Raw genomic sequence first — 44,056 nt, 5'->3', positions numbered from 1 at the left:
CCGCCCTTAAATAAAAAGCATAGAAAAACAACGAAAAAGTAAAGTGGCAGCAGTCCGCGAGTTGAGCCTGGAAGGCGAACGGCTCGGGCTGCGGAACGGCACTTTGAGGTAGTTTTTAAGCTTTTTATTTTCAGGCAGTGAAATCGAAGATTCATGAATACCAAAAAAACAATAACAACCCGTGAATATTTTTTTGTTTCTTTTTTGATCAAGCAAAAAAGAAAAGATCGTTCTTCAGAAATAATAAACCTACACCGAAAACCACTATAAAAAACCACTATAAACAACTACAATAAAAAATCCACTACAAACACAAAAAAGCCCATAAAACAAAACTGTCCTATGGGCTTCTCCATAATAATAGAAATAATAATAATTCCTATTTATCCAATAACTCAAAAGTCGAATTCATACTCTTAAACTCCGGCACAATCTTTTTCATTTTCGCAACAACAGCATCATTCTGATACTGATTAGCAATACCAATCAATTCATCAATATCAACATGAAGAGTTTCAAACTCATCTTGAATTTCCTGTGCAATCATAATTTTTTCATGATGCGTAGCCAATGTCTTTGACGTATCATTGAGCAATTCCTCATATAATTTCTCTCCAGGTCGCAAACCAACAATTTGAATTTTAATATCTTTTTCAGGAATGAATCCGGCAAGCTTAATCATCTTTCGGGCCAGATCGATAATTTTAACTGGTTTTCCCATGTCAAAAATATAAATTTCACCGCCGTTCCCCATGGCACCGGCTTCCAAAACCAGTTGACAAGCCTCCGGTATCGTCATAAAATACCGAATAATATCAGGATGTGTAATCGTTAAGGGACCACCTTCCGCGATTTGTTTGGTAAACAAAGGCACAACGGATCCATTAGAACCCAAAACATTTCCAAAACGGGTAGTGATAAATTTTGTGGCACTGGAATGATTCGCCCTTTGACTTCTTAGATGAAGGGATTGAACATATTTCTCTGCTATTCGTTTACTGGCTCCCATCACATTACTGGGATTAACCGCTTTATCGGTAGACACCATTACAAATTTCTTTACGTTGTACTTACAGGCTAAATCAGCTAGATTTTTGGTACCCTGAATATTGGTAAGAATGGCTTGAGAAGGATTTTCCTCCATCAAAGGAACGTGCTTGTAGGCAGCAGCGTGAAAAACCACTTGAGGACGATACAAACTGAAAAGATTCTCCAAAGCCTCTTTATTACGGATATCACCAATTACAGTTCTGATTTTTGAATCGGAAATTAAAGCTTGGGTCTCCAGACATAAATGATGCAGCGGAGTTTCCGCTTGGTCTAAAATAATAATCTTTTTAGGATGAAAACTCAATACCTGACGTACAATTTCACTGCCTATCGATCCTGCTGCTCCGGTAATCAGTACAGTCCTGTCTTTCAGCTGTCTCGTAATTGATTTATTGTCTAATACAATGGGTTGTCTTTCTAATAAATCCTCAATTTCTATATTCTTTACTTTTTGGGAAATCTCCTTTTGGTTTTCCCAGTTAGAAATCAAAGGGACATTATACACCTTAAAATTGTATTCTAAACATTGGTCCACAATGATCAATTGCTCTTCTTTGGTCAAGCTTTTGTCTGCTATAATGACACCTTCAGCACCCACGGAGCGCATCAAGGTCGGCATCTTTTTCTTTTGCACCAAAATAGGCAAATCCAGCATTCTTTTGGAGGCATTTTGATTGTTCTTGTCTACAAAACCGACAATTTTAAAACGGGAAGGAGTTTCAAATTTTAACGCATTGGCTACAGATATCGCATTCGCATCAGTACCATAGATAATGGCTCTGATGAGTTTATTATTCCCTTTTTCCGAAAAATAGAGTTCAAAAGTCTGTTTCACCACCACACGATACAAAAACAAACCACAAAAAGAGAGCACTACATTAATGAAAAAAGCGGTGTTCAAAAAGGCTTTAGCACCAAACAGCAATTCATAGGCAAAATTAAAAAAAGAAACAGCACCAAAACAGCCATTTGTGAAAACAAAAGTTTGACTGCATCAATGTACGAAGAGTGCCTGATAATTCCGGAATACGTTCTAAAAATCCAAAAGAAGAAAATATTAACGCCAAAAAAAGAACTTATAAAAAGAAAACGATGAGGCGTAATAATATAATCCAGACCAGTTCCTCTGAAGATCAGATAGGTAAAAAAGAAAGCAACAATCAAGACGGTCACATCCATCATCACGATGATCCAACGGGGCAGATAACTAAGGTTATGAATATTAAATCGCAGATTAGCTCTCGAAAAATATTTTGAAACAAACCCATCCAGATTCGTATTATTATTTCTATCCAATTGATATAGCTTTAAAATTATTCTTTGTTATGGTAACAAAACTACAAATAATTGATGTTAAAATAACAGGTTTATGCATTACATTTCGGTTTTTATAACGACTAGAACAAAACACAACCGGGCTTCGGGTACGGATGATATTGTTTTAAAACACCGCTTCTTCAAAAAGAGAGGCTTCTTGGTTTATCCTCAGCCCATTAATTGCAAGAAGACCCCTTTAATCCTATTTAGTGCTTCATCGCTAAGATTTGAACCCGACGGCAAACAAAGCCCTTGCTCAAATAAAGTTGCGGCTACAGCATGACCGTAATAGGCATTTTCCTTAAAAAGAGGTTGCAAATGCATCGGTTTCCAAAGGGGACGAGATTCAATGTCTTCCTCGGTAAGCGCATGCATCACTTGATCCCTTGTCATTTGATAAGGATTAATGGGATCTATTAAAATGGCAGTCAACCAATAATTAGAAAAATAGCGGTCATCAGGTACAGCATGCACGGTAATTCCGGCGATACCTTCAAAAAACACGGCATAAAATTGATGGATCCGCCTTCTTGATTCCAAATGTTTTTCCAGTACTTCCATTTGTCCCCGACCGATACCGGCACATACATTGCTCATTCTGTACGTATATCCGATCTTACTGTGCTCATAATGAATCGCATCCTCCTTGGATTGCGTGGCATAGAAAATAGCTTTCTTCTTTAAGGCCGCGGAATTTGTCACAATAGCGCCTCCTCCCGAGGTAGTTATAATTTTACTGCCATTAAAAGAGAATATTCCGATATCCCCAAAAGTGCCACATTTTTGTCCTTTATAACTACTCCCTAGTGCCTCAGCGCTATCTTCCAAAATTGGAATTCCATAAATATCGGCAAGGACTCGAATGGCATCAATGTTGTAAGGGATCCCATACAAATGAACGGCAATAATCGCTTTGGGTTTTTTTCCCTTTTTTATTTGGTCAATGATAGCTTCTTCAAGGGCAATAGGGCATAAATTCCAGGTTTCGGCTTCACTGTCAATAAAAACAGGGATTGCCCCTTGATACAAAATAGGATTGGCTGAAGCTGAAAAGGTCATACTCTGACAAAGTACAGTATCACCTGACTGAACCCCTAAAAGAATCAATCCCAAATGAATGGCCGCGGTACCCGAGTTCAATGCGGCAACATACCCCGAACCCAGATAATGCTCCAAACTTTGTTCAAAAAAATCAATATTGGGTCCTATCGGAGCAATCCAGTTGGTGTCAAAGGCCTCTTGGATGTATTGTTGTTCGTTTCCTCCCATATGAGGAGGTGAAAGCCAAATTTTGTTTTTTTGCATCTTCAAAATAAAGAGTTGTTCCTACTCATAACGAGTACGATTGGAATATATTTTTTAAAGTTAAAAATTTATAGGAACGGAGACCGCAGTTAACTCAAGATAAATAAAAAAAGTTAATAAAAACAATTCAGCACAACTCCCTGCTCAATGAAGCCTAAAACTAAAAAACGCTTTTCAACTGTTGTTCTAAATTACCTGTTTCCATTTTATAAAAATGTACCGAGAACTATTTAATCCGCTACAGAGCTGTAATCTTGAGCACCGTCGAGAGACAGCATCACGTTCTGATTTTTCGACTCCCTTTTCGATTGATGTAAACGAAAATTTCAAACCCAATATCCATAAAACCAATAAACGTTCATCTAAATACTCTTCACACCGCCCTTATAGTTTTATCCCAAAAAATTACGGTAAGGATTTAAGCGTTGGCAGAGGGGAGCAACCCCCGAGTCGAGTGTGAAACACGAGCGGCTGGGGTTGCGATAGAAAAATACGTCCGATGATTTTTGGGATAAAACTATTCAGGCTTGATCTTTTGTTTCTTTTGCATCAAGGCAAAAGAAAAGATTGTTCTTCATATAAAGTAGTAGTATCAATAAACATAAAGTCAACCCATGAATATTTTTTGTTTCTTTTTAAATCGAAGATTCACGAACTCCAAAAAAGCATTAACTTGTGAATAATCAAGGCAAAAGAAAAGATTCTACAAACACCACTTATAATAAAACTTAAGTGAGCTAAAAAAGTAAAGATTCTTCCTCAGAAATAATAATAATAATAATAATAATGATAATAATAATAATAATACCAATAAACGTTGATCTAAATACTCTTCACACCGCCCTTATAGTTTTATCTCAAAAAATCACGGTAAGGATTTAAGCGTTGGCAGAGGGGAGCAACCCCCGAGTTGAGTGTGAAACACGAGCGGCTGGGGTTGCGATAGAAAAATACGTCCGATGATTTTTGGGATAAAACTATTCAGGCTTGATCTTTTGTTTCTTTTGCATCAAGGCAAAAGAAAAGATTGTTCTTCATATAAAGTAGTAGTATCAATAAACATAAAGTCAACCCATGAATATTTTTTGTTTCTTTTGAAATCGAAGATTCATGAATACAAAAAAAACAATAACAACCCGTGAATATTTTTTTGTTTCTTTTTTGATCAAGACAAATCGAAGATTCAGCGAATACCAAATAAAATAAAAGTCAAATGAGCTAAAAAAGAAAATGAGTAAACCTTAATTTTTACTTTAAATAAAAAGTCATTGGTAGCACACTTCAAAGTCTCTATATAGTCTCGAAACAACATCAAACGCTAAATTTTCAACTCCCTTTAGGACTGGTGCAAAACGAAAATTACAAGCCTCCTCAATAAAACCCAATACCAAAAACCTAGAACCCATAACTGAAAACTCCTCTCCCGCCCTTAAATAAAAAGCATAAAAAACAACGAGAAAGTAAAGTGGCAGCAGTCCGCGAGTTGAGGACGAAGGACGAACGGCTCGGGCTGCGCAGCGGTACTTTGAGGTAGTTTTTAAGCTTTTTATTTTCAGGCTTGATCTTTTGTTTCTTTTGTATCAAGACAAATCGAAGATTCAGCGAACACCACTTATAATAAAAGTTAAGTGAGCTAAAAGAAAAGATTGTTCTTGAGTAATACTATATAGTCCCAATAAACAAACATTTAACCCGTAAAACATTTTTTGTTTCTATTTTTATCAAAACAAAACGAAGATTCACGAACCACAAAAAAGTATTAACTCGTGAGTAATCAAGACAAAAAAATTAGTACCCCTTAATTTTATACTTTCAATAAAAAGTCATTGGTAGCAAACTTCAAAGTGTCTATATAGTCTCAAAACAACATCAAGCCCTGAATTTTGAACTCCTTTTAGAACTAGGACAAAACGAAAATTTCAAACCTACTATTAGCTAACTAAAACCCAAAACTCTTTTCATCAATCTATTTCCCTCGAAAAAAAACAACCCACACAGTATTCCAGATAACTACTAAATCTCCCCAAAAACTTCGATGGTAATAATACGCGAGATTCAGTCGTACTTTATCCGGGAAAATAATACTGTCATTATAAACCAAAGGCGACTCCTGCTTCTGCAACAAGAACTCCTCTTTATTATATTTTATGGAAGCTAAACAGGTTAATCCTGGCTTCAATTCTAGTATTTTACGATTTTCACCGGTTAACAAATCATAATAACCCGGTAAATCGGGTCTTGGCCCCACAATACTCATTTCTCCTTTGAGAACAGTAAAGAACTGAGGCAGTTCATCCAATTTAAAGCGTCGCAGGAACTGGCCTATTCTCGAAATATACTTTTTATCGGACTGGGATTCGGTCCGAATCGTACGCAGTTTATATATTTTAAATGGTACACCATGTCGACCAATACGCTCTTGGGTGAATATGCCATTCGTTTGCGTATCAATAACGGCCAGCAACCAAGAAATCAATAGAACCCAAAAAAATAAGAGAAGTGTGAAGAGGGAGAAAACAATATCAAAAAAACGTTTTGTCATACCTTTCGAAGTATTGTATTCGGGATAAAAATAGAAGCAAAAAACGGATTAAGAATTCCCGAGAACCATTTTACGAGTAACAAAATTTCGAACAAGTAAATAAATTAAGGTCAGTAGCAGTAAAAATCCGCCGATAAAAAGCAGGGTCAAGTCCCCATTGGCATCCATATAAATAACCAATCCGTTTATACCCAATTGAAATCCTGCATAAATAAAGGCAACTAGAATATGGGAATAGCCCATTTCATTGGCCAGATATTGGTACAAATGAGAGCGGTGTGGCTGAAATATATTTTCTTTTTTAAGCAATCTATTGATAATGGTGATAATAGCATCAATTCCATAAACCGAAAAGAAAAGAATATACCCGAGTTGCCCTGAATCAATAATAGTCTTTATCATAAAATAGCCCAAAAAAAGTGCCATACTAATGCTCCCAACATCCCCTGCAAAGGTTTTAGCTTTTTTTCGAACATTAAATATCCCAAAAGCCAAACAAGACAATCCCATAGTAATCAGTAATGGCAAGCTGGCTTTGTTGATTGGCAAAAAAGAAAAAGTAGCTATGGCTGCTAAAGCGTACAAAACGGTTATCCCATTGATACCATCCATAAAATTAAAGGCATTCACCCAACCTATAAGGAGTACAAACACAACCGGAAGCAACCACAAAGGTTCATAAAACAAATGCAACTCATAAAAAACCAGGCCCACAGCTATGACATGTGAAATAAAACGAGGTAACTGAGAAAGCGGTTTGATATCATCAATAAAACTTACTACAGCCACTAATACTACAGCAAGCGTAACAGCCCAAGAAACATAGCCCAGTAAAAAAGCAATACTTATGGCTATTGGAAAAATAATGCCGCCACCTCTTAATGTAATAGAAGTATGGGATGATCTACTATTCGGTTTATCAATGATATTGTAGGTATCCGCTATTTTAAAATAAAGAAGTTCAATACCAACCAATAAAATAATTAATGCAAAATATGTCATGTTTTAAACTATGTCTATGCTTTTAAATAAATAATAATAATAATAATAATAATAATAATAAATAAGAACTAATCCCTGATCACTCCTCACTATTAACTTCTCACTATTAACAATTAACTTACAACTTATGCTTCAACAGTCCCAAAAGATACTCCCCGTACCCTGATTTTTTCAAAGGCTCGGCAAGATCTTTCAATTGTTGTTCACTAATGAAACCTTGTCTCCAGGCAATTTCTTCAATACAGCCTACTTTTAATCCTTGACGCTCTTCAATAACCTGAACAAATTGTCCCGCTTGCATTAAGCTGTTAAAAGTTCCGGTGTCCAACCAAGCGGTACCTCTACTTAAAATACCTACTTTCAAAGCTCCTTTTTCAAGATATACTTTGTTCACGTCGGTGATTTCATACTCACCGCGGGCACTCGGTTTAATATTCTTGGCAATTTCTACCACCGAATTATCATAAAAATACAAACCGGGAACGGCATAATTGGATTTGGGTACCAAAGGTTTTTCTTCAATAGAAAGCGCTTTGAATGTGGCATCAAACTCCACCACACCATAGCGCTCTGGATCAGAAACATGATACGCAAACACGACTCCGCCTTCCGGATTGGTATTGGATTGCAATAATTCATGCATGTTAGCCCCAAAGAAAATATTATCCCCTAAAACCAATGCCACACTGTCTTTTCCGATAAATTCTTCACCAATAACAAAAGCTTGCGCCAAACCATTTGGAATAGCCTGTTCCGCATAGCTGAATTGACAGCCTATCGACGCTCCATCTCCTAATAATTTTTTGAAATTAGGCAAATCATGAGGCGTAGAAATAATCAATATTTCGCTTATACCTGCCATCATCAAAGTAGACAACGGATAATAAATCATCGGCTTATCATACACAGGCATCATTTGTTTGCTCATAGCAAGCGTTAATGGATGCAAACGGGTTCCGGAACCTCCGGCTAATATAATTCCTTTCATTGTATTTTCTGTTATCGTATGTTAGTATTATACATAGTATACGTCTCTTCGAGGTGTAATTTTTATCCCAAAAAAAGCAATATAAAATGACTTTGCATGGTTGTATTCAATTATATACCAAATTGATGTTATTTCCGAGGTTTACTGTCCTTAGCTTACGCAGTCGAGTGTCAAATGTTTGAAGAATACGTAAAAAGAAAAGCTGTTTGAGCGTAGCGAGTTCTTTTCTTTTAGTATTCGAAAACTAATTTGACCGACGAGGAAGTGAAGACTTGATTTTTTTGTTTCTTTTTTGATCAAGCAAAAAAGAAAATTAGTAAGCCCTAATTATTTACTTGCAATAAAATTTCATGAGTAGTAATTTTATAAATTAGCGATAGCGATTTTATTAAATAGTTAAGATAAGTTAGTTTTACATTATTAGTTGTTCGCTCTCTGCTATTCTAGGGAATCGCGAACTTAAAATTGACAACTATTTTTCGACCTTTAACTTTCGCCTCTATAACTTTCGATCTTTGTCTTCCTACCTCAGACATTTGAATTTCTACTAATTGTACTGTTTCTCGTAATAACTAGCATACTCCCCTGAAGTAATATTATTCAACCAGCTTTGATTTTCCAAATACCAATTTACAGTTCGTTCCAATCCTTGCTCAAAAGTAACCGACGGCTTCCATCCCAACTCTGTATTAATCTTGCTTGCATCAATCGCATAACGCAAATCATGTCCTGGACGGTCTTTTACATAAGCAATCAGTTGCTCAGAGGTTCCTGCAGCTCTTCCCAATTTGGCATCCATTATGGTACACAATAATTTAACCAAATCAATGTTTTGCCATTCGTTAAAACCACCAATATTATAAGTATCGTGGTTTTTACCTTCATGAAAAACCAAATCAATCGCAACAGCATGATCCTCTACAAAAAGCCAGTCGCGGGTATATTTCCCATCACCATAAACAGGTAACGGTTTGTTTTGAATGATATTATTAATAAACAACGGAATTAGTTTTTCAGGAAAATGATACGGTCCGTAATTATTAGAACAATTCGTCAGGACATAAGGCAAACCGTAGGTTTCACCATAGGCCCGAACAAAGTGATCCGAACTCGCTTTAGAAGCAGAATAAGGAGAGTTAGGATCATAGGCCGTTGTCTCCGTAAACAATCCTTCGGCACCCAAACTTCCATAAACCTCATCAGTACTAATGTGGTAAAAACGCTTTCCTTCATAATTGCCTTGCCAGATTGTTTTAGCGGCATTCAACAGGTTCATGGTACCTATAACATTTGTTTTTACAAAAGACAACGGATCCGTAATGGAACGATCCACATGTGATTCAGCAGCCAAATGCAATACCCCGTCAAATTGATGCTCCGCGAATAAGGCATCAATAAACGCAGCATCAACAATATCACCCTTAATAAATGTGTAATTAGGTTCCTTTTCTATATCAACTATATTCTCCAAATTCCCCGCATACGTCAGCGCATCCAAATTAAAAATTTGATACTGCGGATACTTCTTTACAAAAAGTCGTACGACGTGAGATCCAATAAAACCGGCACCACCAGTGATTAGTATTTTTTTCATTTCTATATTATTTTAATATTCGTCAGTTCGAGTAATTTTATAAAATTGCATCGAGAACTCTTGAACAACTTTAAACTTTAAACTTTAAACATTTTTTCAAACTAACCTTATACTCCGGCACATCAATACCGTACACCTCTTTAATCTTGCTTTTATCCAATAAAGAAAAAGCGGGACGCTTTGCAGGCATAGGATAAGCCGATGAAGGAATACCATTCACTTCACAAGTATAACCTCCAATTTCTTGGATAGCCAAAACAAATTCGTACCAACTGATTTCTCCTTCATTCGAATAATTATACATTCCTGCAATCCACTCTTGTGCCGTTACAATGTTCATCATTACCTGAGCCAAATCCGCTGCATACGTTGGAGAACCGATTTGATCGTTGACAACACTAATAGTATCGCGTTCCTGTAACAATCGTTGCATGGTTTTTACAAAATTGTTTCCAAATCTACTGTAAACCCATGAAGTTCTGATGATAATAGCATCTGGATTTAATTTCAAACACGTTAGCTCCCCTGCTCTTTTAGTTGCCCCATAAACATTAATAGGTTTGGTTACAGCTTCCTCTGTCAATGCAACGGATGAGGTACCATCAAATACATAATCGGTAGAAATATGGATTAATTTTACGGAATAATCTTTAGCATATTGGGCAATAATACCTACAGCCAAATCATTAATCATGTTTGCTAATTCCTGTTCGGTTTCAGCTTTGTCTACAGCAGTATAAGCACCACAATTCAAAATTATATTTGGAGATAGTACTTCTAATTGTTTTTTTAAGACATCCAAATTATCCAAAGATACTTGCGTTCTATCCGCAAAAATCCATTCATATTGCGCATAATTCTCGGATAACACTTTCAGTTCTGAACCTAATTGTCCAGTAGCCCCTGTCACTAAAATTTTTTTCATTTTTGTTCTTTAACGCAAAAGCACAAGCGTATTACTGCTGCTTTTACTTTATTTTATTTTGATTATTCCACTTACAAAGAGATACAAGTCTCGATCCAACAGACAACTTTGAACGGTAAACTTTTAAACATTTTTAAAACTTTTGGTAATCTTAAATGGAATCGATCGTCACTCTGGGCTATTTCATCTTTTGTAAAACAATTTCCCAACTCTGTCAATATGCGCAAGCAAATCAATATTGGTTATGTTCCGTTTTAGGGACAAATCTATTTTGTAAGGCAATAATAAATCATCTAATGTATTCTCTATTTCCAAAAACTCTGGAAAAGTTAATGAATTCTCGATGATCGTCAAATCAATATCAGAACCTACTTTAAAGTTCCCTTTAGCTCTAGAACCATAAATAACAACGCTATCAATGCCTTCATTGCTTGCAAAGACATGATTTATTTTGTCGATATCTTCCTGTTTTAACCCAAATTGTATCATTCTAAAAATTCTTTCATTTTTTCGTTAAAAGAGACAAACAAATCGTAATAATAATTTAATATTCTATCTCTAATATCGTTTGCTGTACTTTCGTTATAAGTATGTGTAGATTGGTTTCTACTTTTTATCATTTCCATCCATTGTGCCCCATCCTGAATCAATCCTTTTTGAAAGGCTTCTCTTGTAGCATCTCTAGACCCAGTAATAGTCGTATTTCCCTGGTATTCAAAATAATCCTTCATTACATTCCAAGCCAACTCATGTGTAAATTCAAAAGCTTGAATAAGCCCTTGTTCTTCCAGCTCGTTTAAATTATCCTTCGCTATAAATTTCTGCAACTGTCCAAGTGCTTTCAGATAGTTTCCAAAACGTTGTTTCCATCGAATATCTTCTTCCATAATTCAGTTCAATTTAAATGTTTTTACTTTGACCGTCAAAATCTTTTAAACTTGCGACAAAAAACTTTTCAGCAGCGCTGCATATGGTTAAAGCAACAATCGTAATGCCCTTTGCGATTCCTTTGTGAACTTTGTGGTTAAGTTCTAAAACCATCTCTCTATACAACTTACAACTTTAAGTCTAAAACCCAAAACCTAATCCCCAAAACCCATTTTAAAACTCCCAATCGATATCATTAAAACCAGGCAATATCAAATCCTTTTCAGAAACAATAACTTCTTCAGGAAGCAACTGCCAATCAATAGCAAGCGTAGGATCATCAAACCGAATCCCTCTTTCACTTTCTTTATGGTACAGTTGATCTACTTTATACAGTACAGATGCCGTTTCACTCAAAACCGAAAAACCATGGGCAAAACCATGCGGTACCATCAATTGTTTTTTATTTTCGGCACTCAAAACTACATTAAAATGCTCGCCGTAAGTAGGCGAATTTTTACGTAAATCGACGGCAACATCAAGAATTTCACCTTCTAAGACGCGAACCAATTTAGCTTGCGCAAAAGGATTAACTTGTAAATGCAATCCTCGAATCACCCCTCTTGTAGAGAAGGACTGATTGTCCTGTATAAATTGATAATTGATTCCATTTTTACGAAATTTAGCTTGGTTGTAGGCCTCAAAAAAGAAACCCCTGGAGTCTTCAAAAACGCTAGGAGTTACAATCACTAAATCTTGTATTGTTGTTTTTTCAATGATCATATTATACTTATTATTTTTTGAATGATTGGAATGTTTTCAACAAACCTTTTTTTGATTCTATTGGTAATGGCTTTCCTATCGCCTTTATTAGCTTCTTATTACTTACCACATAATTCTCAGTTAATTTTTGCAAACTTTCAGAATTGAGTGGTAAATACATATGATCTCCAAGCTTAGCAACTCTTTTAATCCAAGAGGACGGAATATTTAAAATTCTATTTTTTTTACCCAAACTCACTCCTAATAAATGGATTAATTCGTTTGTAGATAAAGATTTATCATCTGCCACTTGATATACTCCCGATGGAATAGCCACGTTTTCTATTAACTCCTGTATTACAAAACAAAGATTTTCAATGCTTAAAAAAGAACGTTTATTTTGAAAATCTCCTAAGGGCCATGGCAATCCTTTAGCAACTAATTGATACAATAAATTCAAATTGCCTTTATTTCCAAGACCATGTATCATACAAGGTCTTAAAATATAAACCCGTTTACCTTCTGGTATTTCTTTGTTCAAAATATACTGTTCGGCTTGCTGCTTTGCAATCCCATAATGAGTTTTTGGATTAGGTATTTCGTCTTCACTCAATATTCCTTTAACTTCATCTGCGACGGCTTTTACGGTACTCATAAATATAAAAATCGATGCTTCTGATGCTAAGAAAGCATCAAACAATTGCTTGGTCAATTCAAAATTAGCTTCGTAGTAATCCTGAGGATTAGAAACTTTCTTCAAGTCATGCGCTTTGCCAGCCAGATGCATAATAACATCCGTTTGTATATCAAATCTTTGATTGGGTACGTAACGAACACGCATGGATGCTATTTCATGAGAAGTCTTCAAATAGTCTTGAAGATTACTACCAACAAATCCTGTAGCTCCGGTTATTGTTATTTTCATTTATTTAAATTGAGACAAAGCCTCCTTATTTATTGTCTTTCTTTCAGAATCAAAAAACCACCCCCATTTATTAAAGTAGGTTATTGCAGAGTCTACAAATATTTTAAATAATTTTTTACTCTTATTGGCTCCTGATTCATATTCGTGCACCACCGAAACCTGTGGGAAATAAATGGTTTTGTAATGTTGGTGCATTCTTCTTGACAAATCCCAATCTTCAAAATACATAAAAAAAGCATCGTCATACATCCCCACTATTTTTATTGCATCTAGATTGAATAAAGTAAAACAACCCGAAAGCACAGGAGCATTGTAAATGGTATCTTTGGGAACCTCCCGCAACTCATATTCGTTGATGAATTTCTGATACGCCGTTACTGGTTTTTTAATTTTCCTTTTTAATATACTTAAAGGACTAGGTAAAAGTTTAGGTAAATTCTGAACACTTCCATCTACATTTAGAATCTGTGGCATCATCATTCCAATTGTGGCATCATTTGCCATATACTCTACCATTGGCGAAATCACATCTCCCTCAAAATAAATATCAGGATTCACGATAAAATGATATTTTGAACCAAACTCCAGCGCCTGTTGAATAGCCACATTATGGGACGCTCCAAAACCAGGATTAGAAGGATTGTGGATATATTTGATTCTGGAATCGGTAACCAATACTTTTAATTGATTAGTAAGCGAATTATCGACCAAAAATATTTTATCAACCGCACATATTTTTAATATAGATTGGACAGCATTTTGCACCAATGTGATTTCGTTTTCGTACAAAACAATACAGGTAGTTATTTTTGTGTTCATTCAATATTTTTTGTTTCTCTACATCTTATTTTAAAAACATCTCTCAAAACTATTTTTTTCCTTTTTGGCTATTCAAAAAACTAATATAGGTAGTTAGGTTTTTAAATCCATCAATAATCTCTTTAATAAATTAATTTTTTATATAAATCCAAATAATTTTTGCCCATCTTTTTTAAACTATATTTATTCATTACTGTAGTCCAAAGATTTTTGGAAAACTCTTCTTTATTATTTTCTAATTTCAAAATTGAATACTTAAGAGATTCAATGTCATTTAAATGATAATAAGAAACTTCACTTTCGTCGAATAATTCTCTGAAAACAGGTAAATCTGAACAAAAAACAGGTAATTTATTTTGAGCAGCTTCTAACAGGCCTAAAGGAAATCCTTCTGAATAAGAAGTCATTGCATAAAAATCAAAAAATTTCAAATATCTAAAACCATCAATACGGTATCCCAAAAAAAGACATCTGTCTAAAACATTAAGTTCTTTTGCTAATTCAATTAGAGTCTGCTTTTCATCACCGTCGCCAACAAAAATTAACGCGTATTCATTCAAAAAAGGTAAAACTTTGATTAATTGTGAAAACCCTTTTATCTTTCTTATTCTAGCAGACACACCGATTAATTTATACTGAGATTTTAATAAATTTATGCTTTTAACATCTGCATCCTCAATTTCTGATTCAAACGAATTCGGAAAATCTCTTCCATTAAAAACCACAGATAAAGGAACTTTTGTTATCGATTTTATATATTGAGATTTCATGCTTTCTGACAAAACAACAACAGAATCAAATGAGTTTAAAGCCTTAATCCATAATTTCTCAACTATAAAAGCTACAAATATATTATGAGAATCTTTCAATACCTTAAAGATATCATTATGCAAAGTAGAAACACATTTAGCTTTCTTTATTTTATGCCGATTAAACAAAATATACAAATCAGGCCTAAGCATGTGTGAATGTATAATATCATAATTATCAAAATCAATTCCTTCTAAAAAAGAAATCTTATAACAATTATTTGCAACATTAATTTCTTTTACATCTACATCATCAAAATAATAAATATCAATTGAGACTACTTTGTCGTTTATTTGATTTATCAAGTCCCTTACGACAATAACTGGAGCTTCATTGATTAATTTAGGTATGATAAAAGCTATTTTCATTTTTTTATAATATTCCTTATTTAGAAAACGATTTTAAAATTTCAATTCTTAACGATTATTTTATCCTAACAACCAAACATAATAAATAACCAATAATTGCCTTCACATTAAACGAGACCAAGGGATTATTTAAGGAAATCAAATATTCACATTTAGCTTCTTTGAAGGCGCCTATTTGATGGTATATTCTAGCTTTTCTAAAAGCTAAGTATTTTTCCGCTTGATTTCGTTCTGCTGAATTTAACAAACTTTTATATTTATTGAAAAGAAAAAGCTCTCGATCAATTTGCTTTGCAGAAATTGAAATATTCTCACCTATCCAATAAGCACCTAAACATAAATCTATAAACTTAAAGCGGCTGGTTATTTTTGAAATCCTCATCCAATAATCTGAATCTTCTATCGCAATAAATGATTTATCTTCATTAATTTTCCCGACTTTGTCAATAATTTCTCTCCTAACCATAACACTAGAGTTGGGGATACAAAATCCATTGACTAAAAAATCTTTAGCGATATCATTCTTTAAAATTCTTCCATTTATAACTCCTGCATTACTCTTTCCTAAAAATTGTTTGTCCAAACTATGATAAATCAAATCATAATCATTCAAATATGGTAAGGAAAATTCTAATTTATTAGAATACCACCAATCATCTGAATCTAAAAAACAAATCCAATCCCCTTTGGCTTCTGAAATTCCTTTATTTCTAGACACAGCTATTATGCCTCCATTTGCATTATTAATTAAGCGGATGCGGGGATCATTATACCCTTCTACTATTTCAATCGTATTGTCTTCTGAGAAATTATTTACTACTATCGCCTCCCAATTTTGGTGCGTTTGACTGATTAAACTATCCAAACAACGTTTCATGAAATGAGCGTGATTGTATGTAGGAATTACTATTGAAAAAAAAGGAGCTGTATTATTCATTATTATGTTCTAAATAATCAAAAAGGTTATTAATTCCATCTTCTAAAGACAACTTAAATTCGAAACCAATACTACGAATCAGGCTATTATCTAACTGGTATCGTTTTGATTCTGTTTTATTTTTTTGATCAGTTGCTGATATCGGTAACTCTATACCATATCTAATGGCGAAGACTGCTTTTATTTTTTTAGCAATATCCATAATTGAAAGTGTAGTTCCTGAACTTAAATTGTAGGTCAAGTTTTTCTCAGGCGTTTCAATTATATTCTGAACTCCATAACATACGTCCCATCCATGTATAAAATCACGCAATGGCGTTCCGTCTGATTGTAAGATAATCTCTTTTTGAATATAAGCCATACGGCACAAATCATTCACGACTAACCACCAACAATTATTCTCCTCAAACAGTGGCGCCCCGTAACTGTTAGACAATCGAACTATACAACAATCTACCGCTGTCGTTTTATCGTAATGTTCGCAAATCAACTCTCCTATTTGGTGCGTCAGCCCATAAGCATTTTGCGCATTCAACTTCTTACTTTCTGTTACTACCTCGTCCTTTAACATTCCGTAAACTTGCGCCGTTGAGAAATAAATAAATTTCCCTAATCCTTTTTTTGAAAATATATCTAACATAGACCAAACAGGTGTTATGTTGACTGAGCTAACGAAAGATGGACTCCCATTTGATTGATGATGGTCTAAAGAAACCAAGTGTACTAAAATATCATATTGATACTCCGCAACCTCTTGCATGAAAACCTCATCTCGGATATCACCCAATATGACTCTATCCATTTTGGATATCCAATTCTCATCGGAGGGTATTTTTGAATAACAAAGTGGCGTTACTGCATAGCCCTCATTAGCTAAATGCAAACAAAGTCGCGCGCCAATATAGCCACTACCACCGGTAACGAGCACTTTTTTATTTACCATGCGTAAGGAATATCTGTTAAAATTTCTTTTCTTTCTATCTCACTTGGATCATGTTCTAAATTGGCCAAATTTAACAAAAGATTATAGTTCACCCCAACTCCACTGAAGGCTACCCAAACCCCTGGAGGAATCGTAATCCTTTGATAATGATTATCCCCCAGTGTAACATCAAAAAAATTATTTTTAGTCGAACTATCTTCTCTATCATCAAAAATAACAAAACGTATTTCTCCCATTGGCACCACAAAGTTCAATGTCATTTCAAGGTGCTTTTTCCAAGGTTTTGTGTCTTCATAGTTGATTGTGGAAAAATAGGCTTCTCCAAAACCCGAAAAACCAGGATCCGATTTTTTCATTCCATGAAAAACATCACCCTTGGGATGATGTATCCTTTTTAACGGAGTCAATAAAACCCCTTCTATTTTTATTTTGTCCATCCTATATTTCCAAGTGTAGCTAAATTTTCATAACCCTCAATCTGCGATTTTGTATAAGCAAACATATCGGGTTTGTTTTTATAAAACTCATAATACCAATCGCTAGTAAACGCTAGTAAATTCGGATAATCCAATGTTGCTTTCCATTGAAAATGGAACAACGCCTTATCACAATTCAACTTTAACAAACCAGCTTCATAAAACTTAATATTTCCAGTTATCTGATAGGCTTCTTTTGAGTTTTCAAAATGCCAACGCACACTCATATCTTCCAAAATTTCCTGAACGGTATGATTATATTCCGGTTTTGGACCAAAATTAAAACTTTCTCCATTCAAAGAATGATCTTTATACAAACGCTCTCCCAATTGCAAATAACCACTAAGTGGTTCTAAAACATGTTGCCAAGGTCGGGTTGCTTTTGGACTTCTAATCTCCACTACTTTTCCTTCACTCCATGAACGCATACAATCTGGTATGATACGATCTAAAGCCCAATCGCCACCTCCAATAACATTACCCGCACGTGCAGATGCTACTTGTACAGGGCCTCCTTCTTTTTTAAAGAAAGAATGGTAGTACGATTTGAATATTAGTTCTGCAGCACCTTTGCTTCCACTATAAATATCTTTACCACCTACGGCATCTGTTTCTTTATAACCATAAATCCACTCTACATTATCATAACATTTATCACTGGTAATAATAATTGCCGTGCATGGTTTGCTATAAGTACGCAGTACTTCAAGAACATTTGCCGTTCCCATTACGTTCGTGGAAATGGTATCTATTGGCTCACTATATGACAATGAGACTATAGCCTGTGCTGCTAAATGGAATACAAAATGAGGTTCCACTTCGTTGATTATTTTTTTTATAGATTCCAAATCACGAACATCCGCAACAAAATGTTTCATTTTATCCGTCAATCCCAATTCAACAAACATCGAAGGCGTTGTAGGTATTTCATTTGAAATCCCATACACATCAGCTCCTAATGAAATTAACCAAGTGCACAACCAAGAACCTTTAAATCCCGTATTACCAGTAACTAAAACTTTTTTGTTACGATAAATACCTCCAAAAACTACTTTTTCTCCCATTTTACCCATGGTGCTTGATTATTATTATATAGTTCATTTAGCAATGAATATTCTCTCGAAGTATCCATAGGTTGCCAAAAACCATCATGTTCAAAAACTTTCAACTCGCCTAATTCTACCAATTTTTTCATTGGTTCTTGTTCTAAGACTAAATCTTCCGCATCGCTAAGTACATCTAAGAATTCTCTATTACATACAAAATAACCACCATTAATGCGTCCGCCACTGGCCTGCGGTTTTTCATTAAAACCTGTAATGGTAGAACCATCTTCTGCTATACCTAATTCCCCAAAACGACCCGGAGGGCGAACACCTGTCAAGGTTACCATTTTGCCATGCGACTTATGAAAAGCAACTAGTTTTTCAACATCTATATCTCCAACACCGTCTCCATAGGTTAACATAAAATGAGAATCATCTCCAATGTATTTTTTAATTCTCCTAACACGAGCACCTGTCATGGCTTTGATTCCAGTTTCGGCAAGAGTTATTTCCCATCCATCTTCATCATGGCTGGTTTCTGAAACAATTTGTTCCGATTTTTTTCCTAATTTGATTGTGACATCGGCACTACGAAGTTCATAATTGATAAAAAAATCTTTTATTACTTCACTTTTATACCCCATACATAAAACAAAATCAGTATAACCAAATGAGGCATATGTTTTCATAATGTGCCATATTATAGGTTTACCTCCAATTGGGATCATCGGTTTTGGTATATCTTCTGCGACATCACGGATTCGCGTTCCATATCCTCCACATAATAGTACTACTTTCATACTTATATTTATTTTTTATAAAATTAACCTTATAAATTTAAAGCCAAAATGGCTCAAGATTTAAACCAAATTTTCTTCTGTACTTTCATCCATCCATCTACAGACCAAAACATTAATAATAAATAAGGGAGTAAACAAAACAACAACGCTGTTCAGCCACAACAAATTAGCAATCATATAATATTTAGACCGATACGTACAATAGACAACAAAAATCAAAACAACAATAGTGGATACTATCCCATTTTCGACTAACGATTTAATTATGGGGTTTGACTCTCCTTTATCGCTATTTTTGCCAATAAATCCAGGTCCTCTTCCTAAAACGAGTTCTTTAGGAGAGGCAGTAGCCAAATAAAGAAATGACGTATCGGCTCTTTCAGTTCTATCTTCAGAGGAAGAAGGACCTAACATTTCTAACAATTTATCCTGATTAACTACCGTAAACATTGCGAATATTCCTGCAATTAACATCAATCCATATAAAATATTCGCTGATTTTTCCTTTAACCCTAAAATTGACATTATTTTGAATCCCAACATTGAAGCAAAGACAATGACAAAAACAACCCAACTCATCGTTGAAACAGAAGCTAATGCTCCCAACAAAACGATTAATTGAAAAATAAATAAATACCATTTTTTCTCAAGAAATTTTGAAACCAGGAAGAAATTAGTTGACAGAAACCATCCTTGATAACTAGGCTCAAACATAAAACCACATACCCTCCCGATCACACCAGACTCGAAAAGCTTTGGATTGATATATCCCAAAAAATAATTATGGTAATAAACATACACATCTAATCCTTCACCAACGGATTTTAACTCAAAGGGAATTAATTCAAAATTGAATGCCAAGAATGAAATTATTGATAAAGTAGAAAGAACCAAAACCAAAATAAAATAAAAATTTATTAGTAACTGTTTAAGACTTGTATTTCTTTTAACACTTACCAACAATACAATCGCTAAAAAAAAATACAACAAAGAATAGACAACGTCAGATAAATTTGAGCCTATAGAAATATAATAAACAGCCGAAAAAATATAAAAAAGAATGATTGGTAAATAAAACCGTACAAAATATCTCTTATACACTACTGTAAAAAGAGAAAAGAAAATTATAAATAAAAATAGAGGTACTCGTATAAGAACAGATACATATATTGACGCTACAAATGGAGAATGCACCAATATAAAAAAGCCTATTAGCACGACTAATATTAAAGCAATTTTATTATACTTTTCTTCTTTCATTTAGGTTATACTCTTAAATAATCTGTTTGCATTTAGTTCAATCGTTTTTTTTCGAACAAAATTGTTTTTCTTATCGCCTCTTCAAATTGCGTAAATTCAAAATTAAGCAATGATTGCATTAACGAAATATCCAAACAGAAATCTTTTACATCGGTTATTTTTGAAGCTATATAATCAACTTCTAAAATTGGCAAATATATTTTAATTGTATTCAAAATCCTATTCAATTGATGGATTTCTCCGGACCCTACATTGATAGTTTTGTTAACAACTCCTTGTTTTAAAAACCTAAAAATGATTTTAACCAAATCATCCACAAATAGATAATCCTTAGACTGTGTACCGTCTCCCCAAACTTCTATTATTTCGTTTTTCAATGCCCTTCTAATGGCAATGTTGATTACCCCTTGCTTTTCGGAAGTGTGAAATTTACCAAAAGGATTCGCAACCCTTAAAATTAAATAATTAATCCCGTACTGCTTTTGGTAGAGACGTAAATAATTTTCAATGGTCAATTTTACAACTCCATAAGAACTAACAGGATCACATATTTCCTTCTCTGAAATTGTATTCAAATGTTTCTCACCATAAACAGCTCCTCCGGACGATAAATACAAAATATAATTACAACCATATTCTTTCATCACATCCAATAAACAGATAGTTGCTAATAAATTACCATTAATGTCGTTCAGTATGTTATTACCAGATGATAAAGGAGTAGTTGAAGTTGCACAATGAAACACCTTGGTGAAATTCCATTTAGAGAATAGTGCATCCAAAATTTCTTTATTAGCATAATCTCCAACTTCATAAAAAATATCCACATCTCTTTTATGTTGAAATTTTCTGGATAAAACAATAATATGATAGTTCAAGAAGCTATTGTTCTTTTTAAAATAGGCAATGATATTCTTTCCAATAAATCCATTACCTCCTAACAATAGTATGTTTTCTTTAATTTGCATAAACGCTTTCATAAATTGCTTTCAATTTCAAACCATAATTTTCAGGTGTATATTTCCGATAGGATAATTGGGCATTAGCCGATAGTTTATTTCTTAAAATCTCATTACAATACATAGTATATATTTGAATAACTAAATCTTCCACCAATGTCTTTAAATTGTTTTTTATCAAAATACCGTTTTTACCCGATTGTATAACTTGGGAAATTCCGGCAAAATCAGTTGCTATTATTGGCTTTCCTTGTCCCAAGGCTGTCAATAAGACCAAAGGCATATCTTCATCACTAATGGAAGGCAAAACAAAAACATCACAAGCAGCTATAAAATCATCACTATCATTTCTATATCCCAAAAGAAAAACATTTTTATTTACTCCGGACTCATTAATAAGATTTTGCAATAAATCTGCATTTTCTCCATTTCCAATGAGCAACAAAATTAATTTATCTTGGAGCAGGGGATGCTGATTTATTAATGACCTCACTGCGTTAATCAAATATCTTTGTCCTTTTCTTTCTGAAAGAAAACCAACTTGGGTTATAATAAAACTATTATCAGGTATTTTGAGTTCTTCACAGATTTGGCTTCTGCTCCTTTTTAGTTTCACCAATGGAACACAATTGTCTATAACCAATATTTTCTCGCCATCGAACTTTCGTTGTACTACAAGTTGTTCTTTGGCTTTTAAGGAAGCATTAATAAAATAACTAACACTTTTATCCACAAATCTGTCAAAATAATAGGCAAATAAATTTTTACTTTTTTGAGCTTGATTGTTAACCTGATAAATTATTTTGGTTCTGAAAGTCAAATAATTTGCTAAAACTAAAATATTACAACTTTTTGCCCCTGGATATCCTCCATTATTAATATGAATTAAACTTGGTTTTGTTTTACTTAATATAAAAATAAAAATCATCAAATTCCATATCGAATACAGGTTAACTTTTTCAAAAATATAGAAGGGCACTTTAAATAGTGATTTGAAAAACTTAGGCATTGTCAAATCATTAATTTTATGAAATAATGTTTCGTTTGAAAGTAAAACCAAGGGATAATTACTGCTTCGATTCAACAAACCATCATTTTGCAACCCTATTTCATAATCCTTATGTTTTCTGTAGGCAAACAAAAGAGTATAATTATCTGTAATTATTTCATTTTTTAATAAAAACCCAATTAATTTCTCACTGCCTCCATAAATGTAGCAATCACTAAAAACAAATATTTTTTTTTCCCCCATATTACTTTATTACTTTTAAATAAAATGTCAATGAGTTCAATGGCAATAAATGGGACAATTTTGATTCGTAAAACATAGGGTGTTTTTGTGCAAAGGAAACTAACTTTTTATGAAAAAATCCCGCTTTTATAAATTCTCTGTCAAACTCAATTTTTGTTATGTTAAATTGGGCTTCCGAATATTTATATCGTTGACAAATATAATGATTGGGGTCGAAATAATTAAACCAATTTAAGCCAAAGAAATTTTTGTGCGTTGGATCTATTGTTGCATAAAAACTTCTAAAATAGGGAACCCCAATAGTGATAGCAGCATCATTTTTAGAAATTCGATATAATTCCTCTACTACTTTTAATGGATCAGAGAGATGTTCTAAAACTTGATCCATCCATATTTCATCTATCTCATCATCTTTAAATGGATAAGGAAACACGTTCAAATCATGAACAATATCAACTCCTGGAAATTGTAAAATATCAATCCCTATAAAACCTTCTTTTACCTGCCCTCCACAGCCTATGTTAATTTTCATTTATTTTTAGTTTTAATATTTTTTTTACTTGATTTCTCCAATTTTCAGATGAAAAATACTGAATAATAAAAGTAATAACAATAAAGAACCCTGCCGCTATAGCAACAATCAACAAATTTATTTTCGACTTTTCTTTTGGCAAAAAATCTCTAATTGTAAAAAGTACTGAAATTAAAAAAAAGATAGGCAAAAGCATGGGTACAAAAATCTTTTTTAATGAATTCATTAAATTTAACTTCAGATAACTAATCATTAATCTATATAAAATGATTGCAGACAATACAAATGTTACCAATTTAAAAACAGCAAATGACTTTACCCCCCATACTCCAATACTGACAGCAATTCCACTCCAGAAAACAAAGGGCATTAAAGTATTAACTAAATACAATGTTTTTTGTTTTTCTTTGGCAACTAACATAAAATTAGTTGGATAAGTAAAAAACGCAAAAATGTTACAGAAAACCAAAAACTGGATTATTGCTACAGAGGCAATATATTCTTCCCCTACCCATGTAAGTATTATGGGTTGTGCTAAAATCGCTATCGAGATTATAGGAAAAACAACTACAGGCGCTAAAATAGTAACGATTTGGATATAGAACGATTTTAACGCTGTTTCATCTCCAATGCCTATAAAATGATTAAAACGAACATTGAAAGGAGAAAAAAGAATTCCCAATATGCTTCGGAAAAAAGTAATTACCGTTAATCCTATGGCGTAAATCGCAACTTGATTAGCTCCTAAAAATTTACCTATTGCTATTGAATCTAGTTCGTAATACAGTATCCATGAAATAGTTATAAACAAACTGGCAAAAGCCAATCCTTTTGTCTTTTCAAATACCGCTTTATTAAAATAAATGGAACGAAATAAATCTCTGAAATTATAATTGTATCTCTTTCGGGCAATTAGCAAGGTGATTAATGCTGCTATGAAATTTATAATTTGCGTAAACAAAAAATAGCCAACAATATCATACTTTCCTGCTCTGAAAAACCACAAAACAGATAGTATTTTAAAAACACTACCTATAATATTGGCACGCTGAACGATGAAATCCTCCATTCGGATACCAAATATCATTTGCAACAATCGCTGAAGCAAAGTTGTAGGAGTAAAAATAGCCAAAATTAGTATTAATGAGGAAGCCACATATTCCTGATTGGCAGTCTCAATTCCTTTGACCAACAACTCTGGTTGCTGACTTAAAACAAAAAAAACTATAGAAAACAATAAAAGGAAAATTAATAAAATAAAGTTAGTAAACCCAATCACTTTTACCTCCTCAACTTTATCTCCTTTTGCAAAATATTCAGCTGCATATTTTTGACCTGCTCCCATAAATCCCAGATCTGCATAAGAAAGAAATATAGAAAAAGAAATACATACAGAATAAATTCCATAAGTGATAGGATCCGAAGTAAGATACGGAATTACCACAAACATGGAAAGGAAATTCAAAACTAGCGAAACACCTTGCCAGAGATAGATTTTGAGATAATTTTTTGTATAGGATTGTTGCAACGTTTTAACTTATTTTACTGGGTTGATAATCGAAAAAAAAATCAATAAGGGTAATATTTGACAATCATATTTCTATACAATTAGAAACACAAATCAAAACCGAACAAAAAGACATAACTTGGGTTGTCAGAAAATAACCAACAAAATCATAACTTGTTTTACTGACAAAAAACTAATTGATAAAATATTATTTCAATACTATGAAAAATATAGTCTTCAATTCTAATAGAATAAAACGATACTTTCAATTATTGTATAATAATACTAGCAGAGAAAATGATAAGAATAATTTTTTTTAGTGTATTAGAATTATCAAATCATTTTTAAAAATCGATTTTATTATTAATATAGCTAAAATAAAAAGTAAAAAGCATCAACTCTCATTTCACTCTGCAAATTCTTCTAAACAAAATACTTTACTGCATATTTTTGACACAACCTCAAAAAACCTAAATAGGCATATGAAAAGAAAACTTCCCAGTTTACGAATATGGCATATGCTCTATCAAAAAATAGGATTTGATGTAAATCTACATACATCAAGCAATATAAAGAGAAACCCTGATAAAATTCCAAAAGAGTTTGTTGTTATATAAAAACTAGATTTATTCAAAGGAATCCATTTATTAATGTTATTGTATTTAGAAATCTAACATATTAGTATATTTATTTATAAATCTTATCTACCTTTTATAAACTTTGCGGGGTTACCTCCAACAACAGTAAACGGCATAACATCTTTAGTTACCACTGCACCAGCAGCTATAACTGCCCCGTCTCCTATAGTTACACCAGGAAGAATAATCGCTTTTCCCCCAATCCAAACATCATTGCCAATTAATATATCTTTAGCAGTCTCCTCCTGTTCTCTAATTAATGTTTGCTTAGCCATGGAATGATTAGTATTAATTATCATCACATCTGGTCCGATACTAACATCATTACCAATAGTTATTGATTTATATTTAGCTAAAATAAACATGTTATAATTGGCAAAAAAATTATCTCCTATTATTATTTTTCCATTTTCTAATGACATCAATTTACAATTAGGACAGACCCTGAAAAAATGACCTAAACTTATATTCTTTATTCCTAACAAAAAAACCTTTTCAGGTATTATAAAATTAGCATGCAAAAAAAATTTTTTATAAACCAATTGTCTGAGAAAATTACCACCTAAAACCGTGGGAAACAACTGTAATAACCAATATAATATGTTTTTAATTTTCATAATCTGTAATTCATAAAATCACTTTATTTTTTCCAAAACTAAATCAGGATTAAAACTCGATTCAATATATTCACTCAAAATAGACAAATCAACTTTTTGCTTATTTTTTAATATTACGAAAAGTTCTTCATCGGTTTTTGCAGAAGGAACTTTTTGATTATTACCATTGAAAGGTGGAATTACAGGTAAATTATCTAGTCCATTTTCATTTTCTAACCGAGGTTCAAAAACCACATAATTAGTACCGTAAAATAAACTTTCTAAAAATACTGTAGAAGTTGGTCCTATAACAAGAGAACTTCTTTTTAATGATATATCTAAGGAATCTGTATCCCGGATAAAAAAACCATTATCCAGATATTTTAAATACCACTTTGAATCTTCACTAGGATGAGGACGAAATCTTACTTTTGAAACTCCAAATTTTTTCAATACATTTTGAATACTTAACATATAATAGATGCAATTACCCCTATCACTTAATGCATATTGGTCTCCCATTGGAGCACCAGGCATTGATTTTGGCAGAACTAAAATATCATCAAATTCAAATTTCAAATGACGATCTGTTTTTATATCATATTTTGGATGCCCATTTACAATAATTTTATTAGGGTTTAAACCAACATCTATATAATTTTGTTTAATAGCTTCACCCCAAACAACTAAATAATCTGTTCTATTATTATCAATACTTCCATAAATTCCAGGTAATCCATGAATTAATAAAAAAGAAGGTCTATTGATTTCTTTAAAAATTTGGATTATTAATTTATCGAAAAAACCTAAATCATTTGCAAGAAAAACAGCTTTGATATCTTCGTTTAAAACATACTGTTTTATGTATGCTTTTAAGCTATCTATTTCTTCAAAAAAACTTTGTTGAATTAATTCATTAACATTTCCGAGATCTAATTTAACTTGTACTTTTTTTACTTTTTTGTATAAATCATAATTATATAAATCATTTTTTTTTTTAGAATAATTCCAAGGTGGTCTTGATATGTAATATGTTTCATTATTTATTTTTTCAGGCAAATCAAAATACGCACTACTCCATATCTTTATTTTCTCAGATTTTTTCGAAAAAATAGAATTTACCTTAACAAATAAATCATATCCCTTTCTTAATATTATAATTTTAACATTTTCATATCCAAACACATGTCTTTCATGTGGATGTTTGAAATTATTACCATAATGATATATTTTTTGATCCAATACATACCGAATTAAATCATAATATTCTCTGTTTTTATAATCAGAATAATTAAAATAATTATATAATAAGCATAATGACTTATCTATTTTCATATTTTTTTATTATTTACATAATCTAGATTCATTCTGCTCCCTTTCTCAACATCTCGATTAAATGTACTGCCTTCAATCTGAGTAAAATATTTTGGATGGATTCCGAATCCAGGCCTTATGGAACGCACATTTCTTTCTGTTATAGTATCACCATCTTTCACATCTTCAACAACGTATAAACTTCTGGAAAAATCTTTTCCTTTCATTTGTTTTTCAGTCAGATTATAATCTACTTTTCCTATAGCACTTTCCGCTTCCCGGACTGCTTTGACCATTTCGGTAAACTCTGCTTCATTCATCGAGAAAGAGGCATCAGGACCACCAATGGAACGATCTAAAATAAAGTGTTTCTCGATGATTTTTGCACCAAAAACAGTTGCCACTATTGGAACAGTCGCTCCGATTGTATGATCCGAAAGTCCACTAATTACATTGTAACGTTCGGCCAAATCTTTTACCATACACATATTGGCTTCCTGTATTGGAGCAGGATAACTAGAGGTGCATTTTAATAAAGCTATATCATTATTACCCATTCGCTTACAGGCCTCTAAAGCCAATTCGATATCTTCTTTCTCAGCAATACCAGTAGAAAATATTACTGGTTTTCCTTTTGAAGCTACGTATTCAATCAAAGGAATATCAGTAATCTCGAACGAAGCAATTTTGTAAGCTGGAACGTTAAGTGTTTCTAAAAAATCAACTGCAGTTTTATCAAAGGGTGAAGAAAAACAAACTAGGCCTTCTTCCTCGGCTACTTTCATTAGCTGCTCATGCCACTCCCAAGGAGTATATGCTTCTTTATATAAATCATACAAATTTTTTCCATCCCAAATGGTTCCCTTGATTAAAAAATCTTCCTTTCTTGAGTCTATGGTAATAGTCTCAGCAGTATACGTTTGTAATTTGATGCAATCTGCACCAGCTCTTTTGGCTCCTCGTATGGTTTCAATTGCCGTTTCTATACTACCATTATGGTTTGCAGATAATTCTGCAATAATAAAAACGGGTGAATTATTATTAATCTCTATATTTTCTATTTTCATAATTAAATTAATTTATTGATCTGACGAGGCAAAAAGCCTCTGCAAAATTAGTTCCTATTACCACACCCCATCTTTGAGCCTGAATTTTTAATGCTTCAGGCGAACGAGGATGAGGATAATTACGGCGTTCAAACTCATAACTCTCCATTCCTTTTATCTTAGCTGCTATATTACTCTCCGATACACTAAAAAATAAATTGGGTAAAAAATGACGCGGATCAGTTGATGATCTCCACTCAGTACCTGAAGGAGTTTCAAATGTTATAATCATTTTGACATTCTCGTCTTGCATCGGTCTGCAAGCCGTAATGATTGATTCGAAAGTCCTTTGATGATCAATATTTAAATCACCCCCATGATGTGTAAAAATAACATCCGGATTAAATATTTTCTTTTCTTTTTCGATAACCTTTACTATATCCAATAAAGCAACCGAATCAAATCGGTTATCAGGGAAATCATAAATACTTGTACCGTGATATCCGATAGCTAACTGAGCATTATTAATGTTCTCTCGGTGAGTTGCAAGTTCATGCTCCCAAACTTTAACATCTCTAATGTCTGCGCGCGAAGTAATTCCTTCTCCAAGAATCACAACCTGTGTTTTCACATTGTATTCATTTATTAATTTATTAAATGTTGCTCCTAAACCCAATAATTCATCATCAGGATGAGCAACTACAATCATTATTCGTTTATTTCTTAATGATTCTAACATTAGTTTAAAATTTATACATTAATTAGTATTTAAAAACGTTTTAGCTAATTTACTCACACAACATCAAAATCACCTAATAACCCCTCAAAATACATATTATCAATAGTATCTGGGTAAGTCATTAATTTGTAACATTCTTCCTTTTTTTCAAAACCTATTTTTTTAAAAATGCGGAGATTCTCTGAAACTTCACTTATCAATAAATTAATAATAGCTCCATTAACAAGCGCTGTTTTTATTAAATTCTCTAAAACTTCAGCATTTTCTACTCTATAATCAACAATTTGAGTTATAATTTTTTGATCTTTATTTAAATATCTTCCTAAAATCATATATCCGTTAATTAATTGATCTGAAACAAAGTTTCCAACAATGATATATTCTTTGGATGGTCGTTCGAAAAATCTCCATTTGATGAAATCTTTATCTCTATTAAAATAAAAGTTTGATTCCTTATTAAACAAACCAAATTCAATTTTAGATAAATCATCAATTGTCAGGATTTTAATTTTTTTATTTTTAGCAATTGGAGTTTTTGATATTAATTCATAAAAATGGAAATTTTCATTTAGCGACCATCCGCAGTTAATGTGACCTTTAACTGAACTTAGATTAAAACCGTGTGGAAATGAAAATGCTAAATTAGTTTTCGTCTCGTAATTTAAAGCGATAGTCATTAACTTAGAGAAAAGACCTCGCCTCCCATACTTTTTACTTATCATACCATTGACTCCTAAAACTCCTGTATTTGATTTTAAATTAATCGTGTACTGAATTTTAGCAAAACCATAGGCCCCAACCAATATCGCATTATTAACATCAAATAATAAGTAATTATTACATTCCCCTTTAGGATTACTGGAATAATACCAATTATACCATTCCTTATCTAAATGAGCTCGTTCGCCAAAACATTCATTAAATAAAGTGAAGAATATTTTGATTTCCTCTTCATTTTCGTTATCCATCAATTTAACCCCAAAGATTGAATTATCAACGGTAAATGTTTCTAAATAATTATTCATTCCTTAATTCCTCTTTTTAAATAAAACTATTAATATTTCTACATTTAAATTATTTACTTTCAAAACGATATTCAATTATACCCTCAATATTGGTTTTGATAAAAAAATTATTCTTTTCAAATACCTTACATGATGAAATGTTTTCTGTTTTCACAAAGGCTCTAATGTCACCTTTCACTTTTTTAATACTATAATTAATTAGTAATGAACCCAATCCTAATCCTCTTTGTTTCTTGTCTATTGAATAATCTAATAACCAATATTTATTTACAGTATCATAATCAAATCTTACTTGTCCAACAGGTATACTATCCATTTCTAAAATAAATACAATAGTTTTAGAGCATTCCATTTTACTTCGAAACCATTCCTGATGATTTTCCCATTTTATTTTTTCAGTATTGAATGCATTTTCCCTGACGTCTGCATCATTAGCCCAGTCAAATAAGATTTTCGAATCTTCAACTGAAGCATAGCGAATTTTAAATTTGTCGATCATATCATAAATAATTGAAAACGTTCAATAATCTTTCTCCAGAATTTCCGTCAAAAAACTTCTTCATATTTTTGAAATTTTGAAAAGACTCAGTTATCGCTTTTTGTAAGTTCAAAGGTTCAAAACTACCAGCATCATGAAAACACATTTCATTTTTGTATGCTTGGTAAATAAACTTTTGATTATCTACATACATGCCTGATACTATAACACAACCAGCACTTATTGCTTCCAGGAGAATACCGCTTGAAGGTACAATTGCTATATCTGACATTGTCAAAAGTGCTAGCATAGTCTTTTCATCTATTGCATGATATAAATGAATTTTTGGGTTTTCTCCAATCAGTAATTTTAATTCTTCTATATTTTCGTAAACAATTCCAACAACGACAATTATTTTTTCAAATTGATCAATATGCTGCAAAATATTTAGAGCTAGCACTGTGAGATTTTTAACATCTGAACCTCCAAAACAAATAAAAACGGTTTCTAGCTTTTTAATTATCCTTTCTTGTTTTGCAGCTTGCAGGAATACTGGTCTTAGTAAAGCATATTCAAACCCTAAGGCAAATTGAGTGTATTGCTTAGCATCATAATCATCCGCTTTAACACCAGGCGCATGATTAATTATTAAATCAGCATGGAATTCCTTGTCATGTAAATCATCAATACAAACCAATTTACAGCCAATTTTTTTTATTTTTTTTTGGTAACTTGTGTCCAGCCCGTAGTGATCAAGCACTACAATATATGTACCGTTAATTATGTTAAAAAATTCAACTTCAGTATTGATTTTTATAAACAAAAATCCTGATGAGATTAATTCCTTTACAATATTTTCAGGAGCCTCTTTACAAACAAAAATAATTTTGAAATCATCTTTCAACATAAAAGCTAGAGCCATACAACGTATTAAATGACCCAAACCTATATTTTTGGATCCATCTACTCTGAAAATAATTTTTTTTGCTTCCACTTTTTTCAATCTTCCAGTAACTTGATAACTCACATTCCTATTTATCTAAAAATAAATTTAATTATCTAGATATAAAATACAACTTCAAAACAATTTGGATCATTTATTATCATCATAAAAAATTTAGCTTTTTTCTTCAGATCACAAATATGTTAATATCCCTATAAATGAAAAGGATTAATAACTTAGTACAACAATTGTTTAATAAATATAAATACTGCTGCATTCAATCTTCAATTTAATCTTTTAAATCCACCATGACAAATTGGGCCTTCTAGTAAATTCTCAATCTTTAATTTCCCAGTATTGCATTCGCTTATACTTTTATACACATCCTCCAATGCGTTAAAATATAAATCAAGATTTTCATCATTGTGAGCGGTTGAAGCATAGAAATTGGTACTTGCTAAAAATCCTTTTTTTAACATTTCTTGCGCAATCAATGTTTTGTAGGCCAAAGCATCAGGACTGTTAAAACTATAGGTACTCAAAGAAGGGATTCCTGAAATTGAAATTTCTAAATTATAAGTATCCGCTAATTGCTGCCAACCCTGTCTCATCTTATTTCCTGTTTCGGTAATAGTTTCCCATGACTTCACATGCTCCATAACCTTTAAAGTAGCCAGTGCAGCAGTTGGACCAATTCTTTCAGTCCAAAAAGTACTACTAATAAATGTAGTTTGAGCTGCTTCCATAACAGATCTTTTTCCGACAACTGCTGTTAAAGCATAACCATTCCCGATAGTCTTTCCATACATAGCCATGTCAGGTTCTACTCCATATTTCTGATAAATACCACCAAAAGTTTCTCTAAAACCTGAAGTACATTCATCAAAAATTAAAACAATATTCTTTTGAGTAGCTAATGTTCTTACTTTTTGCAAAAAATTGTTTTCTGGTCCATAATTGCGAACCACTTCCATTTTAATTACACCTATATCATTGTTCTCAACAATTGACAATAATTCTTCATAATTGTTGTAGTTAAAAGGATAAACGGTATCTTTTAAATTCTTTGGTACTCCTTTTGGGCTTAAACCAGGCAACAGATGTCCTGACAAATCATCACCATCATTGTGATTGGCAGACAAATACCAGTCGTGCCACCCGTGATACCCGCATATCGCTACTTTATCTCTACCTGACGCTGCGCGTGCTATTCTAATGGCGATCGAATTGGCCTCTCCACCACTTCGTGCAAATCGAACCATATCTGCCCAAGGATTCATCTCAATCAATTTTTCTGCCAAATAAACTTCTTCAGGACAACTTAGCGTACTCATGTTACCGCTCTTTACGGTTTCCAGTACCGCCGCATCTACTTCGTCATTACCATATCCTAGCGTGTTCGTACCAATGCCCATTATAGACATATCCAATAATTCTTTACCATCCAGATCCCAAATTTTACAGCCTTTGGCCTTAGAAAAATAAGAAGGCCAATGATCCGGTAAAAACATTTCAGGTCTCTTAGAAAGTAACATCGTACCTCCCGGAATTAATGATTTAGCTTTTTTATATAATTCTTGTCCTGTTCCCATTATTTATCGTTTTTTAATGACTTTAAAAACCCTTCATTTCTAATAATTTGATTATTTATTTTAGTCAAATTATTTTCTATAATATAATTAGTATACTCCACCCAAGATTTTTTAACTCCTAATTTATTTACTAAAATTTCTATTAATTCAAAATCACTAGATTCATCTACAGTCATTCTAATTTTGGAAAAATCACTTTCACAAGGATAATTAATAGCCGTAAATAAAGCTCCACCTCTATAATCTGAATTATTTCTTATATAAGGAGTAACATGTTCCCGTTCTGATAATAATTCGGCATTTTTCCAGGCTGTTTCTAATGCCGAAAATTTAAAAACTTCTACATCTTGCCCATCAGGGAAATTTTCAATTAAGACATTTGACCCATAGTCTTTATCATTATCCTGAACATAGGATATCACTTTATCCACTAAACTCGAATCTATAAGAGGACAGTCAGAGGTAACCCGTACGATCCAGTCGGCTTTCTTGTCTTTAACCGCTTGATAAAACCGATCTAACACGTCCGATTCTGATCCTCTCGAAGCAACAAATCCCCATTCTATTGCTTTATTGTAGATTTCGGAATCCTCTTCTTTATTTGTCGTCGCTACTATTATTTCAGAGACTTTTGAACACTTTTTCAATCTATCCAGATGAATTTGAAGTAATGATCGTCCTCCAATTTCTTTCAACACTTTGCCAGGTAATCTGGTACTTCCCGTTCTGGCCTGAGTAATTAATATTGTTTTTATTTCCATAGTGATGGATTTAATAAATCTAAGTTATCAACTTTTAGTTTATTTATTTTTAGTAACGTAACGTGATTCATTTTATAATCAACTGCTTTTAAATTATCAATAAGCTGATTAACTGAATCCACACCTATTAAGACTTGATCTATATCTTTTTGGCTTAGACAATAACTTAATGCTAAATTGGAAATACTTGTGTTCTCCTCTTTAGAAATATTTTTTATAGCAATCAATTCTTTTGACAATTTTTGAGATATACTATTATTTTCAAACTGCTCTTTAAAAAACAATCCTTGTAAAAAAGCAGATCTTGTATGAATGACTTTTCCCTTAGCTTTCATCTTGTTTATTAAGTCCCCTCTTATTGACTCATTATCCAATAAATTAAATGGCATTTGAACAACAGTTACATCATCTTCCGACAACAAAGCCTCTATTTGATTGTTTGTATAAACGGAAACTCCGATGTGCTTGATGATCCCTAAACTCTTTAAATCTTTTAAAATCGCTATAATTGATTTATTATTTTCGTATGAATCAAAAGAATGAAACATCAAAACTTCTAAACAATAAACATTTAAATCATTTATGTAAGTTCTGATTTTTTGCTCAATTTCTCCAGCAACTATATCATGCGGAACTTTTGTAATAACTTTAAATTTAATTTCAGGATTAAATAAGTGAAAGTTTCCAATCACTTGATGGGCATTACCATAAGCTTCAGCTGTATCTAAAGTATCAATATCTAACTCAAAGGCTTTGGACAAAATCAGACAACTATCCTCCAAAGAAATTTTTCCTGAACTGTTGTTAATTCCATAATCCAAACCCATCTGAACTGTTCCTAGAATAAGTTTATTCATATATTTTATTAGTTACTATAAAAATCTTCAATTTTATTGATAACAAATTCCTGTTCATCATTTGTTAATGTAGGATACATTGGCAAACTGATACAGTTTTTATAATACTTCTCTGCATTTGGCATATCTCCTTCTTTCCAACCAAATTGTTTATAATAAGGCATCAAATGACAAGGAATATAATGTATTTGAGCGAAAATATTATTTTCTCGCAAATAGCTATACAAGCCCAATCTATCTTCTACTTCAATGACATAAAGATGATAAGCATGACCCTCAACAACACCCGATTGCCCTTGTATAAAAGACTTCCCTCTAAAGGCTTCATTATAAATTGCTGCAATGGCTCTTCTTTTTACCAATCCATCATCAGCTCTTTGTAATTGACTTGTTCCTAAAGCAGCTTGAAAATCAGTCAGTCTATAATTGAATCCCAGTGTTTGCATTTCCATATACCACGCTGGATAAACACTACTTTCGGTAGCTATACCATTTGCAAAATCTACAGTATTACTATAATCCGATTCGCTTTTAGTAATTCCATGAGTACGTAACGCCAAAAGCTTTTTATACAGAACTTCATTGTTTGTTGTAACCATCCCACCTTCACCACAAGCAATATGCTTTACAGGATGAAAAGAAAAAATAGCCATATCGGCAAAATTACTATTACCGCAATTCTGAGTTTCAGCATTAGAATCAGCAAAAAAACCACCTGGAGCATGACAAGCATCTTCAATAATCCACAAACCATATTGATCTGCTAATTTTCTGTACGCTTCTAAATCCACAGCTCTACCGGCAAAGTCAACAGGAATAATTCCCTTATAAGTTCCTTTTGGAGATGCCTCTAATAATGCTTTTACTTTTTCAATATCCAAAAGATACGTATCGGGATCAATATCTGAGAAAACAACTTCTCCACCGCAGTAACGTACACAGTTTGCTGATGCCGCAAAAGTGATGGGTGTTGTAATCACTTTGTCCCCATCCTTTACATCTAATGCTAATGCACATAAATGCAATGCAGCAGTTCCATTAGAAACAGCTACCGCATAAGTACTTCCTACATATTCTGCAAAAGCTTTTTCGAACTCTAAAATTTTAGGACCTTGTGTCAAATAATCGGACTGCAATGCTTCAACAACAACATTAATGTCTTCTTGCGTAATATTTTGACGACCGTAGGGTATTACTTTATCAATCATTTATTAAAAATTTGAATCTACATGTTCTTTTATTAATTCCCTTAAACCTGCAACCGTTTCCCATTCGGTATTAGTACCTGAATTATAGGTAAAACCTTCCTGCACTTTTACAGCATTAAAAGTAACCATAAAATTCTCAAGATTAAAATGTGGAATTGAAGGCAATATAGTGTAATATCTACCCAAATCGTATGTGTTATAAGAATCAGATGATGTTATCATTTCTTCATGAATTTTTTCACCAGGTCTTATACCAATAATATCTAAGGTACATTCAGGAGCAACGGCTTCGGCAACATCAGTAATTCTATAAGAAGGTATTTTAGGGATAAATATTTCCCCTCCCCAAGCTTGATCAATAGCATGCATTACCAAATCTACACCTCCTTGTAATGATATATTAAAACGAGTCATCGTGGCATCCGTGATAGGTAATTTTCCTTCTGCTTTCTTTTTCATAAAAAAAGGAATAACAGAACCGTTTGACCCCATTACGTTACCGTATCGTACTACTGAAAACTTAATTGGATTAGTTCCTTTTATATTATTAGCAGCTACAAATAGTTTATCCGAAGTCAATTTAGTCGCACCGTATAAATTAATTGGGGCACAAGCTTTATCAGTTGAAAGTGCAACAACATTGCTTACGCTAGTTTGCAAAGCAGCATGGATAACATTTTGTGCACCACCAATATTAGTTTTGATACACTCATCAGGATTATATTCAGCTAAATGCACATGTTTCATTGCGGCAGCGTGAATCACAATATCAACCCCTTGAAAGGCTCGTACCAATCTTTGCTCATCTCTAACATCTCCCAAAAAGAATCGAATTTGAGGAAAATGGCTTTCCGGAAATTCCTGAGCCATTTGAAACTGCTTTTGCTCATCCCTAGAAAGTATGATCAATTTCTTAATTTCAGGAAAATTTTTAAAAATATGAGAAGTTAGTGCTTTCCCTAAAGACCCCGTTCCACCAGTTATTAAAATTGTTTTATTTTCAAGATTCATATTATATATTTTTTTGTGAAATAATACTATTGTTTACCCTCATTGGATATTTTTTTATTCTTTTTCTATAGTATAGAACTACAAGGACACCACCTTTGTAAACAATCTTCTAACGATCAATACCATCACCGTCAAAAAACCCATTAAAAATCCTCCCATTACAATTCCTTTTGCCTTGCCAAACTTTTCTTTTTGCAAAGGCAAAATCGGTTGATCGATCACCTGAATTAATGGGGTTTCTTTACGTAAAGTAACTTTAGCTAACTCCGTTTGTTTGACCAATTCAGTTAATATCGCGGTATTCGCTTGTACATCCACCTGTCTTCGTGCAGAAGGAGCACGTCGTACATTCATCGCAGGGTTCAAACCAAAAGTATTGTCATTGGCAACAGCTACTCCAGTAATCGCACCATTTAATTCTCTTCGTATAGAATCCGTTTGCCGTTCTAGTATATCCATGTTCAGTCGTGCCTTTTTACTTTTAGTGGTAACATAAAAATCAGAAACCTCCTTAACCAAGGCCTCTGTAAAATTCTTGGCAAACAATTCATTGGTAGAAATAACATCGATAGAAATAATCGCAATTTTCTTATCTTTTTGTCCCACTACCAATCCGCTTTTAGACAAATTTTGATACATCACCCCTAAAATACTGTCATGTACTCGGGTAAAGTACTTTCTCTTATTATCAGGTAAAAACTGAATCGCCTTGAATTTAGGTTTGTCATTCCATTGATCTCTCCACCCATTATTCTGAATGTACATCTCCGCCAAGGATATAGCCTTACCATCAACAACAACGGGACTCAACAAGGTTTGTTCCACCATCGCACGGGACTTGAACAATTCCGTCAAATTAGAGCCGGTAAATATTCCACCACCTCCACTGCCACCTAAATCAAAACCAAACGAACTGGCCAAACTACCTATACCACCACCACCTTTTTCATCTTCCAAAGCAAAAGACAAGCTGGCCGTGTACACTGGTTTTTTACTAAAAGAATAGGCAAGACCCAATCCGGCGCCTACAATCCCCGCCAAAACAATAACCTTCCATTGCGAAAGCAAATAAGAAAACCATTCCCTTCCTTTTTCAATAAGTTCTTTTAACGATATTTCATCATTTTGTACTTCCATCAATACTTATATTTAATAACTAACAGCTAATTATTTTTCGTTTTTTGCACATCATTTTTCATTCACCGTTTTTTCAATCATCGTTCAACGGATATCAAACGCTCTTCGCACCACTCCTACCCCCGCCCTTAAATAAAAAGTATAGAAAAACAACGAAAAAGTAAAGTGGCAGCAGTCCGCGAGTTGAGGACGAAGGACGAACGGCTCGGGCTGCGGAACGGCACTTTGAGGTAGTTTTTAAGCTTTTTATTTTCAGGCTTGAAATCGAAGATTCATGAATACCAAAAAAACAATAACAACCCGTGAATATTTTTTTGTTTCTTTTTTGATCAAGCAAAAAAGAAAAGATTGTTCTTCAATAATACTATATAGCCTCAATAAATATACAGTTAACCCATGAATATTTTTTTGTTTCTTTTTCGATCAAGCAAAAAAGAAAAGATTCAGCAAACATCACTTCTAATAAAACTTAAGTACACTAAAAGAAAAAATTGTTCTTCAAAAATAAAATTAATTCCGTAAACACTCTTCACACCACTCCTACCCCCGCCCTTAAATAAAAAGTATAGAAAACAACGAAAAAGTAAAGTGGCAGCAGTCCGCGAGTTGAGGACGAAGGACGAACGGCTCGGGCTGCGGAACGGCACTTTGAGGTAGTTTTTAAGTTTTTAATTTTCAGGCTGTGAAATCGAAGATTCATGAATACAAAAAAAACAGTAACAACCCGTGAATATTTTTTTTTCTTTTTTGATCAAGCAAAAAAGAAAAAATCGTTCTTCAAAAAGAATAATAATAAACAATTATAATTCCTTAACCGCTATTTCCTATGACTCAAATTTACACCGACAAACTCAAATTATAAACATCTAAATCTTTATAACTTTTTATTGCTCTTATTTAAAAGCTATTCATCCTTTTACAGACAACAAAAACCCTAAACCCAAAACCTATAACCCAAAAAACCTATTTAAACGCAGTCAAAATCAGCAACGCAAGACTCGAAATCACACTTCCTATCCCTACCCATTCCCCTGCACTCATTTTCTTCACTTCTGGCTTTTCCGGCACTATGATTTGTGACCCGGGAACAACCCTTGGATACGATCGGATAAACAGGAAAGAACTCGCGACATCCGCTTTTCCATTCGGATAAATGATATACGCTTTTTTCTTCCACCCTTTAGCATCAATTCCACCGGCTGCGTTCAGATAATAACGAAACCCTTTGCTGCGGTCATACGGAATCTCCGAAGTCAACAATACATTCCCAGTCACTTTAACGCCTTCATTAAAAGGAACAACTTCAATTTCATCTCCTGGAAACAAAGTCACATTGGTATTACTTTTTGGATTCTTGACAATCGACTTCCAATCCACTGGAATAGTCGCATATTTTAAATCTTCTTTTAATTTTTTCTCTAATTTATTTTGAATGCTGTCTTTTTTACCTAAGTTCAAATTCACATTTTCCAAATCTTCAATTTGTTTGGCTTGGATAGGTCTTTTGATGCGCACCCCTTCTACATTGGCAACCGAAGTCAATCCACCGGCTCTTTGAATCACATCATACACACGGTCTTTTTTACCGGCCAACACATATTTACCGGCGTAATGCACGGCTCCGCTTACGGTAACCATCTCGGGCTTTTCATACACCGCCATCTTACGGATATTCACAACATCAAAAGGACGCAACGCAAAATTTTTGGCCTGCTCATTATTGGTAGCTGAAATTTCAATGTTAAACAATTCCGCTTTATTCGGATTCGAATCATCAATGGCTTCCGATTGAATCATTCGGGCAATCTCGACTCTTTTAGAGGCCGAACCGGTCAAACCGCCTGCTTCCACTAACAAATCATTTAAGGTCAAATTTTCATAATAATCATAAATCCCGGGTTTTTTGATTTCTCCGTCAATGGTTATTTTAAATTCGTCTACAAAGTCCAAAATAGAATAGACAGTTACTACATCTTCTTTCTTCAGCGCTACATCCGCTTCCAAGTCTCCGGATAAGGCTTTCGCCAAATTGACGTTGACGATCTCAGTGGTAAGATCCGATTGTAAACGAATAATTCTGGCTCTGTTCGTATAGGCATCTTCCTTTAACCCGTCCGCTTTAAGGACTAAATCAGAAATACGCATCCCTTCATAAAAAGAATAGGTATCCGGTCTAAATACCGCCCCATCAATTTTAATTCGGTTTTCAAATCGGTTCAATATTTTAGTCACTCGAAACACATCTCCTGAAAGCGGTTTATAAGTACCATATTCACTGGCTTTGATATCACGAACTTTAAATTCCCGATCCGTTTTCTGCAAAACATTCACCGAAGCGGTATAAGCAAACTCATTGAATCCTGACGCAAAAGACAAAAGGTCTTCAAAAGTCTCTCCCGTTTTCATTTCAAAAATACCGGGGCGTTTCACCTGTCCTTCAACTGTAACCCTTTGAGTGTAGGCCGGAATCCGGATAACATCATTGTCCTTTAGACCTACATTACTGGATTGATCCCCATTAACCAAAAAATCATATATATCTACTTTAGTAAACACTTTATTGTTTCGGATCAGCTCAATATTTCGGTAACTGCCATTTTTACTCGGACCACCGCCTAAAAACAAAGCATTATAAACGGTTGCCAAAGAGGATATCGAATAATTTCCGGGCTGCTTGCTTCCGATAAGCGTTACTCGAATCGTTCGGATACGCGTGAGGTTGACACTAACCTGCGATTGTCCGGATCGTACCGTACTGTAAACACCCGCAATAGCAGCGCGTATTTTTTGCGTGGCTGCCTCAATAGTCATACCCGAAACAGCAATTTGTCCCACATATTGAATAGTCACTTTGCCTTCAATACTCACTGGAATACTCGCGTTAAACTCTTGTACCCCATAGACACTAACTTGCAACTCGTCTCCGGGTCCCAAAATGTAATTCATTGGAGTGGCCAATTTCAAATTAGGCTCAAAATTTAAAGTAGGGGTGTCAAATAATTCCGAACCAAATACGAGCGCATTCAACGAATCCTTTACTTTAGTATTAACTATTTTCTCCTGTTTTCTTCCAAAAGCATCCTCTTTATCAGTAGCTGAAGCGTCAGAATCGCTGTCATTCCCATTTTTTTTAACCACAGCTGACGGGGTTGCCGACATCGCTAAACGTTCTTTCAATTTAGCAAATTCAGTGGCAGACATTCCTTTAGACAAAGCCATTGGTTCCGCCTGTTCAATAGTCAGATTATTGGTCTGCAACTGTATTTTTATTTTGGCAATATCGCTATCGGATAAATAATCCACTTTCAGCGTGCTTAAGTCCGTACTCTTTAATAAATCTTGCGCCACCGCAGTAGTCGACTGAAAAAAAGCGATAAAAAGGACAACAACAGTAATTATTTTTCTCATAATTCAGATATATAAATTTATTTGTGCAACCGTTAGTTGTAAGCAGCAGAAAGCAATTCGAGTATTTTGTGGAAGAAAAGCGAAGAAAATAGAGCTAAAAACTCATTTTCAATACTACGATTCTATTTCCAAATACGATTCTTTTCAAAAACCACTCCAACCGACAAAAATCGATGCTGAAAACCAACAATACACATTGGATTTTCTTTTATTTTAAAGTAAAAAATCACCACATAATATGGCTTCGCCGTTGCAAGTCCCAATTAAGAACATGCACCAAATTTTAAAAGGCAAATTTATAGTAAATAATAAGACTATCTAAAGTTTTATTTATAAAATTCACACTTTAACACGAAATCGATTTAAAATTTTAAAATGATTTTTCTTGCATATAACAAAATAAAAGTTACTAAAAAAAGGATACAATTAGCACTCCTACCCCCCCCTTAAATAAAAAACGTCAAAAAACAGCAATTCGTCAGTTCGTCCCGACGCTTCGTCCCGACACTTCGGGATTTATAAAATAGCGACAGCCGCTGTATAAAAATGTATCGAGAACCATCTGTAATCAAAACTTCTCGATACATTTTGGCTAATGTAATATTTTATATAAACAACTTCCTCCAGCCAAAATACTCGAAGTGACGAACGGGGTAGTAATCGAGAACCCGTCACGCGTCAGTTCGAGTGTTTTTATAAAATAGCGACAGCGACTTTATAAAAATGTATCGAGAACCGTTGTGCATCCTAAACTTCTTGAGAACCCATAACCCGTCAGTTCGAGTGTTTTAATAAAATAGCGACAGCCGTTGTATAAAAAGAATAGTAATAACACCAATAAACGTTCATGCACCCCCTCTTCTCCCCGCCCTTAAATAAAAAGTATAGAAAAACAACGAAAAAGTAAAGTGGCAGCAGTCCGCGAGTTGAGGACGAAGGACGAACGCCTCGGGCTGTGGAACGGCACTTTGAGGTAGTTTTTAAGCTTTTGATTTTCAGGCTTGATCTTTTGTTTCTTTTGCATCAAGGCAAATCGAAGATTCAGCGAACACCACTTATAATAAAAGTTAAGTGAGCTAAAAGAAAAGATCGTTGTTCAGAAATAATAGTAGTAATAGTAATAGTTCCAATAAACGTTCATGTAACCCTCTTCTCCCCGCCCTTAAATAAAAAGCATAAAAAAACAACGAAAAAGTAAAGTGGCAGCAGTCCGCGAGTTGAGGACGAAGGACGAACGGCTCGGGCTGCGGAACGGCACTTTGAGGTAGTTTTTAAGCTTTTGATTTTCAGGCTTGAAATCGAAGATTCATGAATACAAAAAAACAATATCAACCCGTGAATAATTTTTGTTTCTTTTGCATCAAGGCAAATCGAAGATTCAGCGAACACCACTTAAAATAAAAGTTAAGTGAGCTAAAAGAAAAATTAGTACCCCTTAATTTTTACTTTCAAGAAAAGCGATTGGTAGCAAATTTTAAAGCCTCCATACAACCTCGATACAAAATCACCTTCTAAATTTTCGGTTCCCTTTAGGGCTAAGGAAAAACGAAAACCCAAAACCCAGAACTCATCAAGCCATAAAACCTTTTGAAACCAAGGCATTCATCTCCTCTTTACACAAACACCAGACACACCAACAGATTTTACAATTGCTTTTTTTCCACTTTAAGCACACAACCCAAAGATTCCAACACAAGCAGGTAATGACTTTGTTTAACCTCTTGCACAATAGCCTCTTGGTCTACAAATGGTCCCGACTCCAAAACAATTTTATCGCCTTTGCGCCAAGTATCTATAGCAATTTCAAATGTTTCAGGTGCCGAAAGCCAATTCTGTATGGCTTCAATTTCAAAATCTTTAACTAATGCCGGTTTTCCCAACCAAAACAAATAGCGAATAGCCCCGGGCACTTCAAACACCCGATTACGGTCTTTATCAGAAACCTGAACAAAAATATAAGAATTAAACAAAGGCACCATTACCTTTTTTTTTCGATCGGACCACTGACTGATTTTTACAATCAAAGGACAATAGGCAACTACTCCCATTTCATTCAAACGCTCAGCCACTTTTTTCTCCCACTTGGGCTTGGTGTATACAACATACCAATTCATATTTTTCCAGTATTGGTTAATGGTTTTTCTAGTACTTATTTCACAGGAACTACACTTCAATTCCTTTAGTACTATTTCTAAATCCTTAATAACATCCAAAACTACAAAATACTCAGTGAGTAATTTTATAAAATAGCGACAGCGGCTTTATAAAAATGTATCGAGAACCGTTATGCATCCAAAACTTATCGAGAACCCACAAC

Annotated in this window: 38 protein-coding genes and 1 pseudogene; all 39 read right to left on the bottom strand. The window is 33.6% G+C overall.

All coding sequences use genetic code 11. From position 1 onward, the window contains the following. Positions 1-379: 379 nt before the first annotated feature. Positions 380-1,951, bottom strand: a complete 1,572-nt coding sequence (locus tag BMX64_RS14665; RefSeq protein WP_244273312.1) for a polysaccharide biosynthesis protein — start codon at positions 1,949-1,951, stop codon at positions 380-382. Further along, entirely contained in the window at positions 1,948-2,346 is a 399-nt protein-coding gene (locus tag BMX64_RS15890; protein ID WP_244273311.1) for a hypothetical protein, read from the bottom strand. The genes BMX64_RS14665 and BMX64_RS15890 overlap by 4 nt, the downstream gene beginning before the upstream one ends. A 189-nt stretch (positions 2,347-2,535) precedes the next feature. Next, positions 2,536-3,672 carry a DegT/DnrJ/EryC1/StrS family aminotransferase gene (locus BMX64_RS14660; protein WP_091173898.1) on the bottom strand — a complete coding sequence of 379 codons (1,137 nt, stop codon included), beginning with the start codon at positions 3,670-3,672 and terminating at the stop codon, positions 2,536-2,538. 1,966 nt (positions 3,673-5,638) lie between these two features. Then, positions 5,639-6,214, bottom strand: a complete 576-nt coding sequence (locus BMX64_RS14655) for a sugar transferase (RefSeq protein ID WP_091173895.1) — start codon at positions 6,212-6,214, stop codon at positions 5,639-5,641. Between the two features lie 48 nt (positions 6,215-6,262). Further along, positions 6,263-7,216, bottom strand: coding sequence for an MraY family glycosyltransferase (locus BMX64_RS14650; RefSeq protein WP_091173892.1), 954 nt, complete (start codon positions 7,214-7,216; stop codon positions 6,263-6,265). A gap of 118 nt (positions 7,217-7,334) precedes the next feature. After that, on the bottom strand, positions 7,335-8,204 hold the full coding sequence (rfbA, locus tag BMX64_RS14645) for a glucose-1-phosphate thymidylyltransferase RfbA (RefSeq protein WP_091173889.1): 870 nt from the start codon (positions 8,202-8,204) through the stop codon (positions 7,335-7,337). 547 nt (positions 8,205-8,751) lie between these two features. Next, positions 8,752-9,798: a dTDP-glucose 4,6-dehydratase gene (gene rfbB / locus BMX64_RS14640; protein ID WP_091173885.1), complete on the bottom strand. Its 1,047-nt coding sequence runs from the start codon at positions 9,796-9,798 to the stop codon at positions 8,752-8,754. A gap of 70 nt (positions 9,799-9,868) precedes the next feature. Beyond that, on the bottom strand, positions 9,869-10,723 hold the full coding sequence (rfbD, locus tag BMX64_RS14635) for a dTDP-4-dehydrorhamnose reductase (protein ID WP_091173881.1): 855 nt from the start codon (positions 10,721-10,723) through the stop codon (positions 9,869-9,871). Positions 10,724-10,906: 183 nt separating this feature from the next. Beyond that, complete coding sequence (locus tag BMX64_RS14630; protein ID WP_091173877.1) at positions 10,907-11,212, bottom strand: nucleotidyltransferase domain-containing protein; 306 nt, start codon at positions 11,210-11,212, stop codon at positions 10,907-10,909. After that, positions 11,209-11,610 (bottom strand): nucleotidyltransferase substrate binding protein, encoded by a 402-nt coding sequence (locus BMX64_RS14625; RefSeq protein WP_208858983.1) that lies wholly within the window; start codon positions 11,608-11,610, stop codon positions 11,209-11,211. Before BMX64_RS14625 ends, BMX64_RS14630 begins: the two co-directional genes overlap by 4 nt. 214 nt (positions 11,611-11,824) lie before the next feature. Further along, the gene (gene rfbC, locus BMX64_RS14620) at positions 11,825-12,373 is read right to left on the bottom strand and encodes a dTDP-4-dehydrorhamnose 3,5-epimerase (RefSeq protein ID WP_091173872.1); all 549 of its coding nucleotides are present in this window, start codon (positions 12,371-12,373) and stop codon (positions 11,825-11,827) included. A gap of 10 nt (positions 12,374-12,383) precedes the next feature. Continuing rightward, positions 12,384-13,277, bottom strand: coding sequence for an NAD-dependent epimerase/dehydratase family protein (locus tag BMX64_RS14615; protein WP_091173868.1), 894 nt, complete (start codon positions 13,275-13,277; stop codon positions 12,384-12,386). Continuing rightward, positions 13,278-14,096 carry a glycosyltransferase family 2 protein gene (locus tag BMX64_RS14610; RefSeq protein WP_091173865.1) on the bottom strand — a complete coding sequence of 273 codons (819 nt, stop codon included), beginning with the start codon at positions 14,094-14,096 and terminating at the stop codon, positions 13,278-13,280. Between the two features lie 122 nt (positions 14,097-14,218). After that, positions 14,219-15,274, bottom strand: a complete 1,056-nt coding sequence (locus BMX64_RS14605) for a glycosyltransferase family 4 protein (protein ID WP_091173861.1) — start codon at positions 15,272-15,274, stop codon at positions 14,219-14,221. Positions 15,275-15,329: 55 nt separating this feature from the next. After that, positions 15,330-16,211 carry a glycosyltransferase family 2 protein gene (locus BMX64_RS14600; RefSeq protein ID WP_091173857.1) on the bottom strand — a complete coding sequence of 294 codons (882 nt, stop codon included), beginning with the start codon at positions 16,209-16,211 and terminating at the stop codon, positions 15,330-15,332. Continuing rightward, positions 16,204-17,154 (bottom strand): NAD-dependent epimerase/dehydratase family protein, encoded by a 951-nt coding sequence (locus BMX64_RS14595; RefSeq protein WP_091173853.1) that lies wholly within the window; start codon positions 17,152-17,154, stop codon positions 16,204-16,206. The genes BMX64_RS14600 and BMX64_RS14595 overlap by 8 nt, the downstream gene beginning before the upstream one ends. After that, positions 17,148-17,591, bottom strand: a complete 444-nt coding sequence (locus BMX64_RS14590; protein WP_091173849.1) for a dTDP-4-dehydrorhamnose 3,5-epimerase — start codon at positions 17,589-17,591, stop codon at positions 17,148-17,150. Before BMX64_RS14590 ends, BMX64_RS14595 begins: the two co-directional genes overlap by 7 nt. After that, positions 17,579-18,703: a CDP-glucose 4,6-dehydratase gene (rfbG, locus tag BMX64_RS14585; protein ID WP_208858982.1), complete on the bottom strand. Its 1,125-nt coding sequence runs from the start codon at positions 18,701-18,703 to the stop codon at positions 17,579-17,581. The genes BMX64_RS14590 and rfbG overlap by 13 nt, the downstream gene beginning before the upstream one ends. Continuing rightward, positions 18,679-19,476: a glucose-1-phosphate cytidylyltransferase gene (rfbF, locus tag BMX64_RS14580; protein ID WP_091173845.1), complete on the bottom strand. Its 798-nt coding sequence runs from the start codon at positions 19,474-19,476 to the stop codon at positions 18,679-18,681. Before rfbF ends, rfbG begins: the two co-directional genes overlap by 25 nt. A gap of 60 nt (positions 19,477-19,536) precedes the next feature. Further along, entirely contained in the window at positions 19,537-20,337 is an 801-nt protein-coding gene (locus tag BMX64_RS14575; protein WP_143056083.1) for a hypothetical protein, read from the bottom strand. A 431-nt stretch (positions 20,338-20,768) separates the two neighbouring features. Then, positions 20,769-21,716, bottom strand: coding sequence for an NAD-dependent epimerase/dehydratase family protein (locus tag BMX64_RS14570; RefSeq protein ID WP_091173838.1), 948 nt, complete (start codon positions 21,714-21,716; stop codon positions 20,769-20,771). Next, positions 21,694-22,947: a glycosyltransferase gene (locus tag BMX64_RS14565; protein ID WP_091173836.1), complete on the bottom strand. Its 1,254-nt coding sequence runs from the start codon at positions 22,945-22,947 to the stop codon at positions 21,694-21,696. The genes BMX64_RS14570 and BMX64_RS14565 overlap by 23 nt, the downstream gene beginning before the upstream one ends. Position 22,948: 1 nt before the next feature. Next, positions 22,949-23,479 carry a class I SAM-dependent methyltransferase gene (locus BMX64_RS14560; protein ID WP_091173832.1) on the bottom strand — a complete coding sequence of 177 codons (531 nt, stop codon included), beginning with the start codon at positions 23,477-23,479 and terminating at the stop codon, positions 22,949-22,951. Then, positions 23,469-24,929 carry a lipopolysaccharide biosynthesis protein gene (locus BMX64_RS14555; protein ID WP_244273310.1) on the bottom strand — a complete coding sequence of 487 codons (1,461 nt, stop codon included), beginning with the start codon at positions 24,927-24,929 and terminating at the stop codon, positions 23,469-23,471. Before BMX64_RS14555 ends, BMX64_RS14560 begins: the two co-directional genes overlap by 11 nt. A 757-nt stretch (positions 24,930-25,686) precedes the next feature. Beyond that, positions 25,687-25,854: pseudogene (locus tag BMX64_RS16010) on the bottom strand (DapH/DapD/GlmU-related protein); the annotation flags it as partial. Between the two features lie 405 nt (positions 25,855-26,259). Further along, positions 26,260-27,555 (bottom strand): hypothetical protein, encoded by a 1,296-nt coding sequence (locus BMX64_RS14545; protein ID WP_091173817.1) that lies wholly within the window; start codon positions 27,553-27,555, stop codon positions 26,260-26,262. Then, positions 27,552-28,601: a pseudaminic acid synthase gene (gene pseI / locus BMX64_RS14540; protein ID WP_091173813.1), complete on the bottom strand. Its 1,050-nt coding sequence runs from the start codon at positions 28,599-28,601 to the stop codon at positions 27,552-27,554. The genes BMX64_RS14545 and pseI overlap by 4 nt, the downstream gene beginning before the upstream one ends. A 7-nt stretch (positions 28,602-28,608) precedes the next feature. Further along, entirely contained in the window at positions 28,609-29,319 is a 711-nt protein-coding gene (locus BMX64_RS14535) for a PIG-L deacetylase family protein (RefSeq protein ID WP_091173809.1), read from the bottom strand. Between the two features lie 53 nt (positions 29,320-29,372). After that, entirely contained in the window at positions 29,373-30,344 is a 972-nt protein-coding gene (locus BMX64_RS14530; RefSeq protein WP_091173805.1) for a GNAT family protein, read from the bottom strand. Between the two features lie 49 nt (positions 30,345-30,393). Next, on the bottom strand, positions 30,394-30,843 hold the full coding sequence (locus tag BMX64_RS14525) for a GNAT family N-acetyltransferase (RefSeq protein WP_091173802.1): 450 nt from the start codon (positions 30,841-30,843) through the stop codon (positions 30,394-30,396). A gap of 1 nt (position 30,844) precedes the next feature. Next, positions 30,845-31,816, bottom strand: a complete 972-nt coding sequence (gene pseG, locus BMX64_RS14520; protein WP_244273313.1) for a UDP-2,4-diacetamido-2,4,6-trideoxy-beta-L-altropyranose hydrolase — start codon at positions 31,814-31,816, stop codon at positions 30,845-30,847. Positions 31,817-32,049: 233 nt separating this feature from the next. After that, the gene (locus BMX64_RS15805) at positions 32,050-33,357 is read right to left on the bottom strand and encodes an aminotransferase class III-fold pyridoxal phosphate-dependent enzyme (protein ID WP_208858981.1); all 1,308 of its coding nucleotides are present in this window, start codon (positions 33,355-33,357) and stop codon (positions 32,050-32,052) included. Beyond that, positions 33,357-34,118 (bottom strand): cytidylyltransferase domain-containing protein, encoded by a 762-nt coding sequence (locus tag BMX64_RS15800; protein ID WP_208858980.1) that lies wholly within the window; start codon positions 34,116-34,118, stop codon positions 33,357-33,359. The genes BMX64_RS15805 and BMX64_RS15800 overlap by 1 nt, the downstream gene beginning before the upstream one ends. Then, entirely contained in the window at positions 34,109-34,975 is an 867-nt protein-coding gene (locus BMX64_RS14510) for an aldo/keto reductase (protein ID WP_091173794.1), read from the bottom strand. The genes BMX64_RS15800 and BMX64_RS14510 overlap by 10 nt, the downstream gene beginning before the upstream one ends. 8 nt (positions 34,976-34,983) lie before the next feature. Further along, complete coding sequence (pseC, locus tag BMX64_RS14505) at positions 34,984-36,183, bottom strand: UDP-4-amino-4,6-dideoxy-N-acetyl-beta-L-altrosamine transaminase (RefSeq protein WP_091173790.1); 1,200 nt, start codon at positions 36,181-36,183, stop codon at positions 34,984-34,986. 3 nt (positions 36,184-36,186) lie between these two features. Beyond that, on the bottom strand, positions 36,187-37,194 hold the full coding sequence (gene pseB / locus BMX64_RS14500; RefSeq protein ID WP_091173786.1) for a UDP-N-acetylglucosamine 4,6-dehydratase (inverting): 1,008 nt from the start codon (positions 37,192-37,194) through the stop codon (positions 36,187-36,189). A gap of 78 nt (positions 37,195-37,272) precedes the next feature. Continuing rightward, positions 37,273-38,331 (bottom strand): Wzz/FepE/Etk N-terminal domain-containing protein, encoded by a 1,059-nt coding sequence (locus BMX64_RS14495; protein ID WP_091173783.1) that lies wholly within the window; start codon positions 38,329-38,331, stop codon positions 37,273-37,275. Positions 38,332-39,294: 963 nt separating this feature from the next. After that, positions 39,295-41,739, bottom strand: coding sequence for an SLBB domain-containing protein (locus BMX64_RS14490; RefSeq protein WP_091173780.1), 2,445 nt, complete (start codon positions 41,737-41,739; stop codon positions 39,295-39,297). A 1,643-nt stretch (positions 41,740-43,382) separates the two neighbouring features. Then, positions 43,383-43,853: a UpxY family transcription antiterminator gene (locus BMX64_RS14485; RefSeq protein WP_091173929.1), complete on the bottom strand. Its 471-nt coding sequence runs from the start codon at positions 43,851-43,853 to the stop codon at positions 43,383-43,385. Between the last annotated feature and the right edge of the window lie 203 nt (positions 43,854-44,056).

The sequence above is a fragment of the Flavobacterium sinopsychrotolerans genome (genome assembly GCF_900110375.1).
Classification (GTDB): Bacteria; Bacteroidota; Bacteroidia; order Flavobacteriales; family Flavobacteriaceae; genus Flavobacterium; species Flavobacterium sinopsychrotolerans.
The sequence above is the reverse complement of the archived record's forward strand: the minus strand, read 5'-3'. Positions and strand labels throughout refer to the sequence as shown.

Coding starts and splice junctions, on each gene's coding strand:
- BMX64_RS14660 (WP_091173898.1), bottom strand. CDS start 3,672: ATGCAAAAAAACAAAATTTGGCTTTCACCTCCTCATATGGGAGGAAAC.
- BMX64_RS14655 (WP_091173895.1), bottom strand. CDS start 6,214: ATGACAAAACGTTTTTTTGATATTGTTTTCTCCCTCTTCACACTTCTC.
- BMX64_RS14650 (WP_091173892.1), bottom strand. CDS start 7,216: ATGACATATTTTGCATTAATTATTTTATTGGTTGGTATTGAACTTCTT.
- rfbA (WP_091173889.1), bottom strand. CDS start 8,204: ATGAAAGGAATTATATTAGCCGGAGGTTCCGGAACCCGTTTGCATCCA.
- rfbB (WP_091173885.1), bottom strand. CDS start 9,798: ATGAAAAAAATACTAATCACTGGTGGTGCCGGTTTTATTGGATCTCAC.
- rfbD (WP_091173881.1), bottom strand. CDS start 10,723: ATGAAAAAAATTTTAGTGACAGGGGCTACTGGACAATTAGGTTCAGAA.
- BMX64_RS14630 (WP_091173877.1), bottom strand. CDS start 11,212: ATGATACAATTTGGGTTAAAACAGGAAGATATCGACAAAATAAATCAT.
- BMX64_RS14625 (WP_208858983.1), bottom strand. CDS start 11,610: ATGGAAGAAGATATTCGATGGAAACAACGTTTTGGAAACTATCTGAAA.
- rfbC (WP_091173872.1), bottom strand. CDS start 12,373: ATGATCATTGAAAAAACAACAATACAAGATTTAGTGATTGTAACTCCT.
- BMX64_RS14615 (WP_091173868.1), bottom strand. CDS start 13,277: ATGAAAATAACAATAACCGGAGCTACAGGATTTGTTGGTAGTAATCTT.
- BMX64_RS14610 (WP_091173865.1), bottom strand. CDS start 14,096: ATGAACACAAAAATAACTACCTGTATTGTTTTGTACGAAAACGAAATC.
- BMX64_RS14605 (WP_091173861.1), bottom strand. CDS start 15,274: ATGAAAATAGCTTTTATCATACCTAAATTAATCAATGAAGCTCCAGTT.
- BMX64_RS14600 (WP_091173857.1), bottom strand. CDS start 16,211: ATGAATAATACAGCTCCTTTTTTTTCAATAGTAATTCCTACATACAAT.
- BMX64_RS14595 (WP_091173853.1), bottom strand. CDS start 17,154: ATGGTAAATAAAAAAGTGCTCGTTACCGGTGGTAGTGGCTATATTGGC.
- BMX64_RS14590 (WP_091173849.1), bottom strand. CDS start 17,591: ATGGACAAAATAAAAATAGAAGGGGTTTTATTGACTCCGTTAAAAAGG.
- rfbG (WP_208858982.1), bottom strand. CDS start 18,703: ATGGGTAAAATGGGAGAAAAAGTAGTTTTTGGAGGTATTTATCGTAAC.
- rfbF (WP_091173845.1), bottom strand. CDS start 19,476: ATGAAAGTAGTACTATTATGTGGAGGATATGGAACGCGAATCCGTGAT.
- BMX64_RS14570 (WP_091173838.1), bottom strand. CDS start 21,716: ATGAAAGCGTTTATGCAAATTAAAGAAAACATACTATTGTTAGGAGGT.
- BMX64_RS14565 (WP_091173836.1), bottom strand. CDS start 22,947: ATGGGGGAAAAAAAAATATTTGTTTTTAGTGATTGCTACATTTATGGA.
- BMX64_RS14560 (WP_091173832.1), bottom strand. CDS start 23,479: ATGAAAATTAACATAGGCTGTGGAGGGCAGGTAAAAGAAGGTTTTATA.
- BMX64_RS14555 (WP_244273310.1), bottom strand. CDS start 24,929: ATGTTTGTGGTAATTCCGTATCTTACTTCGGATCCTATCACTTATGGA.
- BMX64_RS14545 (WP_091173817.1), bottom strand. CDS start 27,555: ATGAAAATAGATAAGTCATTATGCTTATTATATAATTATTTTAATTAT.
- pseI (WP_091173813.1), bottom strand. CDS start 28,601: ATGAAAATAGAAAATATAGAGATTAATAATAATTCACCCGTTTTTATT.
- BMX64_RS14535 (WP_091173809.1), bottom strand. CDS start 29,319: ATGTTAGAATCATTAAGAAATAAACGAATAATGATTGTAGTTGCTCAT.
- BMX64_RS14530 (WP_091173805.1), bottom strand. CDS start 30,344: ATGAATAATTATTTAGAAACATTTACCGTTGATAATTCAATCTTTGGG.
- BMX64_RS14525 (WP_091173802.1), bottom strand. CDS start 30,843: ATGATCGACAAATTTAAAATTCGCTATGCTTCAGTTGAAGATTCGAAA.
- BMX64_RS15805 (WP_208858981.1), bottom strand. CDS start 33,357: ATGGGAACAGGACAAGAATTATATAAAAAAGCTAAATCATTAATTCCG.
- BMX64_RS15800 (WP_208858980.1), bottom strand. CDS start 34,118: ATGGAAATAAAAACAATATTAATTACTCAGGCCAGAACGGGAAGTACC.
- BMX64_RS14510 (WP_091173794.1), bottom strand. CDS start 34,975: ATGAATAAACTTATTCTAGGAACAGTTCAGATGGGTTTGGATTATGGA.
- pseC (WP_091173790.1), bottom strand. CDS start 36,183: ATGATTGATAAAGTAATACCCTACGGTCGTCAAAATATTACGCAAGAA.
- pseB (WP_091173786.1), bottom strand. CDS start 37,194: ATGAATCTTGAAAATAAAACAATTTTAATAACTGGTGGAACGGGGTCT.
- BMX64_RS14495 (WP_091173783.1), bottom strand. CDS start 38,331: ATGGAAGTACAAAATGATGAAATATCGTTAAAAGAACTTATTGAAAAA.
- BMX64_RS14490 (WP_091173780.1), bottom strand. CDS start 41,739: ATGAGAAAAATAATTACTGTTGTTGTCCTTTTTATCGCTTTTTTTCAG.
- BMX64_RS14485 (WP_091173929.1), bottom strand. CDS start 43,853: ATGAATTGGTATGTTGTATACACCAAGCCCAAGTGGGAGAAAAAAGTG.